Source organism: Lentzea sp. NPDC006480 (genome assembly GCF_040611995.1).
Classification (GTDB): Bacteria; Actinomycetota; Actinomycetes; order Mycobacteriales; family Pseudonocardiaceae; genus Lentzea.
The window spans coordinates 1-55,098 of sequence record NZ_JBEXPJ010000031.1 but is presented as its reverse complement, the minus strand read 5'-3'; the positions used below and the strand labels follow the sequence as shown (position 1 = coordinate 55,098).

Sequence of the window (55,098 nt, the reverse complement as noted above, 5' to 3'; positions counted from 1 at the left end):
TTCGAGCGACGGGGTCGCCGCCGGCGAGAACCAGAGCTTCGAGCAGCCGTTCGGTGACGGCGTCTCGCCCGCGCAGCTGTTCGCCTGGGCGGGCGCCACGGCCAGCTGGCCCAACCGCACCGATCCCGGTGGCAGCCGCGGTCTCGACGACTACTTCACCCGCGACTTCACCCAGAACATCGGCGCGGAGATCATGGGCCGCAACAAGTTCGGGCCTCAGCGCGGGCCGTGGACCGACCACGAGTGGCAGGGCTGGTGGGGTGACGAACCGCCGTTCCACACGCCGGTGTTCGTGCTGACCCACCACGAGCGTCCGTCGATCACGCTCGGTGAGACCACGTTCCACTTCGTCGGCGGCGACCCGGCCGCGGTGCTCGACCAGGCGCGGAAAGCCGCGCAGGGCAAGGACGTCCGGCTCGGCGGTGGCGTCACCACCATCCGGGAGTTCCTCGACGCCGACCTCGTCGACACCCTGCACGTGGCGGTGTCGCCGGTGGAGGTGGGCTCCGGGCTGAAGCTCTGGGAGTCGCCCGACGAGCTGCGCGACCGGTTCCACCTGGAGGTCGTGCCCAGCCCGAGCGGCGTGACGCACCACCTGTTCTGGCGGAAGTAGGTCAGCTCGTCAGGGGTGGCCGACTCGGTGGAACACGGTCGCGGTTGGCGGCCTTGGCGCACACGCTCGCCCTCGGTGCCGCGCAAGCTGCGCGTTCCTGATCGGGCGGAGCGGCGAGGTGCGCGCGGCGCGGCGAGGTCTAGACCCAGAGGCCGAGGATCGCGCCCGCCAGCGCGAGTCCGACGATGTGATAACCCGCGCCGATGGCCGCGAACGTCATCGGCGCGGGCTTGGTCATGTCGAAGGTGCCCGTCACGAGAACGACCGGCAGGGCGACGCCGACACCGACGATCAGCCCGAGCAGGATGCCTTCCATGATGTTGTCGGTGCTCGACGCGGCACCGATCATCGCCGTCGCGAGGGTGGTGGCGAAGCAGGTGGCCAGCGGCACGACGTAGATGCCGGCGCCGGCGTTGTCCGGTGGGTTCAGGTCCCAGCCGGCGGCGCGTTGCCAGGCCTTGCCGAACGCGAACTCCGCGTACCACAAGGCACCTAGCGCGAAGTACGCGATCGTTGCCACGATGACGGCTAACCAGTTCAGGTCGCCGAGCACGGTCAAGCTCATGACGTCTCCCGCGGTGATCAGGTGACTTGGCATCGCGGGGTGAACGTGAGCTGTTACCGGTGGTTCGGGCCCGGACATAACGGTGTCCGATGGATCTACCGCCAAAGCGCCCGGACTCGGCGTACCAGGAGACCGCCGAGTCCGAAGTGGACGGTCGTGGCGGCGAGCCAGTTGAGGTGCGGGGAGTCGTAGATCCGTTGAGGAGGGGCCGCTCACCGAGCCGGTGAGCGGCCCACCCGTCAGCTCACGGCCTTGAGGGCGTCGATCTCACCCGATCCGTAGAAGCTGTTGTGCCCTGCTCCACCCTGGCACGTCTGCGGCTCCCCGCTGTTCTGCGGGAAGTTCGCGTAGATCGACGTGTCCGGGCAGGGGAGCGGGTTGGTCGCCTGCTGCAGCTTGGCGGCCGCACCCCCGCCGCCCTGCTTGCTCAGCAGCAGTGCGGCGACACCGGCCACGTGCGGACCGGCCATCGAGGTGCCCTGCAGGTAGCAGTACTTCGCGCCGTTCTCGAGCACCTGGCGCGTGCACGGCCGGTAGCTCGGGTAGGTCGACAGCACGCGGCCGTTGGGGGCGGCCGGGGTCAGCTGCAGGATCGCGTCGCCGCCCGGTGCGGCCACGTCGGCGGTCGAGACGCCGTAGCTGGAGTAGTACGACTTGAAGCGCTTGTTGCCCGTCGCCGTCACGCCGATGACGCCGGGAACCTCGACCGGGACGACCGCGCAGGCGTTGGTGATCTCCCGTTCCTGCTCGCTGCCGGGCGGGAAGTCGGGGCTGATCACGTCGACCTTCGGGTGCGAGAGGTCGGTGGCGTCGTTGCCCTCGGACGCCACGACGATCACGCCCTGCTGCTGCGCGTACCTGATCGCCCTGCGCTCGGCCTTCCAGATCGCGCGCTGGTCGGCGTTGTTGCGGCAGTTGAAGAGCCACGGATCGGCGAAGTAGCTGTTGTTGGTGACGTTGATGCCGTGCGTGGCGGACCACATGTACGAGCAGATGACCATCTCGGGGAAGAAGTAGCCGTCGTCGTTGCTCGTCTTCACGCCGGCGATGCGCACGTTCGGCGCCACACCGACGATGCCGGTGCCGTTGGCGGCCGCGGCGATGGTGCCGGCGGTGTGGGTGCCGTGGCCGTTCTGGTCGTTGCCCGCCAGCAACGGTGTCGGCGTGCCGCTGGAGCAGTCCGCGCTGCGCGACGCGTCGTAGTTCGGCGCGAGGTCCGGGTGCGTGAAGTCGAGGCCCGTGTCCAGGTCGCCCACGACGACCTGCCTGCTGCCGGGTGTGACCTGGTGCGCCTGCGGCACGTTGATCTGCTGCATGTCCCACTGCAGGCCGGACAGCGAGTCGCCCCACGTGGCGGCGGCCGCGACGTCGTCAGCGGCGTCGGCCTGGTCGGGTGCGAGCCGCGTACCGAGGCCGGTCGTCGCGGCGACGCCCTCGACGTTGTTCTGCTGCTTCATCGCGGCGGCGAAACCGGCGCTCGACGACCGGGCGACCGCGACGCCGATCTGGCTGTAGTTCGCGACAACGGTGCCGCCGGCGCTCGCGATGGTGTTCGCGGCGTTCGACGACGAGGCGCCCTCGTGGTAGAGGACGACGTAGGTGGACTCCGTCGCGGCACCGGCCTGGATCGCCGGGGCGACACACAGAGCCGCCCCGAGACCGGCGGCGGCCAGCAGTGCTCGTGGACGATTCAACAAATGTCTCACCGCTTCCCGTAGTAAGGGTGTTCACGGGAAAATCGAATCGGCGAGAAGATTGTTACATCACATGCAACGCGCATTCACGTGGTTACTGCGGGAGTAATTCTGTGAATGTGAAAGGGCCGCTCACCAGCGGTGAACGGCCCTCTCTTAATCGAACTGACTAGCTGCGGACCATCTTGCGCAGGACGTACTGCATGATGCCGCCGTTGCGGTAGTAGTCGGCTTCACCGGGGGTGTCGATGCGGACGACCGCGTCGAACTCGACCTTCGAGCCGTCGGCCTTGGTGGCGACGACGTGGACGGTCGAGGGGGTGGTGCCGTTGTTGAGCTCCGTGACGCCGGTGAAGTCGAACGTCTCGGTGCCGTCGAGGCCCAGGGACGCCGCGTTCTGGCCGGCCGGGAACTGCAGGGGCATGACGCCCATGCCGATCAGGTTCGAGCGGTGGATGCGCTCGTAGGACTCGGCGATCACGGCGCGGACGCCGAGCAGCGAGGTGCCCTTGGCGGCCCAGTCGCGCGACGAGCCCGAGCCGTACTCCTTGCCCGCGAGGACGACCAGCGGGACACCGGCGGCGGCGTAGGCGACCGAGGCGTCGTAGATGGTGGTCTGCGGGGCGTCGGCTTCCAGGAAGTTGCGGGTGAAGCCGCCCTGGACGTCGTCGAGGAGCAGGTTGCGCAGGCGGATGTTCGCGAACGTGCCGCGGATCATCACCTCGTGGTTGCCGCGGCGGGAGCCGTAGGAGTTGAAGTCCTTGCGCTCCACGCCGTGCTCGGTCAGGTACTTGCCCGCGGGCGAGTCGGCCTTGATCGAACCGGCGGGGGAGATGTGGTCCGTGGTGACCGAGTCACCGAGCAGGGCCAGCACGCGGGCACCCGAGATGTCGGTGACCGGCGACGGCTCCATCTGCATGCCCTCGAAGTACGGGGGCTTGCGGACGTAGGTGGACTCGGCGTCCCACTCGAACGTGTTGCCGGTCGGCGTGGGCAGCGACTGCCAGCGCTCGTCGCCGGAGAACACGTTGGTGTAGCCCTTGGTGAAGCCCTCCGCGGAGATCGAGGTCGAGATGACCTCGGCGATCTCGGCCGGGGTCGGCCAGATCTCCGAGAGGTACACCGGCTTGCCGTCGGGGTCGAACGCGAGCGGCTCGGTGGTGATGTCCTTGTCCATCGAACCGGCCAGCGCGTACGCCACGACGAGCGGCGGCGACGCGAGGTAGTTCATCTTGATGTCCGGGTTGATCCGGCCCTCGAAGTTGCGGTTGCCGGACAGCACCGAGACGACGGCGAGGTCGCCCTGCTGCACGCCGGCCGAGATCTCGTCCTGCAGCGGGCCCGAGTTGCCGATGCAGGTGGTGCAGCCGTAGCCGACCAGGTGGAAGCCGAGCTTCTCCAGGTACGGCATGAGGCCCGCGCGCTCGTAGTAGTCCATGACGACCTTCGAGCCCGGCGCCAGGGTCGTCTTGACCCACGGCTTGCGCTCGAGACCGCGCTCGACGGCCTTCTTGGCGAGCAGGGCCGCGCCGAGCATCACGGACGGGTTCGAGGTGTTGGTGCACGACGTGATCGCGGCGATCGCCACGGCGCCGTGGTCCAGCTCGAACTCGTTGCCGTCGATGGAGACCTTGACCGGGTTCGAGACCCGGCCGGTGGCGCCCTCGGCAGCCGACTGGAACACCTTCGGCGCGCCGGAGCCGTTCTCGCCCTCGTGGATGGCGACCGGGTCGCTGGCCGGGAACGTCTCGTCGACGGCCTCGTCCACACCGGACAGCTCCGCGGACTCGGTGTGCGCGACGTAGGCACCCAACGCCTGGCGGAACGACTCCTTGGCGTTGGTCAGCTCGATGCGGTCCTGCGGGCGCTTCGGGCCGGCGATGGACGGGACGACCGTCGCCAGGTCCAGCTCCAGCGTCTCGGAGTAGACGGCCTCGCGGGACGGGTCGTGCCAGAGGCCCTGCTCCTTGGCGTACGCCTCGACGAGCGCGATCTGCTCCTCGGAACGGCCGGTCAGGCGCAGGTAGTCGATGGTCTCGCCGTCGATCGGGAAGATGCCGACCGTGGAGCCGAACTCCGGCGACATGTTGCCGATGGTGGCGCGGTTCGCGAGCGGCACGGCGCCGACGCCCTCGCCGTAGAACTCGACGAACTTGCCGACGACGCCCTGCTTGCGCAGCATCTCGGTGATCGTCAGCACGAGGTCGGTGGCGGTGGCGCCCGCGGGCAGCTCACCGGAGAGCTTGAAGCCCACGACGCGCGGGATCAGCATGGAGACCGGCTGGCCGAGCATCGCGGCCTCGGCCTCGATGCCGCCGACGCCCCAGCCCAGCACGCCGATGCCGTTGACCATCGTGGTGTGCGAGTCGGTGCCGACCAGCGTGTCCGGGTACGCCTGGCCGCCCCGGACCATGACGACGCGCGCGAGGTGCTCGATGTTGACCTGGTGCACGATGCCGGTGCCGGGCGGGACGACCTTGAACTCGTCGAACGCGGTCTGGCCCCAGCGCAGGAACTGGTAGCGCTCGCGGTTGCGCTGGTACTCCAGGTCGACGTTCAGCTCGAACGCGTCCGGGCGGCCGAAGATGTCGGCGATGACCGAGTGGTCGATCACGAGCTCGGCGGGGGCGAGCGGGTTCACCTTCTCCGCGTCGCCACCCAGCTGGGTGACGGCCTCACGCATGGTGGCGAGGTCGACCACGCACGGCACACCGGTGAAGTCCTGCATCACGACGCGGGCGGGCGTGAACTGGATCTCGGTGTTCGGCTCGGCGGCGGGGTCCCAGTTGGCGAGCGCGCGCACGTGGTCGGCGGTGATGTTCGCGCCGTCCTCGGTCCGCAGCAGGTTCTCCAGCAGGATCTTCAGGCTGAACGGAAGACGCTCTGCGCCCTCCACGGCGCTCAGCCGGAACACCTCGTAGGAGGAGTCGCCGACGTTGAGCGTGCCGCGGGCGCCGAAGCTGTCCTTACTAGTCACGTGCAACTCCATCTGGTGACAGCGCGGTGGTCAGTTCGGGGTACGGGGCAAGTCTTCCTCACCGGGTCGACCAGTGCCCCTCGACCCCAAACAGTACGCTTGTCCTGTAAGCCGCTTCAACCCAGGTTGCCCTAAGTCACGGTGTTAAGTTCCCGTGATGCTGAGCGAACTCCAGCAACGGAATCTCGCCGTGGTCTTCGGCCTCGTGGACGCGAACCGGGACGGCTTGCTCACCTCCGCGGATCTCGACGTGTTCGTCGGCCGCCTGATCGACAGGCTGGACCTCCAGCCCACCTCGCCGGCCCTCGAGTACCTCCTCGTCGCGTTCGCCCAGTGGTGGCGGCAGATCTGCGTCCAGGCCGGCGTGGACACGCGCGGTGCGGTCACCCTCGCCCAGTACGTCGACGGGGTGGACCGAGGCCTGCGGGAGGATCCGGACTTCCTCGTCGAGGTCGGCGTGCTCGTGGACGTGTTGTACGCCGACGCCGTCCGGCCGCCCGACACCGTGCTCGGCCTGGCCGGGATGGTCGCCGTCTGTGACGCGTTCGGGCTGCCCGAGCCCGTCGCCGCGACTCTGTTCGAGCAGCTGGACGAGGACGGCGACGGCAAGGTTGGTCAGCCGGAAGTGCGCGCCGCCGTTCGGCGCGTGTTCCTCGGTTAGCGCTGCACGCCGACCCACCTGCGGCGGGTGAACTCGTCGAGATCGACGTCGTCCGCGTCGGTCGGCCGCGGCCCGGCGTCGTTCACGTGGACGTTCTTGCTGTGCAGTTGTTGTGCGAACGCCAGACCGCGCACGAGGTCCTGGGTGTGCACCGCGTTCACCAGCGCTTGGCAGGAGTTCGTCAGTTCCAACGCCTCGGCCTCGTCGTCGACGGCGGTCACCGGTGCGACCGGGCCGAAGACCTCCTCGACGAACAACGGCATCTCCGGTGTCACGCCCACGACGACGGTCGGTTCGTAGGACAGCCCCTCGAACTTCCCGCCGACGACCACCCTGGCACCCATGTCCACCGAGCGTGACACCAGTGAGTGCACCCGGTCACGTTGCTCGGTGCTGATCAACGGCCCGAGGTCGACACCGGGCTCCATGGGGTTGCCGACGACGAGTTGGCCCGCGCGGCGCACGAGAGAGGCCACGTACGCGTCGTGCAGTGTGTTGTCGACGATGTGCCGTGACGACGAGATGCACGTCTGACCTTGGAAATCGAACGATGACCACGCACCGCACATGGCCGCCTTCTCCACGTCGGCGTCGTCCAGCACCACGAACGCGTTGGAGCCGCCCAGTTCCAGCGACGTGCGGCGCAGCCCGGCGATCGACGCCATGAGCCGCCCGACCTCGTTCGACCCGGTGAAGTGGATCAGCGCGACGTCCGGGTGTTCGGCCAGGGGCTGGCCGGCTGCCGGCCCGAGTCCGGTGACAACGTTGAAGACACCGGGAGGAACGCCTGCCTCGGCGGCGACTTCGGCGAGCAGCTGCCCACCCGCGATCGGCGTCAGCTCGGCCGGCTTCAGCACGACCGCGTTGCCGACAGCCAGAGCGGGGGCCACGGCACGCATTGCGAGAACCAGCGGGAAGTTCCACGGCGTGATCACGCCGACGACACCGAGCGGAACGCGTTCGAGCAACGTCAGCTTGCCGGGCTTCGGGGACGGCTGAACGTCCCCTCGCGACAGTGCGCCCAAAGACGCGCAGATCTGCAGACGGTTGATGGCGGCGGCCACCTCGCCGCGCGCTTTCGCAACCACGCCACCGGTTTCGCGGACGAGCACGGAGACGAACTCGTCCACTCTGGACTCCAGCAGGGCGGCCATCCGGCGTAGCACCGCCGCTCGTTCGGCCGGTGTCCGGGCGGCCCAGGCGGGCTGGGCGGAGAGAGCGCTCGCCACTGCCAGGCGGACGTCATCGGCACCGCCGAGCGCATATGTGCCGATCTTTGTGCCGGTCGCTTTCTCGACCACCTCGGCGGTTTCCTCGCGGGCGGATACCACGAAATCTCCGCCGATGTAATGGCGGCCATTGGACATGCGCATTGCGACTTCCGATCTTGACAGCCTGTCAAGGCAGGAGTAGGACCTTCTCGACCCAAACGGTAAGCGCTTACCCGTGGAATGGAACTTCTGCATGAGCGGAATGCGAGCAGTCCTCCTGATCGTCGTTCTCTTCGTTTCCGCGTGCAGTGGGAGCACGTCGTCCAGTGATAGGACGACTTTGACGTGGTGGGACTACTTCGGATACTCGCCCGCATCGGATCAGGCGGTCAAGACGCTGATCGAGAGGTATGAGAAGGCCCATCCGAACATTCAGATCAAACGGACATCGATCGGATTCGCGGACTTCCACGCGAAGATCGTGCAGGCGGCGGCTTCCGGCACGTTCCCCGACATCGCCGCCGTCGACTCCCCGGACGTCCCGCTGCTCGCGAGCCAGCAGGCGCTCAGCGACGTGACCGCGAAGTTCGACGCCTGGGGCCTGGGCGGACAGTTCCTCGAACGCGTCCGCGAGAGCGTGAAGCACGACGGCAAGTACTTCGGGGTGCCGCTGCGCAGCAACACCACCGCGTTGCTCTACAACAAGAAGCTCCTCGCCGGCACACCGCCGGCCACGTGGGCCGAGCTGCGGACGGCCGCGAAGGCGAGCACTACCGACAACGTCGCCGGTCTGTGCTTCGCCGCCGCGGCGAACGAGCAGCTCACGTTCAACTTCCTGCCGTTCGTCTGGCAGGCGGGCGGTGACCTCAAAACCGTCGGCGACACCGCCACGGCCGACGCGCTCGGGTTCGTGAACTCGCTGGTCAACGACGACAAGAGCGTGCCGAAACAGGTATTGCAGTGGGGTCACTCGGACGCGGAGAAAGCCTTCGAAGAAGGCAAGTGCGCCATGATGATCAACGGTCCCTGGGTGATCCCCGGCCTCAAGAAGGCCGGTCTCGACTGGGGTGCCGCCGCGCTGCCCAAGGGGAGTGCCGGCGCGGCCTCACCGCTCGGCGGCGAGGTCTGGGTGCTCGGCGCCAAGACCAAGAACCTCGACGCGTCCTGGGACGTCCTGACCTGGCTCGCCGAGAACAAGGACAACGCCGCGGAGATCGGCGGCGGCCTCGGTTCCGTCCCCAACCGCACGGACACGCTGAACGACGCTGCCTGGCAATGGGATCCGGCCGTCGCCGCGTTCGCCGGGCAAATGTCGACCGCGCGACCGCGCAGTGTGTACGGGCCGCAGTACCCGCAGCTGTCCGAAGCAGTGTGGACCATGACCCAACAGGTGCTGACCGGTGCCAAGAACCCGCAGGACGCCGCTGCCGACGCCAAGAACCGAATCCAACCATTGCTGGGGAAGTAGTGCGAAAATCGAAAAAGCACTTCCGGTTTGTGTTGACAGCACTTGCCATGACGCTGATGGCGTCCTGCGCGAGTGGCACGGCGGAAAGTGAGAGTCCCTCCAACAGAACTGTCACGTGGTGGGACTACTTCGGCTACTCGCCGGTGTCCAACCAGGCTGTCGACACCCTGATCGCGCGCTACGAGCAGGAACACCCGCACGTCCACATCAAGCGGACGGCCGTCAAGTTCGGTGAGTTCCACCAGAAGCTCGTCGAGGCCGAGGGCTCCGGCACGTTCCCGGACATCGCGGTCGTGGACACCTCGGACGTGCCCTGGCTCGCGAGCCAGAACGCGATCGCGAACCTCACGCCGCAGTTCAAGCGCTGGGACAAGGGCAACCAGTTCCTGGAGCCCGTGCTCGACAGCGTGACGCACCAGGACAACCTCTTCGGCGTCCCGCTGCGCAGCAACACCACCGCGTTGATCTACAACAAGGACCTGCTGGCCCAGGGCGGCATCGCGAACCCACCCGCCACCTGGGACCAGCTGCGGGGGAACGCGAAGACGCTCACGAAGGACGGCAGGTACGGCCTGTGCTTCGGCGCGGCGGCCGACGAGACGCTGACGTTCAACTTCCTGCCGCTGCTGTGGCAGGCGGGCGGTGACGTCTCGACGATCGCCGAGAAGCCGGGCGTGGACGCGCTCGGCCTGCTCGACACGTTCTTCAACAAGGACCAGAGCGTCCCGAAGGAGGCGCTGAAGTGGAGCCACTCCGACGCGCAGACGGCCTTTGAAGACGGCAAGTGCGCCATGATGATCAACGGGCCGTGGGTGCTGCCGTCGGTCGCCAAGTCGCAGTTCCAGTGGGGCACGGCGCCGCTGCCCGCCGGCGAGAAGGGCGTGTTCTCGCCACTGGGCGGGGAGGCCTGGGTGATCGGCAGCCACAGCCCCAACGCCGACGTGGCGTGGGACGTCCTGCAGTGGCTCGCCGAGTCGCGCAACAGCGCCAAGGAGCTCGGCGGCGGCCTCGGCGCGATCCCGAACCGCAACGACACGCTCAACGACCCCGTGTGGAAGTGGGGACCGGGCGTGGGCGCGTACATCAGCGAGATGCTGACCACGCGGTCGCGCAGCAACTACGGGCCTCAGTACTCCAAGGTGTCCGAGGCCGTGTGGACGATGACGCAGCAGGTCGTGAAGGGCGAGAAGAAGGCTCAGCCCGCGGCCGCTGAGGCGGCGGCCAAGATCAGGCCTCTGCTGCCCACCAGTTGATGCGGGCCGGATACCTGTTCGTCGCACCAGCAGTGCTGTTCCTCTTGGCACTGCTGGTGTATCCGGTTGTGCTGAACGTCGTGATGTCGTTCCAGGACGTCACGGCGGCGACGATGCTGACCGGGTCGGAGTGGGTGGGCGCGGAGAACTACCGCGCCGCGTTCTCGGACGAGCTGTTCGTGACGGCGGCGTGGCACTCGGCGGTGTTCGCGGGTGCGTCAGTGCTGGTGCAGCTGGCATTGGGGCTCGCGCTGGCGTTGTTCTACGCGCAGGTTTTCCCTGGCGCGCGGGTGTTCCGCTCGTTGTTCATGGTCGCGTACGCGATTCCGGTGGTGGTGTCGGCGGAGTTGTTCCGGTGGCTGCTCTCCGGGGCGGGGTGGCTTGTGGACACCGATCTTGTGCTGCCCGCGTTGGTGGGGATCCAGTGCTGGCTCGGGGTGCCGTTCGTGATGGTGTCGCTGCTCGCCGGGCTCACCGCCGTGCCGCGGGTGCTGCACGAGGCCGCGTTGATCGACGGAGCTGGTGCGTGGCAACGGTTCTGGGCGGTCACTTGGCCGTTGCTGAGGCCGACTCTCCTTGCTACCGCGGTCTTGTCGGCGATCTTCACGCTGAAGTCGTTCGACCTGGTGTGGATCGCGACGCAGGGCGGGCCGGCGAACGCGTCCGAGATCCTGCCCACTTTGGCTTACCGGTTGGTGTTCTCCAGCTTCCTGTTCGGCAAGGGCGCGGCGGTTCTCAACGTCGTGTTCGCGGTGCTGTTCGTGTTGTCGTTGCTGTATCTCCGCGCGCAACGGCGGGAGGTGCGGTGAGGACCGTCGTCGGGTTCGTGCTGGTCGCGGTGTATCTGCTGCCGGTCGGCGTGATGGTCGCTTATCCGGACGGCGACGCTTGGACGACGCGGATTCTCGGCGATCCACAGGTGTTCAGGTATGTGGTGAACAGCTTCGTGATCGCGTCCGGGACGTGCGTGCTGACGCTGGTGCTGGCGGTGCCCGCGGCCTATGCGTTGGCGCGCTTGCCGTTGCGGGGCAAACCGGTGCTCATGCTGCTGATGTTGTCGTCGCTGATGTTCCCGGCGATCATGCTGGCCACGCCGTTGTTCGTGGTGTTCTCGCGGTTGGGGCTCACCGACACCTATGCCGGTTTGATCCTCGCGGACACGACGCTGGCGTTGCCTTACGCGATCGTGTTGCTGCGACCGGCTTTCGCCGCGGTGCCGCGGGAGTTCGGCGAGGCGGCGGTGATCGACGGCTGCTCGGCGTTCGGGGTGTTCTGGCGGGTGGTCCTGCCGCTCGTGCTGCCAGGTGTGGCGACCGTTGCGGTGCTGGCGTTCCTGTGGGGCTGGGGAGATCTGGTGTTCGCGCTGACGCTGGCCACTGACGACGAGATGCGGCCCGTGACGACCGGGTTGTGGGGGTTCTTCGGCGCCACGACGTCGGACTGGGGCGGGGCGATGGCGTTCGCGACCGTCGCGATGATCCCGCCGCTGGGTGTTTTCCTGCTGTCGCAACGGCTTGTGGTCGCCGGGGTGGCGGCGGGCGGCACTAAGGGGTAGCCCGGTACTCGCCGGGTGATCTGCCGGTGAACCGCTTGAACGCCGCGCTGAACGCGCTTTCGGTGCGGTAGCCGACGGTCGCGGCGATCACCGCGACCGTGTCCTGGGTGTCCCGGAGCGCCTTGGCCGCCGTCTGCATGCGCAGGCGCAGCAGGTAGTCGAGCGGGGTCAGGCCGACGGTTTCCTTGAAGTGCAGGAAGAACGTGGACCGCGACATGGCGGCTCTCGTCGCCAGTTCGCTGACCGTCCACGGATGGCCGAGGTCGTCGTGGAGAGCCTTGAGCGCCGGTCCCAGCTGCGGGTGCAGCTCGGCGCGGTGGGCCTGGTCGCGCAGCACCTGGAGCAGCAACACCTGGGAGAGGCGGTCGAGGATCATCCTGTTGCCGTTGATCTCGGCCCTGATCAGCGCGATGGTGGCCTGGGCGGTGCTGGTGCGCGCCTGGACGTGGATGACCGGCGGCAGGATCCGCAGGAGCCTGGCGGTTTCCGGTTCGCAGGTGAAACCCGCGCCGAGCAACGTCGTGTCGTGGCCCTCGCCGACGCGTCCGACGTCGCGGTGCGTGCCGTCCTCGTGGTCGTAGATCGGGGCCGCGAACACCGACGGCGTGTCCGGGTCGCTCGCGATGCGGTACGGGCGGTGCCCGGCGATGACGTAGCAGTCGCCCTGCTCGGCCCAGAAGCTCTCGTCGCCCACCGTGATGTGCGCGCGGCCCTCGACGACGACCTCGACGCGCAGGTCCAGCCGCCCGACGAAGTGCAGCGCCCACCGGCCGCCCGCGTGCAGTGGCGTCGCGACGGCCCAGTTCACGCTCAGCGTCGACAGGACGTGCTCGAGCGGGTTCACGAAGCTCGGACTCTCCCGACAGAACGGCGGACTCTCGACGATGTCGCGGCGGATCTTGCCTGGTTAGCGTACGCCGAACCGACTGACGAGGAGATCTTGATGGACCGCGGGAACCTGTTGCTCGTGCACGGCGCCTGGCACGGCTCGTGGTGCTGGGAGTTGCTGATCCCCGAGCTGGAGGCGCGGGGCTGGACGCCGTCGGTGGTCGATCTGCCGAGCGCGTCCGGGTCGCCGGCGGCCGGTGTGCGCGAGGACGCCGAGGCGGTGCGGGAGGCGTTGCTGGCGCTGGACGGGCCGGTGACCGTGCTGGCCCACTCGTACGCGGGCGTGCCTGTCGGGGAGGTCGCGGCATCCGTGCCCTCGGTCGAGCGGCTGGTGTACCTGGCGGCGCACATGCTGGAGCCGGGCGAGGCCGTCGTGACGCCGCTGGGCGGCCCCTGGTACGAGCCGGGGACGAAGATGCTCGACGTGCCGGAACCCGCGCGCGGACTGCTGTTCGCCGACGTGCCGGACGAGCGGGCCGAGTGGGCCGTCTCGCGGTTGCGGCCGCAGAGCGCGCGGGTGTTCGAGGACGCGGTGACGGCGGCGGCGTGGCAGACGGTGCCGACGTTGTCGGTCGTGTGCGCGGACGACGTGATCCTCCCGCCGGTGTTCGCGGACCGGCTCCGGGCGGGTGACGTGGTCACCTTGCCAGGGGCGCATTCGCCGTTCCTGTCGCGGCCGGCCGAACTGGCCGAGCTGATCCGCGCCCAGGGGTAGCCCGGCTGGGGCCGGAGGGAGGGCGCCGGGCTACCCGCGGCAGGGCGGCGTGGCTACATGCCGCCGTGGTCCTTGACGACCCGGCGGGTCGCGGCGAAGAGCATTCCGATGTTGACCGACTTCGGGCACACGACGACGGCGACGACGTCCGCGTTGTGGTTGTTGCGGACGAACAGGTGCGTGAGGTTGCTGCTGTTGACCAGGACTTCCTGGAAGTAGTGCTCGGCGCTCGCGATGCCGCGCCGTTCCTTGAAGATGTCCTCGATCATGGTCACCGTGCGGCCCTGGAAGAGGTCGAGGGTCGCTCCCGCGAGCAGGTCCAGCACCTCGGACGGGTGGCTCTCGGTCGTCTCGAACGAGAGCAGCATGCCGGTGGCCATGTCGACGACGCCGGCGGCCACACAGCCGGGAACCTCCTGCCGCAGGTGTCTGATCATCGCGGCCATCTGGTCGGACATCGCCATCTGGGGCTTCGTCATTTCACACTTCTTTTCAGGCGGGTTTCAGGCGGTTTCAGGCGGCGGTGAGAATGGAGTTGATGCGTTCTATCGCGGGCTGCGACTCCTGGTGCAGACGGGTCACGTTGAGCCCTTCGTCGCCGAAGACGACCATCAGGGCCAACGTGCCGACGGCGTACACGGCCAGGCAGCCGCCGCTGCTGTAGACGACGGTTTGCCGGAATGCGCCGTGGCCTGCCACCTCGCTCGTGCGGCGGGCTATTCCGAGATCTGCGGCGGCCAATGCGCAAATGCCCTCGGCGTCGATGTCGTCGGACGTGTCCGCCATGATGAGCAGGCCGTCGTTCGCGGCGAGCAGGGTGTCCGTCACGCCGGCCACTCGTTCGCGCAGCCCGTTCAGTTCGGCGGCCAGCACGTCGCGGTTCAAAGCTGTTTCCTCTCTGGTTGTCTGAACAGTTTCGGTAACAGTTGGCGCCTCAACGACCGGGGTAGCGGCTCGTCGTCGCCGTCCGCGCCGGTCTCGGGGACCGGCGCCGGTCTCTGGGGGTTGCGGGGCCTCAGCGGCATCAGGGGCTCGGCGGCGGGCGTCGTGACGGTGGTGCCTGGCACGACCATCAGCAGGCCCTCGCCGACCATCCGGCAGACCTCGATCGTCACGGAGTAGACGCTGCGGCCGCAGACGAAGGCGAGGTCGCGGGCGCAGCGCCGGCCCGTGGCGTGGGTGAGGACGTCCGCCCGGACCGCGCTGTGCTCGCGCAGTTCTGCCTCGCGCGTGGGGGCGACGCGTTCGCGGTGGGGTGAGAGCGGGCAGGGCAGCGCGTACAGCGAGGTGAGCCGGCGTGACGTCTCCTGGAGCAGGCGGACGGGTTCGACGCCGGTGCTCATCGGGACCGCGACGTCGTGCACGTCGCCGGTGAGCACGCACTCCTCGATCTCGCCGGCGACTGCGGAGAACGCGGCGTCCTGCGTCGCCATCATCGCGACGACGTGCAAAGCGGTCGTGCCGACGTTCTCGCGGGAAGCGGCCGCGGCGGACTCGCTGATTCGCCCGGAACGCAACAACAACGTGTCCGGCCCTGGCGCACCCGCGCTTTCGACGGAGATGATCCAACCGTTTCGCAGGTGAATTCTTCCGCCAGGATTTCCGGTGATGTGCAGCGTTCCCGTGGCGCGGGCGGCCTCACGTGCGGTCAATGCGCCCGCGAGCAGATCGAAGGACAACTGCGTGCTGCTTCTCAGGGTTGTCACCCGCATTTCCTAGAACAGGCCTTCACACTTCCAGACCGTTCATCCTTGTTGCTGAGGTGACGGTTTGTCGCCACTTTTCACTCGATCGAGTGAAAAGTAAAGCTGATATATCTATTGTGGATACATCGGGTTCGACGCGGAGTTTTCCTCGCCGAACATGAGAATGATTCCGAAGGTGGTCGGCATCAGGACTTTCACGCATTCGAGCGCGATGCGCACGAGCCGCCCGATGCCGAGGCCCGGCGGCAGCGTGATGCCGGCGCGCGGAACTTCAGCGCCGCCTCGTCAGGGCTGGGCGGGCGGCGCTATCACCTCCACCTCCTGGGCGCGGTTCCCGGTGGCGTTGTGGTGGTGGATCACCAGCAGTCCGTCAACACGAGCCGCGTTCTCGTCGCGGTGGATCGTGAACCGGGTGCCTTCCCGTACCGGGTGGGCCAATGCCGCTCCCTCGGGGCCGTCCACCCACAGCCCGGGCTTGAGCACGTCGAACGACGCCCACTCCGTCATGCCGTCGATCTGCCATTCGCCGTTCATCCACGTCTCGGGCATGCCGTGCTCGCCCTGCATGGAGACCCGGTAGGAGATCCGGCCCGATCGGCTGAAGCCCGGAAAGATGCTGAGCTCCTTCAGCGGTACGACCAGCACGATCACGTTGGTGTCGAACACGTTCGTGTCCACCGTGCCGTAGACGGAGTTGGCGGGGCTCACGGACTCGTACCACCCGAACCTGGTCTTTCGCTGGAGGGTCAGGACATCAGTTCCCTCTTCGTACAGCAGGTTGTAGGTGAAGTCGGCCTGCTGGTCGTTGTTCCTGTCGATCTCGAGCCGCGGCACGATGTTGGTGCCGATGTTCCTCCAGTTCTCGTACGTCACAATGCCGAACGCGACCACGGCCGTGGAGTGGATACCGCCGTTCGGATCTTCTGGTGCGGTCGACGTGACACCGACGAACCGCAGGTCGCCCGGCCGGGCGCTCGGCGCCTTGACGCACCCCTGGGTGACCTCCGCCGAGCAGTCCGGCAGCCGGTCGCTCCAGATCGTGTTGCTGAACACGCTCAGCCGGGACTGGTATCGCTCGACGCCCTCACCCTGGTCGAGGCCTGTGCCGGACACGCGCACACTTTCCTCGTGCGCGCCGGCGCCGAACAACACCGTCGATCCGGTGCGCATAGCGGCGACGGGCTTCGGAGCCGCGTACACCGGAACCCGCAGCGCCGGACCCGCCGGGTCCGCGGGGGTGAACACGACGCGGCCGGACGCTTCGGCCAGGAACTGCTCCTTGTCGTCCGCGCTGTCCTTGCCGGGATCCCGCACCTTGCGCAGCGCGCCCGGATCGTCGATCTCCAGCGTCACCTCCACCTGGGCGGTCCCCCGCGGGGTCAGCCGCACCTCGGAGGGCGAGACGGAGAACCGGACGCCGGGCAGGTCACCCGCCGGCAGGTACGAGGCGGTCACGCGGGTCGGCTGGACTCCCTTGTTGACCAGCTTGATCTGCTTGCGCAGCGTCGTGCTCCCCGCGACCTCGACCGTCTCGAACGTGACGCCCGCTGCGGCGGGATCGGCCGCGTTGAAGGCGAGCACCTTGGTCTCCAGTGCGGCCTCGGCGTCCACCAGGCCGGAGCCCACCCGCACGGGGCTGAGCACCTTGCCGTCGGCGGTTCCCGCCGATCCGGCGAGATCGGTGTTCGCGGTGTTCATCAGCGCCGCCTTGACCTCCTGCGGCGTCCAGTCAGGGTGTTCCTGCCGGACGAGCGCCGCCATACCCGCGACGTGCGGCGCCGCCTGGGAGGTGCCGGACAGCGCGCGGCTCCCGGTGCCGGTGCCCGAGTCGGCGGACACGACGAGGTTGCCCGGCGCCGTGAGGTCCGGTTTCAGCACGGGGCCGCGCCACCCGCGAGACGAAGACGTGCTGGCCGTGTGCGCGGGAGCCTTCGAGCGAAGATCGCCGTTGGCGACGGAGATCGCCTCGGTGCCGGTGCCGTAGCCGCCCGTGATGTCGTAGTGATCCCCTTCGTTGCCGGCGGAGCTGACGACCACGACGCCGTGCTTCGTCACCTCGCGGACGAGCCGGACATCCGAGTCGTCCGGATTGCCGTAGCTCGACCCCAGCGAGAGGTTGATGACGTCGACCCGGTCGCTGAAGTCCCCGTCCTCGTCGGGGTCGAGTGCCCGGTCCACCGCCAGCTTGACGGGGGTCACCATCTTGGCGCCGTTGCAGGGGAAGACCTTGTAGAGGTACAGCAACGCCTTCGGGGCGGCACCGGGACCGATCTTCATCGCCCCCAGCTGTTCGGCGGTGAGCTGGTCGTAGTCACCGGTGAACGTCTTGCCGTCGGCGTCGACCCCGAACCCCGCCGCGATTCCCGCGACATGGGTGCCGTGTGCGTCGAACCTGCTGTCGTCGTTCACATCATCGGGCCCGTAGTCGTCACACGAGAGTGGGTTCGGGTCCTGTTTCGTCTCGTCCTTCACGTCGCCGGAGAAGTCCCATCCGCCGACCACCTTCGCGGTCGGGAACGCGGGGTCCGCCTTGGTGCGGTCGACGGCCTCGTAGGCCTCTTTCGTGCCGGGACCCCCGAAGTCGGCGTGGGTGTAGTCGAAGCCGGTGTCGATGACCGCGATGCGGATGTCCTCGCCGTGGCGGCCGTGGGGCGGCCGCCACGCGTCCAGCACCTTGGTCCATTGGACTTCGTCGCTGTTGGTGGGCAGGGCAAGGGCGCGGACCTCCTCCACGGACTTCACGCCAGGGCGCTTGGCGAGTGCGGCGGCGGTGGGCCGGCTGGTGCGCAGCTGGACACCGGGAACGGCGTTGTGGGTGCGGCCGATCTCCTCGACGCGCAGGCCGCTCAGCACGGCGTCGATGGTGGAGTTGCTCTGCTTCTCCGCTCGGAGCGCTGCCTGTTTCGCCACGCCTGCGTCGCGGCCGAGACTTCGCGTCGAGTCGAACGCCTCGACACCGGGGGTTCCGTCCACCTCCACGAACACGGTGACGTCCTCACCTGGCTGCGCGTGGGCGGGGCTCAGCCCGCCGCACACGAGCGTGATCGTGAGCGGTATCGCGGCGGCGCGACGAAATCTCCTGGTCATCAGGGGCCTCCCCGTCGGATCTGTCCTAATCGGACCTACCGGAGGCCTGCGGACGCCGCAAACGCAACGTACTTTCGGGTGCGGCCCCGCGAGCCGGGACCGGCTGCGGACAGGACGCTCGCCGAAGACGGTGGGCACGGCCTGTGGTTATCTTGACGGGGTGCTCCTCGATCAGGTCTCCAAGCGGTACGGGCGTGGGCCCTGGGTGCTGCGCGACCTCACCCTGGAAGTCTCCGGGCTGGTGGTGCTGACCGGCGCGAACGGCACGGGCAAGTCGACGCTGCTCAAGATCGCGGCCGGGGTGCTCAAGCCGTCGTCCGGGCGCGTGGTCCGGCCCGCGTCCGTCGGCTATGTGCCGGAGCGGTTCCCTTCTGACGTCAAGATGTCCGCTTCGTCGTACTTGGCGCACATGGGCCGGGTTCGCCGGGCTGCCGCCAAGGATGTGCTGGAACGGCTGGGGTTCGTCGGGTCTCTGACGGCGCCGATGGCGGAGCTGTCCAAGGGCAACGCGCAGAAGGTCGCGCTGGCGCAGGCGTTTCTGGCCACCGACCTGCTGGTGCTGGACGAACCGTGGACCGGGCTCGATCCCGAGGCCGCCGCCGAGCTGTGCGTGATGCTGGAGGGGCGGACGGCGTTGGTGTCCGATCACGAGGGCCACCTCGCGTCGGCCACGCGGGTGGACCTCGCCGGTGGACACGTGACGATCGAGCTCAGCCGCGTGGTGGGGCTCGACGCGCTGGAGGCGTTGGAAGGCGTGCAGTCGGTGTTGTCGCGGGGGTCGTCGGCGCGGGTGGTGGTGGCGCCGGACCGGAGCGACCAGGTGCTGGCCGAGGCGTTGCGGCTCGGCTGTTCGGTGCGGAGCGTGCGGTGATCTCCCTGGTGCGGTACCTCGCGGCTGATGTCTTTCGCGGGCAGCGGTTTCTGGCCCCGCTGCTGGTGTTCCTCGGTGTGATGGGGATGTTGTTCGCGTACGACCCCGGTCCGCAGCTGTCGGCCTACTCGGGTTCTGCCGCGTTGATCTACCCGATCTGCGCGTGGCTCGCCGTGGTGGTGGCGACGTCCGAGGACGTGGTGCGGCGGGAGATCACGGTCGTGTCGGCGGGTGGCTGGTCTCGCGTCCTGTCCGCCGTGGCCGTGACGACCGTGTTGTTCGGGCTCGGTGTCGCGGTGGTGGCGACGGTGTGGGCGGTGGTCGCGAGTCCGCGCCCGTACACGTTCGGTGAGTTCTTGGCCGGCCTTGGCGCGCACGGTGTGTGTGCGCTGCTTGGCGCTGGGGTCGGGTTGTTGTTCGCGCGGCCAGTCTTCGACGCGATCGGGCGCACGGTGTTGGCCGTGTTCGCCGTCGTGGTGTTCACCTATCCGCTGGGGCGCTGGACGCCGCTCGGGTGGGTGCTGGACGTGTTGGGGCACAACCAGTTCTCGCTCGCGGTGCTGTGGGCCGGGGTGTGCGGGGCCGTGCTGGTGTCGGGTGCTGTGGTGCTGGGTGTGCGGCGGGTTTGATGCGGGTCAACGTTCTCGGGCCGTTGCAGGTCCTCGTCTCCGGAGCTCCGGTCGAGGTGCGGGGCAAGCGGCTGCGGTGGTTGTTGCTGCGGCTCGCCATGGAACCCGGCCGGGTGGTTGCCTCGGAGCGGCTGATCGCGGACTTGTGGGCCGACGAACTGCCTGTTGACGGTCTCGCGGCGTTGCAGTCGTTGGTGTCGCGGTTGCGACGGGCTGTCGGCTCGTCGGCGGTGTCGTCGCACGCGTCGGGGTATCGGCTGGAGGCATCGACCGACGTCGAGGAGTTCGTGCGGACGCGTTCTGCCGCGTTGTGGCGGGGGGCTGCGTTCGAGGACGCGCCGTTCGCCGTCGACGAGGGTGTGCGGCTGGCGTTGCTGCGGGACGACCTGGCCGGGCTGGAGGCGTTGGCCGCGGCGCATCCGTTGCGGGAGGACGTCGCGGCTCGGCTGATGCTGGCTCTGCACGCGGCTGGGCGGCGTTCGGATGCGTTGGACGTTTTCGCTCGGGTTCGGGCCGCGCTGGCTGATGAGCTCGGCGTGGATCCTTCGGAGGTGCTGGCTTCCGCGCACGCGACCGTGCTGCGGGAGCGGTCGGTCCGGGGGAATCTGCCTGCTGCCGTCGGGTCGTTCGTGGGGCGTGAGGCTGATCTTTCGCGGTTGGCGTCGTTGTTGCGGGACAACCGGTTGGTGACCTTGACCGGGTTCGGCGGGGTGGGGAAGACGCGGCTGGCGCTGACCTACGCGGCTTCGGTTTCGTCGGCTTGGTTCGTCGAGCTGGACTCCGCTGCTGATCCGCTCGCGGCTTTGGACGCGGCGTTGGGGCCGAATCCGTTGGCCGCATCGGTGTTCTCGCGGCTCGGGTCGTCGCTGGTGGTGCTGGACAACTGCGAGCACGTGGTGTCCTCGGCGGCCGGGCTGTGCGTCGAGATGCTGGCTTCCGCTCCGGATGTCCGTGTGCTGGCGACTTCGCGGGAGCCGTTGGGGATTCCGGGTGAGGTCGTGCATCCGGTGTCGCCGTTGGATCTCGACCACGCGATGCGGTTGTTCTCCGCCAGGGTCGGGTCGGCGGTGGATCTTGTTGTGGTGCGGCGGCTCTGTGAGGCTCTGGACGGGATTCCGCTGGCGCTGGAGCTGGCGGCGGCGCGGGCCCGGTCGTTGTCGGCTGCTCAGCTCGAGGCTCGGGTGGAGAGTCGGCTGCGGTTGCTGGACCGGGGCCCGCGGACGGGGCCGGCGCGGCATCGGACGTTGCGGGCGGTGATCGACTGGAGCTGGGAGCTGCTCGGCTCCGCTGAGCGGTTGTTGCTGGCGCGACTCGGGGTTTTCGTGGGCGGGGCGACGGCTGCGGCGGTGCACGCGGTGTGCGGGGCAGGCTTGCGCAGGGGTACCCCCTTGCCGGGAACCCCTGCATCTCAACGTACTCAGGACCCCCGACAAGATCAGGATCTGTGGGACACCGAGGACCTGCTGGCCGCGCTCGTCGAGAAGTCGCTGGTGGTCAGGACGGGGGAGCGGTACCGGCTGCTGGAGACGGTGCGTGAGTACGCGCTAGAACAGGGCCAGACGGATCCCGCTGGGCACGCGGCGTACTACGTGGCGCTGGCCGAGCAGAACGAGCCGTTGCTGCGGGGGCCGTACCAGCTCGAGGCGCTCAAGGTCTTCGACGCGGAACGTGCCAACCTCGACGCCGCCCAGACGTGGGCGGTGCGGCATGACCCGGAGATCGCGCGGCGGATGATGGCGGCGCGGACCTGGCACCTGCTGGTGATGACCAAGCGGTTCGACGAGATCCGGCGGTGGGCGCCGCTCACGCCGGACGACCCGCTGTCGGACGTGCTGGTCTCGTTGGGCACGCCGGGAGCTGTCGCGGCGGCCGAGCGGTTGTGGGAGGCGGACATGCCCACGGCGCTGTGCGCGTTGATGCTGACCAGCGGGCAGGTGTGGGGTGAGGCCCAGCTCGGGGACCGGCTCACGGCGTTGGCGGATCGGCTGGAGCAGTCCGAGGACGAGTGGATGCGGGCGTTCTCGGCGCTCATCCGGGGTGTGGTGGCGGGTGAGTTCAGCGACGGGGCGGCACCGGAGGCCGAGGCGGCGTACCGGCGGGCGCTGGACAGGTTCAGACGGGTCGGCGACCGGTGGGCCGTGGTGTTCGGGCTGTCGTGCCTGGTCATGGTCCTGATCAACCGCGGGGCGTTCGCCGAGGGCTTCAGGGCCGTGTCCGAGGCCCGGCAGGTGGCGGCCGAGCTCGGGGATCCCGAGGCGGTGCTGGTGCCGGTGTCGGTGCTGGTGCAGACCGCGCGCATCAAGATCCGGATCGGCGATCTCGACGGTGCTCGTGAGGACCTGGATCTGGTGCCGGTGTCGCGGGTCGACCTCGATCAGGCACGGGTCTCGCAGGTCCGCGGCGAGCTGGCGTACTTCGAAGGCGACTTCCAGGAAGCCGTCCGGCTCTACCGGCAGGCGCTCGACGTCACCGAGGACTCGCCCGCCAGTCAGTTCCGGGCGACCGTCCACGCCGGACTCGGGCTGGCGCTGACCCGGCTCGGAAACCTGAAGGCGGCGGGCGAGGAGCACGGGAAAGCGCTCGACACCGTCAGGAAGAGCGCCGACGGGCCGGCGCGCGCGATGGTGCTGGAGTGGTACGCGGACTGGCTGGTCGCCCAGGGCGACCCCCGCAGTGCGGGAGAAGCCCTGGACGAGGCGGAGAAGTTACGCGGCGGCCCCAGCAGCGACCCGTCGGTGGTGCAGCTGCGTGACCGGGTTCGCGCCGAAGTAGGCGTCGATGGCTGAGCGGCCGATCGCGGCGACGTAGCCGTCCGGGCGGACCAGCACCGGGCCGTCGGGGAGGTCGAGCGTCACGAAGTCCGGGCCCCGCAACAGATCGAAGATCCGGCCCTCGGCGAGGAGGCCGTCGGGCATGCGGTCGCCGGGCTGCAGACCGGGGCCGTCCGACGTCCGGTACGACAGCGAGAGCTGCAGGGTCTGGTCGTCGCGCTTCTCGAACGGGTTGCCGGACGTCATGATCTCGGTCGTCATGCCCAGCAGCCACTCCGCGACGGGCTTGCGCTCGGACTCGTAGGTGTCGAGCAGGGTCTCCATCGCGAGCTTCCAGCCGAGGTTGTAGGCGTCCTGGATGCCCGTGTTCATGCCCTGCGCTCCGGCGGGGGAGTGGACGTGCGCCGAGTCGCCGGCCAGGAAGACGCGGCCGACGCGGAAGCGGTCCACCATGCGGATGTTGGTGCGGAACAACGACATCCACGTCGCCTCGTGCAGCACGACGTCGGCGAGGCCCGTGCGCTCGCGGACGATCTGCCGGTAGAGCTCCAGCGACGGTTCGCCGTCTCCGGTCGCCTGGAACTGGTAGAGGTCCGTGCCGGGCAACGGGCAGAGGCCGAGCCACTGGCCGTCGTCGGTGGACCAGCCGTGCCAGAACTCGCGGTCCAGGCCCGAGACGCGGACGTCGCCGATGAGCATGCGCTGGTCCTCCCACGTCTCGCCGACGAACTGCACGCCGAGACGCTTGCGCACGAACGACTTCCCGCCGTCGCAGCCGACCAGGTAGGCAGCCCGGACGGTCTCGTCGCCCACCACCGCGGTCACGCCGTCGAAGTCCTGCGAGAACGAGGTCAGCGGCATCCCGTACTCGACAGGCTGAGGCAGCGCGTCGCGGAGGATCTGCTCGACCCGGAACTGCGGGATCAGCATGGTGCTGCCGTACGGGCGGTCCTCGGTGTTCTCGCGGCCCTCGTGCATGTCCCACTCGCGCAGCACTTCGCGGCCTTTGTAGTGCCGGTGCCGCATGTGGAACCGGCCGGACGCCAGCACCGGCTCGATCACGCCCAGGTCGTGGAAGACCTCCATCGAGCGCGGCTGCAGGCCCTTGCCGCGCGACCCGGCGAACGGGGCGGGCGCCGCGTCGACGATGCGGAACGGGACGCCGCGGCGGGCGAGGTCGAGGGCCAGGGTGAGGCCGGTCGCGCCGGCACCGATGATCAGAACCTGTGTGTCCATGAGCGAAGATTCCGCCCGTGAACTGCCACGGCCCTGTCACCGCGCTGTTGCGCCGTGACAGGGCCGCGTGAACTGCGAGAACTTACTTCTTGAGCAGCTCGATCAGCGCGTCGACGTCCTTGGGCTCGAAGCCGCGGAACACCGTCAGCGCCAGCTCGTAGTACGAGCGGACCGGGCTCACGTACCACTTGCCGTCGACCTTGGTCGCGACCACGCCGACACCGGTCTTCATGACCGACGCGGCGACCCGGCCGATGACCTCGACGGCGGCGGCCGGGATCTTGCCGCCGCCCTGCTGCTGCATGAGCTGCGTGATCTCGTCCGCGCACAGCTTCTGCGCACCCTGGCCGGGAACCGTGGCGGAGTAGCAGTCACCGTCGCGGACGACCGTGACGGTCTCGCCCTCGGCGGTCACCGACAGCTTCTTGATCGTGACCTGCTTGCCGCCGGTCACGTCCTTGACGTCGGTCTCCAGCTCGTTCAGCTTGGCACCGGTCGGGCCCATCTTGCCCGCCTGCTCCAGCAGCAACGGGCCGAGGTCCTGCAGCACACCGGCCTCGTCCGGCGGCAGCAGCGAGATGACCGTCTTCAGGTCACCGTCCATCGCCGCGGTGACGAGCTGCTTGGCCGCGTCCTGCGCCGAACCCGCGCCCTGCGGCGCGAAACCCTGCTGCGGCCACTTGAGCTTCTCCTCCTCCAGCGCGACGTTCGCGATGGTGTAGAAGGCGCTCGGGTACCACTCCTTGCCGACCTTGATCGTCGCGATGCCGATCGGCGTGCCGCGCTTCTGGACCTCCGCGGTGATGTCCCAGGTCTTCGTCTCGGACTTGGTCATGCTGACCTTGTCGCCGATCGCGTCCATCAGCTTGTCGGTCAGCGGCACCTTCGAGATGTCCGAGGTGACCGTGATCTTGCCCTCGACCAGCTTGTTGATGGTGAGGTGGTCGTTGATCTTCTCGGCCTTGGCCTCGTCGAACTTGATGTTCTCGCTCTTGAACTCGATGCCCGACATCTTGTTCGGGTCGGCGTCCGGCTTGAGGATCTCCAGACGCTTCATCTCCTTCGTCATCGAGTCCAGGTAGTCCTTCGACAACGCGGCCTCTGCGGGCGCCAGCGACGCGGTGATGCCGACGACGTCACCGCTGCCGAGCTGCTCGATGAGGTTCTTCGCCGCGACGGCCGGGGTGTCCTGGCCCGCGTTCGCCGCCGGGTCGGACTTCTTCAGCGCGAAGAACGTGACAGCGCCGCCCACGAGCAGCAGCACGGCGACCACGGCCGTGATGACCAGGCCGGTGCGCTTCTTCTTCGGCGGCTCGCCGCCCATCGGGGCGTAGCCGTACGGCTGCTGGTCGAAGCCCTGCTGCGGAAAGCCCTGCGGACCCGTCTGCGGGTAGCCCTGCTGCGGGAAACCCTGCGGCCCGGTCTGCGGGTGGCCCTGCTGGGGGAACCCCTGCGGCCCGGTCTGGGGCGGACCCTGCTGGTAGCCGCCCTGCTGGTAGCCGCCCTGCTGCGGGTACCCACCCGGCTGCTGGGGCTGCTGCGGGTAGCCGCCCTGCTGGGGGTACCCACCCTGCTGTGGATGGCCGCCCTGCTGCGGGTTGTTCTGCGGCTGCCACTGGCCGCCGCCACCACCTGGGTAGCTCACGGATTCCCTCCCGAAGTAATCACTGCGCTGCGCCTGTTGGAGGTGAGCACCGTGATCGCCCCCACGATCGTCAGTACGGCACCAGCGAGGGTGACGGCCGGTCCGGCGATGCTGATTCCGACCAATGCACCCTTGCTATCCCCTTGGACTGTGGCTAGTAGGGCCACGGTTCCACTGATCGTGCCAAAGAGCAGACCGACGCATGCGGCGATTCGTCGAAAACGGACCACGTAAAGGACCGCGGCGATCATGGCGAGGGGTGTGAGTCCCACCCAGACCGACGTGACGACGCCGCCCGCCACCCCGTCCAGCCCGGCCAGATCACGCAGCGAGAGCACCTCGTAACTGTCCCTCGTGGTCATGCCGGACTTCAGCCACGGCAAGAAGGTTCCGGTGATGGAAGTGATCAGGCCCACTGTCATGATCCCTGCCGCGATGGCGGCTCCCGCTGCGCTGCGCACCCGACTAGTGTGACCCGATGGCCACGGAGGCGTGCACAGCGGCACGGGCGCTGGTCGCGTCCGCGCACCGGATCACCGTGCTGACGGGCGCCGGAGTCTCCACCGATTCGGGCATCCCGGACTTCCGCGGGCCGGACGGGCTGTGGACGCGCGACGCCGACGTGGGACGCGCATCCTCGCTGGAGACCTATCTTTCCGATCCCGAGGCACGCAGGCTCGCCTGGCGGTTGCGGCTCGACAGTCCCGTGTGGACGGCCAAGCCCAACGCCGCGCACAAGGCGTTGGTGGAGCTCGAACGATCAGGGCGGCTGCGCACGGTCGTCACGCAGAACATCGACGGCCTGCACCAGAAAGCGGGCTCGGATCCGCATCGGGTGCTGGAGCTGCACGGCACGTTGCACGCCACCGTGTGCCTCGGATGTGGTGCCACGGGCCCGATGCGCGAGGCGTTGAAGCGGGTCGCGGACGGAGATCCCGAACCGGAATGCCTGCGGTGCGGCGGAATCCTCAAGTCCGCCACGATCTCGTTCGGGCAGGAGCTCGACGGCGAGGTGCTGCGCCGCGCCCGGCTCGCCGCGCTGGACTGCGATGTGCTGCTCGTGGCCGGCACGTCGCTCTCCGTGCAACCCGCGGCCGGGCTCGTACCGCTGGCCGCGCGCGCCGGTGCCCAAGTGATCATCTGCAACGCCGAACCGACGCCGTACGACTCGCTCGCGGCCGTCGTGCTGCACGAACCCGTCGGCGAGGTGCTTCCCGATCTCAGTTCGGTTCCTCCATCCGGGGGAGCGCGATTCTCGTCCTGGGGAGATCCGAGCACCTGGTCGTAGGGTCGGACCATGCGCGTACCGCTGATCACCACGGACTTCCTGGACCGGGCGTCGTTCGCGTTCGGAGCGACGACCGCGACCATCGACGAACCCGACCAGCCCGCCAAGCCGGTCGAGACGACGACGTACGCGGAGATGGCGACCCGTGTACGCGCGTGGCAGGCCGGGTTCGACGCTCTGGGCGTCGGCGAGGGCGAACGGGTCGCCGTCGTCAGCCACAACTCGGCGCGGATGCTGGAGCTGCTGCACGCGCTGCCCGGCAGCGGGCGGATCTGCGTGCCGGTGAACTTCCGCCTGCGACCCGACGAGGTGAAGTACATCGTCGAGCACAGCGGTGCCTCGGCGTTGTTCGTCGACCCCGAGTTGCAACTGGACGACGTGGTGGCACGGCACCGGTTCACGCTCGGTGAGGAGTCCGAGTCGCTGCTGCGGTTCGATGTGGAGCCACGGCCGTGGAGCGCGCCCTCGGAGGACGCGACCGCCACGATCAACTACACGTCCGGCACCACCGCGCGGCCCAAGGGCGTGCAGCTCACGCACCGCAACATCTGGCTGAACGCGGTCACGTTCGCGATGCACACGCGGGCGTGGGAGGGCGACGTGTACATGCACGTGCTGCCGATGTTCCACTGCAACGGCTGGGGAATGCCGTTCGGGCTCGCGGGTCTGGGCGTGCCGCAGGTGGTGCTGCGCAAGGTCGACGGCGCTGAGATCCTGCGTCGTGTGCGCGACCACGGCGTCACGCTGATGTGCGGCGCACCGGCCGTGTGGAACGCCGTGCTGGAGGCCGCTCAGTCGTGGGACGGCGAGATTCCCGGCCGTGACCGCGTACGGATCGTGTGTGCCGGTGCGCCGCCGCCCTCGCGCACGATCCAGCGCGTGACCGAGGAGCTCGGGTGGGAGTTCCTGCAGATCTACGGCCTGACCGAGACGGCGCCGCTGCTCACCTTCAACCGCGCCCAGCCGGGCCCGTCGGGTGAGGAGAAGGCGAAGAAGCAGTCGCGGGCGGGCGCTCCGGCGTTGGGCGCGCAGCTGCGGATCTCGCCGGACGGCGAGGTGCTCGCGCGGTCGAACGTCGTGATGGAGGGCTACTGGGAGAACCCGGCGGCGACGTCGGACGCCATCGAGGACGGCTGGTTCCGCACCGGCGACGGCGGCTTCTTCGACGACGAGGGCTACCTGACGATCTCGGACCGCAAGAAGGACGTGATCATCACCGGCGGCGAGAACGTGTCGTCGATCGAGGTCGAGGACTGCCTGTTCTCGCACCCGGCCGTCGCCGAGGTCGCGGTGATCGGGGTGCCCCACGAGAAGTGGGGTGAAACGATCAAGGCGTTGGTCGTCCGGTCCGGGGACGTCACCGAAGCCGAGCTGATCAAGCACTGCAAGGAGCGGCTCGCCGGCTACAAGGCGCCGACGTCCGTGGAGTTCCGCGACTCGATCCCGCGCACGGCGACCGGCAAGATCCAGAAGTTCAAGCTGCGCGAGCCGTACTGGACTGGGCGAGACCGAGGAGTCAACTAGTCCGGTCTGGCGACACGCCGGACTCCGATCGTCCCAAAAGGACTACCACGCGTGTTCCACTGTGACACGTGTGGTTGACGGTGCGTTAGTTCCAGATGCGCCGAATGAGTCTGATTGGTCTAATGCGGTCGGAGGTGATGTCCGGTGTTGACACGACTCTCCGCCGTGTTGGTGTTGATGTTGGCCGTCTTGACCGGGACGGCCGAAGCCGCTGTGCCGCCGCCTCCGCCGAACCCGAGCGACTCGGAGATCTCGGCGTCGCGGGCGGAAGCGGACGCGAAGGCCGCCCGCGTGGGCGAGCTGACCGGCAGGCTCACCCAGGCCGAGTCGCGCCTGCAGGAGCTGCTCGACGACGTCTCGTACAAGCGCGAGCTCGCCAACAAGGCGCGCGTCGACCTGGAGACGGCGATCTCTGAGGCCGACGCCGCCCGTCGTGAGGCCACGGCCGCGCGCGTGCAGGCCGACGCGGCTTCCGCTGCCGTCGAACGGAGTCGTCGTGAGCTGGACGAGTTCGCTGCGGCTTCGTACGCGCAGGGCAGCACCGTCGGCTCGTTCTCCGCGTACATCGGCGCGAAGTCGCCCGAGGACCTGCTGGCGCGCGCCCAGCTGCTGGAGGCCGTGTCGTCGGCCGGGCTGAACCGGCTGGACCAGGTGACCCGCGACCAGGGCACCGCCGCGAACCTCGACGCCGCCGCCCGCGCCGCCGTGCAGAGGGCAGAGTCGAAGCAGGCCGCCGCCGACGAGGCCAAGAAGGTCGCGGAGCAGGCGCAGCAGGTGGCCGTCGACGCGCACACCGCCCAGGCCGCCGCGACCTCGGAGCTCCAGTCCAACAAGGACGCTGTCGAACGTGAGCTGGTCGCGGCGCGCGGTGAGGTCAACGGCCTTGAGGCGCAACGACAGCAGTACGACCAGTGGGTCGAGGCGAAGAAGCGCGAAGAAGAAGAGAACGCCCGGCGTGCGGCTGCTGCCGCTGCCGCCGCTGCACCGGCTCCGCAACGTCCGGCTGCTGCTGCTCCCGCGCCGTCAGCTGGTGGCGTGCAGGCGGTCATCAACCGCGCGTTGGCGCAACGCGGTGTCATCTACGCGTGGGGCGGCGGCAACTACAACGGCCCCACTTATGGCGTGCGCGACGGTGGCGTCGCTGATGCCTACGGCGACTACCGCAAGATCGGCTTCGACTGCTCGGGCCTGATGATGTACGCGTTCGCGGGCGTCGGCGTCTACCTGCCGCACTACAGCGGCTACCAGTACAACTCCGGACGCAAGGTGCCGCTGGCGCAGATGGCGCCGGGCGACATGATCTTCTGGGGTCCGGGTGGCGGCACGCACGTGGCGTTGTACCTGGGCGGCGGGATGATGGTCGAGGCGCCGCATTCCGGTGCGGTGGTGCGGATTTCTCCCGTGCGGTACGGCGGCATCATGCCGTACGTGACGCGCATGCTCTGACGACACCGGCAGCCATCGCCTTCAGTGCGTGGTCCTGGCCGGACAGTTGCCCGGCCAGGTGTCGCACGACGTTCGGATCGATCCGGGCCAAGGTCTCGGCCAGATCCCGCCACACGGCGTTGGCGTCGTCGGAGTAAGGGCCCGACGCGACCAGGCGCAGTTCCTGTTGCGCGCGGTTGAGCACGGCTTTCGCGTCGCCGGCATCCCAGACCGCCATGCCGGTGGCGATCTTGACCAGGATCTCGGCGGTCTCGATGCGCGCGTGGTCCTCGTCTCGGTGGATCTCGATGAGGTTCAGCGTCCGCAGCGCCCTGGCCGGATCGAACTCGGCGAACGCCTTGGCGACGCGCATGAAGCGGAACCAGGCGGCCGTGTGGCTCTGGTTCATCGCGAGCGAGCGCACGACGATCTGCTCCGCCTGGGCGGGATCGACCGCTGCCAGGCTGTCGGCGAAGAAGAGGAGGTCCATCGCCGACGCGCCGTCGGTGACCTGCTGGGTGAGCTGCCGGCTGAGCGCGGGATCGAGCTTCACCGCGGCGGCGGCGACCACCCCGAGCACCTTCCTCGTGTTGAGCCGCTTCGCGATCTCCGTCGCGTCCTGCAGCCAGAACTCGGCCTGCTCGCGGTCGGCGACCTCCTTGGTCATCTCGCACAGGGCGTCGACCCGGATGGAGCCGGAGTGGATCCTGGCCGTCACGGCCTCCGCGCGGTAGAGGTCCGTGCCGGCCACCGCGATGGCGAGGCTCTTGCGGCTGAGGTCCTGGCTGTCGTCGCCGGTGCGCCGCCCTCGGAAGTAGTGGTCGAACAGCGCGAACCCGTAGTCGCGACTGACGGTGATGGCCCGTTTGATCCACTCGGAGGAGACGTGGCCGTGCGCCCAATCGTCGGGGGAGATGTCCTGGAGGATGCCGATCGCGTTCGGCGCGTCGACGGCTGCAATCTCGTCCGCGAAGCGGCGCAGCCAGACGAGGCGGAAGACCCGGTCCGGTTCGCTCAGGCTGTTGACCGCCGCTACCCGCACCAGAGGGATGGCGCGGTCAGGTGCGGTGCGGGTACGCAGGAGTGCGACCGCCGCGGACCCCCGGAGGCCGACGTCGTCGGTGCCGGCCAGGATCGGCTCGACCAGCAGCGCCGCGCGTTCCGGGGCGCAGTGGGCGATCGAGCAAGCCAGCGACGTGATGTCCCACCCGGTGGGGGCGGAGCCCAGCACCAGGCCGATCACCTGCTCGCCGCGTTCGGGATCGGTCTCGAAGACGGTTGCCGCGATCTGGACCAGGGCCTCGGTCCTCACCTTCGGCTCGGTGATGGAACTCGCGATGCGCAGTGCCACGTCGACGGACGGTCCGACGGGTGCCGAGTGGATGTGCACGTCGCCGTGGACCGTTCCGATCTGGGTCACCGGGCCGTGCACGGTTCCCGGAACGGTGTTGTGCGCGCGATCCTCCGGCATGCCGCCCAGCATGACATCGCGCTGAAACCCGGTGACCCGTCCGTCGGACAGGCCACCGGGAGACTGATCACGCAGCGGGCAGGCGCAGCGGCACCGACTTCGTGTACTTGCGGCGCAGCCAGTTGTGGTACGGGTGCACGGTCACGCCGTCCGGGCCGCGCACGACGACCTCTTCGAGACACCAGGCGTCACCCTGGTAGTCGAATGCGATGTCGACCGACTGGATCGGGCCCAGTTCCGGCAGGGCGAGGTGGTACGTGTCGACGCGGCCGCGCTCGAACTCCCCGGCCTCGTCGCCGAACGGCTGCCAGGGGCCCGAGATGGTGCCGTTCAGGCGCGCCTCGACCGTGGCGTCCGTGCCCGCGCCAACGATGTTGCAGGTCACGAACTGGACGGTGTACGGCACCGGCGGCGCGGCCTGGGCGGTCGTCGGCGTGATGATGGTGGCGAGCGCCGTGGCCAGGACGCCGGCGATCGCACGAACTGCGAGCTTCATGCTTGGTCCCCCTCCGAGTTGAACCCGGTGGCCCGCCCGGAGGACGGGCCACCGGGAGACCACGTCAGGCAGCGCCCAGGTTGAGCGGGAACGACTTCGAGTACACCCGGCTCAGCCAGTTGTGGTACGGGTGCACCGTCACGCCCTGCGGGCCGCGCACGACGACCTCTTCGAGGCACCAGTGCGAGCTGTCGCCCTTGTTGTCGAACGACAGGTCGATCGAGCGGATCGGGCCGAGGTCGCTCAGCGTGAAGCTGTACGAGTCGGTGTGGCCGCGCTCGCGGTCGTCGCCCGAGTTGTCGAGGTTGTACCAGCCGCCGGAGGCGTTGCCGTTCAGGCGCGCCTCGACCCTCGCGTCGGTACCCGCGTCCTCGACGTTGCAGGTCACGAGGTCGATGGTGTAGACCGCCGGCGCGGCCTGGGCGGACGTCATGCCCATGATCGTGGCGAGTGCGGCGGCCGACATGCCGACGATCGCACGAGCTGCGAGCTTCATGCTGTGGTTCCCCTCTGGGTTGAATCGGTGTTGCTGAGGGGAAAGGTGTCAGCGGGCTGTTGCGCGACTATGTGGAATCGATGTGATCCGCAGGTCAGAGCAGGTTTCTGGTCCAGAGCTGGCCGATCACGTCGTGGCCGAAGCTGTGCTGCGGGGTCTTCTCGGCGAGCTCGAACCCGTGCGCCTCGTAGATCTTCCGCGCCGACGTCAGTCCGTCGACCGTCCACAACACCATGCGCTCGTAGCCGGCGTTCTTGGCGAACTCGATGCACGTTTCGACGAGCTTGTTGCCCACGCCGTGTCCGCGCGCGTTGGGGTGCACGAGCAGCACGCGCAGCTTTGCGGTCGTGTCGTCTTCTCGCACGCAGAGCACGCATCCGACGCGTTCACCGTCCAGTTCGGCGATCCAGGCGGCCTCCCTGGTGTCGTCGTGGTCCACTGCGTAGTCGCCGATGATCTTGGCGACCAGAGCCTCGAACGACGTGTCCCAGTTGTACTCGGACGCGTAGAGCTCGCCGTGTGCCTGGATTACCCAGCCCAGGTCGCCGGGCCGGCCGAGCGGGCGGATCTGCATGGGTTCCCTCCACTGACACGACTGTTTCAGTAATGCGAAGATAGCCCCTATGCCGTCCGCGCGGGAGACCGAACTGCTCGAAGCCGCCTACCGGTACGTGCTCACCCACGGCCTGGCGGACGTGTCGCTGCGTCCGTTGGCGGCGGCCATCGGGTCGAGCACACGGGTGCTGCTCTACCTGTTCGGCAGCAAGGAAGGCCTGGTCAGGGCATTGCTGGCGCGTGCTCGTGCCGACGAGCTGGCGCTGCTCGCCGACATCGGGGCCGGGCCTGGTGTCGCCGCGCGGTTGTGGGAGTGGCTGTCCGCGCCCGCTCATCGGCCGTTGCTGACGTTGTGGCTGGAGGCCTACGCGCGCTCTCTCGTGGAGCCTGACGGGCCGTGGGCGGGTTTCGCGCGCGCGACCGTGCACGACTGGCTGGAGGTGCTGCGCGCTTCTCAGCCCGTTGACGTGCGTGACACGCCTGCGGGGCTCAAAGCGCGCACGCGGGAGCTCGCGTTGCTGCGGGGTGCGTTGCTGGACCTGCTGGCCACCGGCGACGAGGAACGGGTCAGCGCGGCACTGGCGTGAAGCCGAGCGCGGTGAGGAGGCGCTCCGACGGTGTGTTGCCGTCGGTGACCGCGGCGACGACCGGGGCGTTGAGGGCTCGCAGGGAGGCCGCGACGACCGCGGTGCCGAGGCCCTTGTTCTTCCAGTCCGGGTGCGTGATCACGTAGCCGAGCCAGAAGTCGTTGCCGTTCAAGGAGATCAGCGAGGCGGCCACCAGGCCGCCCTGGTCGATCACGAAGCTCGCGTGCGGCACCGCGTTGTGCCGCCAGCTCGCGATCTCGACCGCGCCGTCGCTGTTGCCGCCGAGCTGTTCGTCGATGGTGCCGGCATAGGCGCGTTCCATGAGGTCGGCGAGAGCGACGTCGTCCTCGTCGTTGATGGGTCTCGTGACGTTCGGCAGCTCGGGCAACGGCGCCGGCGCGCGGCGGTACAAGGTCCTCTTCATGCGTTCAGTGTGGTGTGGGACTAGCTTTGCGGCGTGAAGATCGTGGTATTCGGTCCGACTGGAATGGTGGGCCAGGGAGCGGTGCGCGAGGCGCTGCTCGATCCGGCGGTCGACACCGTCGTCACGGTGGCGCGGTCGCAGATGGCCGTGACCGACCCCAAACAGCAGCACGTCCTGCACACGGACTTCGGTGACCTGTCGCCGATCGCCGACCAGCTGGCTGACGCCGACGCCTGCTTCTACTGCATGGGTCTGACGTCGGCGGGTCGCACCGAGGCCGAGTACACGCCCGTGACGCACGACTACGCGCTTGAGGCCGCACGTGCCGTCGGTGGCACGTATGTGTACGTGTCGGGCGAGGGCGCGGACGCCGACAGCAAGACGATGTGGTCGCGTGTGAAGGGCCGCACGGAGAACGAGCTGCTGGCGCTGGACCGGCGGGTGTTCGTGGTGCGGCCGGGGTTCATCCAGCCGCGGCACGGGATCACCTCGCGCACCCGGATCTACCGCTACGTCTACTCGTGGACCGGGTGGCTCATCCCGGTGCTGCGGCGGGTGGCGCCGAAGTTCGTCACGAGCACCGAGGACCTCGGCCGTGCCATGGTGGCGCTGGCCAAGGGAGCCGAGCCGGCGGCGAAGATCCTGCGCAGCGACGAGATCAACCGGCTGGCGCGGTGACGCTCGACGAGGCCGTCCGCGCGTACCAGGAAGACGGCTACGAGGTCACGCACGTCGTCGAGTCGGTCTGCGGCGGGTGCGGCGGCAGGACGTTCCAGGTGCAGGTGACCGAGGAGCAGGCGATGTGCCGGACCTGCCTCGCCTGCGGGCTCGCGGAGTTCATCGCCGACTCGGACGAGCACTGGGACGACGATGACGCGCAGGAGTGCGCCTGCACGTGCGGCGGCGAGGAGTTCACCGCCGCACTCGGGCTGTCGTGCGGCTCGGACGGCGAGGTGCGCTGGGTGACGGTCGGCCTGCGGTGCCTCGCGTGCGGGCTGTCCGGTGTGTACGAGGACTGGAAGATCGACTACCTGCCGAGCGGCCACCTGCTCACGCGGGCTTGAACGCGTCCTCGGTCTTGACCACGCCCGCCGACCGGCCCGGCGCCGTGTGGTTGTCCCAGTAGAGGTTGGTGTGCGCGATGACCTTGTCCGGCGTGGGCGCGCCCCACTCGGACAGGTCCTCCGTCGTGTGCGCGTCGCTCACCAGCAGGGCGTCGTAGCCGCGGACGATCGCGCCGTGCAGGGTCGAGCGGATGCACTCGTCGGTCTGCGCGCCGGACACCACGAGGCTGCCGATGCCCTTGCCCGCCAGCACTTCCTCGAGGTCGGTGTCCTCGAACGAGTCGGCGTAGGTCTTGTGCACCACCGGTTCGCCGTCGGCGAGCTTCAGCTCGGGCACGAACTGCCAGCCGTCGGTGTTCTTGGGCATGTGATCGCTGCTGTGCTGCACCCACACGACGTCGACGCCGGCCGCGCGGGCCTTGTCGACGAGGGTGGCCACGTTGGCAACGACCTCGTCGCGGTTGTGGGCGTGGCCTACGACGCCGTTCTGCACGTCGATCACGAGCAACGCGGTGTTGGGGCGGTTCGCCAGAGTCGTCACGCGCGCCACACTATGCCTCGGGTCTGACAATTTCAGCGAGAGCGCAGGCGGCGCAGCATGCGGGCGTCCTCGAAGCCGACGTTGCGGGCCGCGGTCTCGACCGTGGCGCCCTGGCCGATGAGGTGTTCGGCCCGTTCGACCCTCAGCGCCTGCTGGTACCTCAACGGCGTCATGCCCGTCGCACGGCCGAACAACCGCGTCACGGTGCGTTCGCTGCATCCCGCGACCGTGGCGAGGTCTGTGAGAGAGAGGCGGTCCGTGAGCCGTGACTCGATGACGTCCTGAATGCGGTGCACGGTCTCGTTGATGTGCGACCGGTGCCGCAGCAGCACGCTCGCTTGCTGGTCGTCACCGTTCCTGCGCGCGTAGACGACCATCGTGCGCGCGATGGCCGCAGCAGTGGCGGGTCCATGCCGTGTTGCGACGAGGTTCAGCGCCAGGTCGATGCCGCTCGCGATGCCCGCGGACGTCACGACTCTGTCGTCCTCCACGAACAGAACATCGCGCACGACCCGTGCGTGCGGGTAGCGACGTTCGAGCTCGTCCTGCAGTTCGTGGTGCGTGGTGCAACGTCGGCCATCGAGCAGACCGGCGCGCCCCAGCACGTCCGCACCGGCGCACACACTCGCGACCGTGCCCCCGTTGGCGTGGTGCTGCTGGAGCCACGCCAACGCTCTTGCGCTCAACGGCCCGGTTCCCGCGATCTTCGGCGACCGCCATCCCGGCACGAACACGAGGTCGTGCACGGCGAGCTCCGGCAGCTCCGTCGCCGCGCCCAGCGGTACACCCTGATGGCTGGGCACGGACTCGGAGTCGCCGACGTAGGACAGCTCGTAGCCGCCCACGAGGTCGGCCGCGCTGGAGAACACCTGCGCCGGCCCCGCGAGGTCGAGCAGGTGCACTCCAGGCACGAGGACGAAGACGACTCTGGTCACGATCCGGTCAGCGTAGCGACATCCGAGATCCGCGCGAACCGACCGGCCAGGACGTACTCGGTCCGCTCGATGATCTCCTCGACCCCGAGCACCTTCCCGGTCCGCCAGTGCGGCAGCGGCGTGGTCGCGGTCGCGTCCGTCACGAACGTCATGCCGAACCCGAGATCCGACCCGACCCGCGTGGTCGTCTCGCAGCACTGCTCGGTCCGGATGCCGCTGATCAGCAACTCGCCGACACCCCTCGACGTGAGCGTCTGCTGCAGGTTCGTCGTGGTGAACGCGTTGTGCGAGGTCTTGGTCAGGATCGGCTCGTCGTCCAGCGGCTTGAGCCCGTCGATCAGCCGCACGTGCCCGAGCGCGGGGTCGAACACGTCGCCGCTGCCGGGCTCGGCGTGCAGCACCCACACCACCAGGTCACCGGCGTCACGCGACATGTCGACCAGCTGGTTCACCTTGCCGACGATGTCCGGGTTCGAGGTCTCGGCCCAGTTGGGGCGCTGGCGGAACGACTCCTGCACGTCGATGACGATCAATGCTCGCTTCATGACACCAGCGTGGTCGCCCCGGGCGGGTCGGAACAGGCACGACCAGGCCGCACACCGGACGGATCCGGTCACCGTGCGAAGATCGGGACGTGGACTTACGCGTGCTGGCCGGTGATCCCGCGGACCCGGAGTTCGGCGCTCAGGTGACGGTGTCGGTCGGGTCGGACAGCCTGGACGGGCACGTCGTGCCGTTCGTGAGGGTCACGAAGGAGGAGGTCCGCCGAATCCTCGTGGGACACGCACGCAGCGACGGCACCCGAATCGACGTGGCGGTCCGGGCGGTGTGGAGCGAGAACGGCGGCTGGCACCGGGAGATGTGGTCGGGCGGCGACGTCTCCGAGCTGCTGAAACACCCCGCCCACAGGATCCCTGACGGCAATGTGAACGCCGATGTGGTCATTCCCAAGGCCATCGCCGAGGGGTCGCGGAACACGGTCGCCGAGCTGCGCGGGCTGCGCTACGAGATGGAACGCCAGGTCGCGGACCTGTTGGCGCAGCGCAGGAACACGGCGTTGCGGCTGGTGATGGCCCAGCTCGTCGAGCTGTCGATCGCGTTCAGCCGCGCCCGTGACCAGGCCCGCGACACGCTCCGCGAAGTCAAGGCTCCCGGCGTGAGGCTGCATTGTGAGGCGATGGACGTCGAGCTGGGCGAGGAGATCACGCGGCTGCAGGCGTTGCTGAGCAGCGTGTCGACGTTCGCCGTCGCGCAGGAAGGCGAGGCGCAGCAACGGTTCAACATGCTCGCCGCCGCCGCTGCCGCCGGACTCGGCCTGCCCGCGCTGATCCTGTCGCTCTACGGCGCGGACGCCTACCTGCCGTTCACGTGGGACAAGGCGGGGCGAGCGCTGGGACCGATCGCGGGTGCCCTGGCCCTGGCCGCGGGGATCATCCTCAACCGGATGCCCGGCCGGACCACCGCGAAGCACTACCTGACGGCGCTGGGACTCATCGCCGGACTGATGGGTGTGCTGCTGGTCGCAGGGTTCCTCGCGCCCTAGAGCGGACGGCGGCCCGCGAAGCCCAGATCCGCGCGGTGGTACCAGGTGAGCTCGCGATCGCCCTCCAGCCAGCACAGCAGCACCGGCACGCCGTCCATCTCGGACGGGAAGTCGACCAGCAGCGGCGCGAAGCCCTTCAGCTCGGCCCCGGTCCGCTGCACGGTCTCCATCAGCTCGTCCAGCCGGGCCTGCGCTGCCTTGAACTCCGGCAGGCCGCCCAGTGACGACCCGCCCACGGCCAGTTCGGCGGCGTCGGCGCGCAGGCGGACGATCTCGTCCAGCACCGGCAGCAGCGTGGTGAGTTCGGATCGGGCCTCGGCGAGGGTGAACACGCCACCAAGGCTGGCACAGTGAGCGGAATGACGTGGCGACTGGGTGACCTCACCGTGAACCGGATCGGCTTCGGCGCGATGCGACTGCCCCAGCTCGGGGCCGCGTTCGGCCCGAACTCCACGCCACGTGACCGGGGCCAGGCGATCGAGGTGCTGCGAGAAGCGGTCGCGCTCGGGGTCGACCACATCGACACGGCCGCCTTCTACTTCAGCCGGACGCGGTCGGCCAACGAGCTGATCAACAGCGCGCTGTCGCCGTACCCCGAGGGCCTGGTGATCGTCACGAAGGTCGGGCCGAGCCGGACGCCGCAGGGGGAGTGGCTGCCGCTGGCCACGCCGCGGCAGCTCAGGGGGCAGGTCGAGGAGAACCTGCGGCAGCTCGGGAAGGACCACCTCGACGTCGTGAACCTGCGCACCAGCGGCCTCGACGACGTCACCGAACACTTCGAGCAGCTCGCCGCGCTCCAGCAGGAGGGGCTGATCCGGCACCTCGGGCTGTCGAACGTCAAGAAGCACCACCTCGACCAGGCGCAACGCGTCGCGCCCGTCGTGTGCGTGCAGAACTCGTACGGCCTCGGCCACCACCCCGAGCAGGACGACTTCCTCGGCGTCTGCGGTGAAAGAGGAATCGCGTTCGTGCCGTTCTTCGCGCTCGCCGGGGCGAACAAAGAGGCGGGGACGTCGGCGGAGGACGACGAGGTCAGCGAGATCGCGGCCCGGCACGACGCCTCACCGGCGCAGGTCAGGCTGGCGTGGACGCTCGCGCGAGGGCCGCACGTGCTGGTCATCCCTGGCACGGGCGACCTGGGGCACCTGCGGCAGAACGTCGCGGCGGGCGCGCTCCGGCTCACTCCGGAGGAGCTCACCCGCCTCGACGCCCTGCACCTCGACGAGAGCTGATTGACTGGGCGCATGACCTACGCGGCGATCATCCTCACCGGCGGCAGGGGGGAGCGGCTCGGCGGCGTCGACAAGGCGGCACTGTCCTATCGGGACGCCACGCTGCTCGACCACGTGCTGTCCGTTGTGGACGATGCGAGCGAGATCATCGTTGTGGGGCCGGAAAAAGACATCCCCAACGTCATCTGGGCGCGCGAGGATCCACCCGGCGGCGGCCCGCTCGCGGGTCTGGCGGCGGGACTGAGCAAGACCACCGAGGACTGGGTCGCGGTGCTGGCTGTCGATCAACCCGGCATCACCGAGGACACGATCGCCAGGCTTCTCCAGGCCAAGGGCAACGCTGTGCTGAAGGACGACCGCACGCAGTGGCTGATCGGCGTCTGGAACGCCGCTGAGCTGCGCCGAGCCATCCCCGAAGATCCACGCGACCAGCCGTTGCGCAAAACTCTGCAGCTGCTCGACCCGGTGGAGGTGTCCGCTTTGCCCGGTGAGGCGCGCGACGTCGACACACCGGACGACCTGGACACCCTTCACAGCGGTTGAACAGGCGAGGAGTAAGACTGTTCCACTATCGGTAAACCCTGTTTTGCATGGAGGCCCGCACGTGACCGAGCCCGCCGCCGAGGCAACGCCGAACGCATCGGCGCCCGTCACCCCGGCTCGTGACGCCCAGCTGCTCGAACGCACCGTGTTCGAGGTGAAGCGGGTCATCGTCGGCCAGGACCGGCTCGTCGAGCGGATGCTCGTGGGTCTGCTGGCCAAGGGCCATCTGCTGCTCGAAGGTGTGCCGGGTGTCGCGAAGACGCTCGCCGTCGAGACGTTCGCCCGCGTGGTCGGCGGCTCGTTCAGCCGCGTCCAGTTCACGCCCGACCTGGTGCCCGCCGACATCCTCGGCACCCGCATCTACCGCCAGTCCAGCGAGGCGTTCGACGTCGAGCTCGGCCCCGTCGTCGCGAACTTCGTGCTCGCCGACGAGATCAACCGCGCGCCCGCCAAGGTGCAGTCGGCGATGCTCGAGATCATGGCCGAGCGGCACGTGTCCATCGGTGGCAGGACGTTCCCGATGCCGAACCCGTTCCTGGTGCTGGCGACGCAGAACCCGATCGAGAACGAGGGCGTGTACCCGCTGCCGGAGGCGCAGCGCGACCGGTTCCTGTTCAAGATCCAGGTCGAGTACCCCACGGCCGAGGAAGAGCGCGAGATCGTCTACCGCATGGGCGTCGAGGCGCCCACGCCGAACCAGGTCCTCTCGCCCGAGGAGCTGGTGCGCCTGCAGGGCGTGGCGTCCCGCGTCTTCGTCCACCACGCGCTGGTCGACTACGTGGTGCGTCTCGTGATCGCGACCCGCGCGCCCGGCGAGCACGGTCTCACCGACGTCGCCGGCTGGGTCGCCTACGGTGCCTCGCCGCGTGCGTCGCTCGGCATCATCGCCGCCGCGCGTGGCCTCGCGCTCGTGCGCGGTCGTGACTACGTGCTGCCGCAGGACGTCGTGGACGTCGTTCCGGACGTGCTGCGCCACCGTCTCGTGCTCTCCTACGACGCGCTGGCCGACGGTGTGCCGATCGACCACATCATCACGCGCGTGCTGCAGATCGTGCCGTTGCCGCAGGTGTCGGCCCGTCCGCAGCAGCCGGTTCCGGCTGGTAGGCAGTGAGCCCCAAAGACGCTGCGGCGAAGGCCGGGAAGGAGCGGCCCTCCTGGGCGCCGCCCGTGCTGCGCGGTGTCCAGATGGAGGCCGCGCTGCGCATGCTCGAGCTCGACGTGCGGCGGCGCCTCGACGGACTGCTGCAGGGCAACCACCTCGGCCTCGTGCCTGGTCCGGGTTCCGAGCCGGGTGAGGCACGGGCCTACCAGCCGGGTGACGACGTGCGCCGGATGGACTGGGCGGTCACCGCTCGCACCACCGTGCCGCACATCCGCGAGACGGTCGCCGACCGCGAGCTGGAGACGTGGATGGCGATCGACCTGTCGCCGTCGCTCGACTTCGGCACGGCGGTCTGCGAGAAGCGCGACCTGGCCATCGCCGCGACGGCCGCGGTCGCGCACCTGACGCGCGGTGGCGGCAACCGGATCGGCGCCGCGGTGTCCACCGGTGCCGAGAGCATCCGCATCCCGGCGCGCGGCGGTCTGGCGCACGCTCGGGGCATGATCCGCAAGATCGCCGAGATCCCGCGCGCCGAAGAGGGCACCAGGGGCGACCTGGCGGCGTTGCTGGAGCAGCTGCGCCGTCCGCCACGGCGGCGCGGGTTGATCGTGGTGGTGTCGGACTTCCTCGGCGGCATGGAGTGGCAACGGCCGTTGCGCGCTCTGTCCGCACGGCACGAGCTCGTCGCCATCGAGATCGTCGACCCGCGTGACGTCGACCTGCCCGATGTCGGCACCGTCGTGCTGTCCGACCCGGAGAGCGGGCGGCAGCGCGAGGTCACGGCGTCCGCGTTGCTGCGCAAGGAGTTCAACGCGGCGGCCGCGGAACACCGGGCCGAGGTGGCGGCGGGGCTGCGGCGGGCGGGTGCTGGGCATCTGGTGCTGCGAACCGACTCCGACTGGATCGCGGACACGGTTCGTTTCGTGGTGGCGCGCAAGCGCCGCTGGTCTGGGGGTGTCGCATGAGCTTTTCCAACTTCGTCGCCCCGTGGTGGTTCCTGCTGCTGATCGGCGTCGCGCTGCTGACCGCCGGATACGTGGTGGCGCAACGGATCCGCCGCAAGCGGGTGCTGCGGTTCACGAACCTGGAGCTGCTGGAGAGGGTCGCGCCCAAGCGGGAACGCTGGTCGAGGCACGTCCCGGCGGCGTTCCTGCTGGCCGCCCTGGCTCTGCTGACGGTCGCACTGGCCGGGCCGACGGCCGAGCAGCGGGTGCCGCGCAACCGGGCGACCGTCATGCTCGTGGTCGACGTGTCGCTGTCCATGAAGGCCACGGACATCAAGCCGTCCCGGCTGGAGGCCGCGCAGTCGGCCGCGAAGTCGTTCACCGAGGGCCTCACGCCTGGCATCAACCTGGGGCTGATCTCGTTCGCCGGTTCCGCGACGGTGCTGGTGGCGCCGACGACGGACCGCCCGGCCGTCACGCAGTCGATCGACGGGCTCAAGCTCGCCCAGTCGACCGCGACCGGTGACGCGCTGGTGGCCGCGATGGCGTCGATCGACTCGTTCGGCAAGGTCGTCGGTGGCGCCGAGGGGCCGCCGCCCGCCCGCATCGTGCTGATGACGGACGGCAAGGAGACCGTGGGCACCCGCAAGGCCTTCGACGCGGCCGAGGACGCGAAGAAGGCCGGGATCCCGATCTCCACGATCTCGTTCGGCACCGAGGACGGCGTGGTCGACATCGAGGGCAGGCAGCAGTCCGTGCCGGTCGACGACGACTCGATGAAGGAGATCGCGAAGCTCTCCGGCGGCGAGTTCTTCAAGGCGGCGTCGGCCGAGGAGCTGCGCCGGGTGTACGACACGCTCGGTGAGCAGATCGGCTACGAGAAGAAGCAGGCGGACGCGTCGAAGCCGTGGCTGCTGCTCGGCACGATGACCGCGATGTTCGCCGCCGCGGCCGCGTTGCTCCTGGGGCAGCGGCTTCCCTGACGGGGCGAGCCATCCGCTGTGTCCGGTTTGGACGATCTGCTGGTGTTCAACCGGTTGGGGCGTAATGGAAGTCGTCCCCGTCGAGCCGTCGCGAGGTGTTCACCCGTCGCCGGGTTGCCTCGCGCCGGTTCGTGAACGAAGCTGCCCTCCGGAGAAGCGGAGGTAAAGCATGGACGCCAGAACGTTCCTGCGACTCGGCGTACTGGGTCTCGCCGTTCCCGCGATGCTCACGGGAGCGACCGCGAGTGCTCATCCGGATCGCGATCGCATCGACCACATCGTGGTGATCTACGAGGAGAACCACAGCTTCGACAACCTCTTCGGCGGCTGGGAGGGGGTCGACGGTCTGCGCACCGCACGCGCACAGAAGCAGGTCGCCCCGGACGGCACTCCGCTGGCCTGCCTGCCGCAGAACGACGTCAACCTCACCTCGCCGCCGCTGCCCGCGACGTGCACGAGCGGCGCGGTGACCTCGGCGTTCACCAACAAGCCGCTCTCGATCGACGACTACATCAAGCCGGCCGACACGACGTGCCCGAAGCCGGGCCAGTTCGCGCCGAACGGCGTGCCGAAGGGCCAGGGCCTGCCGGGAGGCTGCACCCGTGACCTCGTGCACCGCTACTACCAGGAGCAGTACCAGATCGACGGCGGCAGGATGGACCGCTACGTCGCCGGCAGCGACGCGGTCGGTCTGACGATGGGGCACTACGACACGAAGAACCTGCCGATCTACCAGTACCTGCACGGCGCGAACGCGCCGGACTACGCGGTCGAGGACCACTTCTTCCAGGCCGCGTTCGGCGGTTCGTTCCTCAACCACCAGTGGCTGATCGCCGCCCGCACGCCGACGTTCCCGAACGCGGTGCGCGACGGTGGTGCCAACGACCTGCACTCCGTCGTCGGACCGGACGGCTATCCCGGCTCGTCGCCGCTGCACCCGGCCGCACCGGGCACGGCGGACAGGGCGTTGACGCAGGCCGCGAACCCCGACGGCAGCTGCGTCGTCCCGGCCGGAGCCGCCGCGCCGCCGAAGGGCACCGTGTGCGGTGACTACGCCGTCAACACGATGCAGCCGCCGTACCAGCCGTACGCTCCGGGCACCGCGGCGGCGAAGCTCCTGCCGCCGCAGACGTCGCCGACGATCGGCGACCGGCTGTCCGCGGCGGACGTCGACTGGGCCTGGTACTCCGGTGGCTGGGACAACGCCACCGGCAACGTCGGCGGCCCCGGCTGGACGAACGGCACCACGCCCGGCACGTGCGCGAGCCCGCGCACCGCGGCGGGCGCGGTGTACCCGAACTGCCCGGACGCCACGTTCCAGTACCACCACCAGCCGTTCAACTACTTCGCGAACTACGCTCCCGGCACGGCGGCCCGCGCCGCGCACCTGCGCGACGAGGTGGAGTTCGTCAACGCCGCCAAGACCGGGCACCTCAAGCCGGTGAGCTTCGTCAAGCCGGTCGGCGAGGAGAACGAGCACCCCGGCTACGCCAGCGAGGACGCGGGCAGCCGCCACCTGGTCGACCTGCTCAAGGCGATCGAGCAGGGACCGGACGCCGCCCACACCGTCGTGATCGTCACCTACGACGAGTTCGGTGGCACGTGGGACCACGTGGCACCGCCCTCCGGCAAGCACGGCGTCAGCGACCAGTGGGGTCCGGGCACGCGAATCCCGACCCTGGTGATCTCGCCGTTGCTGCGCTGCCGGTTCTCGGTCGACCACACGTCGCACGACTCGACGTCGGTGATCGCGACGATCGAGCACCGCTACCACCTGAAGCCGTTGACCAGCCGCGACGCCAGGGTCGCCGACCTCTACAGCACGTTGCGCCGCTGAGCCGTCAGCGCCTGCCGTAGATCAGCTCGACCACGCCGTTCCCGAACGCCCTGGTGCTCCTGAGCGCCAGGGCGTTCGGCTTCTTGAAGAACAGCGTGCCGGCGCCGATCGCGACCGGGTTGAGGTAGAGGCGGACCTCGTCGATCAGGCCGAGCTCGAAGAACGAGCCCACCAGCTGCGCGCCGCCGACCATGCTGTCGCCGGGCCACGACCTGACCTCGTCCGGGTCGATCTCGCGCTTGACCTCCGTGTTCCACTCGGCGGTGTCGAGCGTCCGCGAGTAGACGATCTTCGGCATCGCCCGCCAGATCTTGCCGAAGTCGTGCATCGGTCGCGGCCACTCGGGGTGCTCGTCGGTGTGCGGCCACGCCGCGAGCATCGTCTCGTGGTTGCGGCGGCCGTCGACGAACCGGCTCATCTTCGCGAGCTCTTCGTTGAAGTGCTCGTGCATCTCGTCGTCGACGTGGTGCCAGCTGATGTCGTGGTCCGGGCCCTCCATGAAGCCGTCCAGCGAGATCGACGTCATCGTGATGATCATCCGTGCAACCTCCGGTACTCCGCTGCCGCGCCTGGATGGAGAGGAACCTGGCCCGTGTCGATGAGGCTGCGCACGTCGAGGTACTGGGTGCCGAGTGCCTGGTCCGGCACGAGGTCCGCCGCGTTCTCGACCAGGAGCCGCACCACCGCGCTCGCGTACTCGTCGCTCAGGTCCGGGCGGCACACCAGCAGGTTCGGGGTGCCGATCGTGGGGATGTCCGTGGTGGAGCCGTACACCCCCATGCGGACGTCGACGCGTTCGTAGACCTTGCCGTAGTCCTGCCGCAGCCGGGGCAGGAAGCTGTCGAGCGGGAGCAGCCGGATGCCGCTCGCCTTGTTCAGCTCCGGCGTGGGGACGCCGCCGGACCACAGCAGTCCCGCTATCTCGCCTGCTTTCAGGGCGTCGATGGCGTTGCGCAACGGGTAGTGCTGCTCCCGCACGCCCAGCGCCAGTCGTTCGCCCTGGAGTGAGGCGCCGGATCCGGCCGCGCCGAGCGACACCCGTTCGCCGATCAGGTCGGCCGGGGTCCGGTAGGGCGAGTTCTCCAGAACCACGAGCTGCAAATAGTTCTCGTAGACGCGGCCCAGGGCGACCAGGCCGGTCTCCAGGTGGGCGCTGTCGCTCAACGTCAGGCCGAGGTCGGCGGTGCCTTCGCGGAGGTGTTTGAGGTTGTCCGCGCTGCCGCCGGTCTGCAGCGGGGTGATGGTCAGCGGGCTGGGGGAGAGGCGGGACAGCAAGGCCGCGAAGTCGTTGTAGAAGCCGCCGGGTTCGCCGCCCGCGATCCGGATCGTGCCGCTGGGCTCGGCGGCCGTGCAAGCCGTCAACGCGAGGACACTGACGAGGAACGTTCGTCGTTTCACAGCAACGGCTCCTTCGGCAGGTTCACGGTGACGACCAGGCCACCGTCGGTGTGCAGCTTCAGGGTTCCGTCGTGCGCCGTGACGATCTTCTCGGCGATCGCCAGGCCGAGGCCGGTGCCGCGCTGCGAGTCGTCGCCGCGCCAGAACCGTTCCGTGGCGTGCTTGATGTCCTTTTTGGACAATCCCGGTCCGTTGTCGCGGACGGTCAGCGTCGCCCGGTCGCACACCACCGTGATCTCGTGGCCGCCGTACTTGATGGCGTTGTCCAGCAACACGTCCAGCACCTGGGCGAGGTCCGACACCGCGCACCGCACCAGTCCGGGCGCGCGGTCGTCGACCGTGATCGTCACGCCCGCCGCGTGCGCCGCCGCGCGCCACGCGTCGACCCGGTCGTGCGCCACGACCTGCAGGTCGGCCAGTTCGGGCTCGACACCGCCCGCCGCGCGTTCGGTGGCGGTGCTTTCCGCCGAGGCCAGGGCCAGCAGCCCGTCCAGCAACGACTCCAGCCGCTCGACCTCGGTGAGCAGCGAGCCGTTCGACGGCAGCATGTCGACGCGCAGACGCAACGCCGCCATCGGGTTGCGCAGCTGGTGCGAGGCGTCGGCGATCAGCCGCCGTTGCTGGTCGGCGGCCTCGGCGACGGCGTCGGACATGCGGTTGAACGACTCGGACAACGCCCTCACCTCGGCCGGTCCGGCGGTGTCGGCGACGTGGGTGCGCCGCTGGCCCTCCGCGACCGCGCGCACGCCCCGGTCGAGCTCCTTGAGCGGTCTGAGCAGCCAACGGGCGACCACCAGCGCCAGCAGCACGCACGCGCAGGCCGCCAGCAAGGCTCCTGCCAGCACGATCGCCCACCGCCGCGCCACGTCCAACGCGGCCACCGAGGTCGAGGCACGCAGCACCACGGCTCCCGCGACCTTCGTGCCGGTGCCGACCGGACGGGCGAACAGGACGTCGCCGCCGTTCCAGGGCAGGACGGTGGGCACGGGTGCGGCGGGCTGGTTGCGCAGCGCGGCGTCGATCTGCGGCGAGACATCGGCGATCTTCATGCCCGCCTCGACGACGGGCTCGCCGGCCGCGTTGACGACCACGACCTCCTCGCCGTAGACCTCGTTGTACCGCAACGCCTCGGACACCACGACCTCGGCGGGCAGGGTGGCGAAGCGGTCGAGGTCGGCGGTGCGGCTGATCACGAACTGCTGGGTGCGCTCCTTCGCCGTGCTCATCAGCAACGGGAACGCGAACGCGGTGACGGCCGAGAGCGAGAACAGCAGCAGCACCAACAGAAGCCGTTGCCGCATCTATTCACCGAGCCGGTAGCCGAAACCGCGGATCGTGTGCAGCAGGCCCGGCCGGTCGAGCTTGGCGCGCAGCTGGGTCAAATGCACATCCAGTGTCCGCGACACCGCCACGAAGGCGTTGCCCCACACCTCGTCCATGAGCTGCTGCCGGCTGACCGCGGTACCAGGTCGGCGCGCCAGCACCGCCAGCACGTCGAACTCCTTGGTGGTCAACGAGATCTCGCGCCCGCCGACCACGACCTGGCGGCTCTGCAGGTCGATCTCCACATCGGACACCCGCACGACGTCGTCCGGCTCCTGCGACCGCGCCGCACTGCGCCGCGCCACCGCGTCGATGCGCGCCAGCAGCTCGGCCAGCCGCACCGGTTTGACCAGGTAGTCGTCCGCGCCGAGCCGGAGTCCTCGCACCACCGTCCGCTCGTCGCCGCGCGCGGTCAGCACGAGCACCGGCACCGGGTCGATCTTGCGGAGCTTGCGCAGCACCTCCAGGCCGTCCTGGTCGGGCAGGCCGAGGTCGAGCAGCACCACGTCGGCGTCGCGGTGGGCGATCAGCGCGTCGGCGCCCCTGCGCACGCGGGCCGGCCGGTGGCCGTTCGCCCGCAGCGCTTCCACCAGGGCGTCGGCGACACCGTCGTCGTCTTCGACCAACAGCACCCGCATGGGAGCAGTATCGGCCATGACGTCCGTTTCCTGCGCGTGGCGACGCGCCTAAGTGATTGTAAAGAAGCGTCCGCCCAGGTTGTGAGGGGTGCGGCGACGTCGGGATGGTGTCCGGCATGACAGTCGTTGAGGAGAAACGCGCCGAGCGCCGAGTGGTGGCGAACGTGCTGCGCGGATCAGTCGGGAACTTGATCGAGTGGTACGACTGGTACGCCTACACCGCGTTCAGCATCTACTTCGCGGCGGCGTTCTTCCCCAAGGGCGACCAGACCGCGCAGCTGCTCAACACCGCGGCCGTGTTCGCGGTCGGCTTCCTCATGCGACCGCTGGGCGGGTGGCTGCTCGGCCGCTACGCCGACCGCCACGGCCGTCGCGCCGCGCTGACGCTCTCGGTCACGCTGATGGCGTTCGGCTCGCTGATCATCGCGTTGACGCCGTCGTACGCGACGATCGGTGTGGCGGCGCCGGTGTTGCTGGTGCTCGCGCGGTTGCTGCAGGGCCTGTCGGTCGGTGGTGAGTACGCGACCTCGGCGACCTATCTGTCCGAAGTGGCCTCTCCGGCCAAGCGCGGTTTCTACTCCAGCTTCCAGTACGTGACGCTGACCGCCGGGCAGCTGGTGGCGCTGGGCGTGCAGATCGTGCTGCAGCAGTTCCTCACCAAGCCCGAGATGTCGTCGTGGGGCTGGCGGATCGCCTTCGTGATCGGCGCGACCGGCGCGATCATCGTGATGTGGCTGCGGCGCGGGATGGACGAGTCGGCGAACTTCGAGAAGCAGCAGAAGGAAAGCTCCGAGAAGGGCACCTTCAAGGCGTTGCTGAAGCACCCCAAGGAATGCCTGCTCGTGGTGGGCCTGACGCTGGGCGGCACGGTCGCGTTCTACACGTACACGACCTACCTGCAGAAGTTCATGGTCAACACCAGCAAGATCGACGCGGCCACGGTGAGCTGGATCAACTTCGCGGCGCTGCTGGTGTTCGTGGTGCTGCAGCCGATCGCGGGCGCGTTGTCGGACCGGATCGGCCGCCGTCCGCTGCTGCTCGGGTTCGGTGTGCTGGGCACGCTGGCCACGGTGCCGCTGCTGACCGCGCTCGCGAAGACGTCCGAGGCGTTCCCGGCGTTCCTGCTGATGCTCGGCGGCCTGGTGATCGTCACCGGCTACACGTCGATCAACGCGATCGTGAAGGCCGAGCTGTTCCCGACGAACATCCGCGCTTTGGGCGTGGGCCTGCCGTACGCGCTGACCGTGGCGATCTTCGGTGGCACGGCGGAGTACGTGGCGCTGTGGTTCAAACAGGCCGGTCACGAGTCGGTGTTCTTCTACTACGTCGCCGGGTGCGTGCTGATCTCGTTGCTGGTGTACGGGTTCATGCGCGAGACCTCGAAGGACTCGGTGCTGGACCACAACTGAGGACCCGCGGAGGGCGGCCATGCGGCGGCCGCCCTCCGCTCCCTCACTAGCAGCGTTCTTCGGTCCAGTTGCCGACGGTGATCGTGGTGTCGTTCCAGATCGCGCCGCCCGCCTGGGTGCACTCGCTCAGCGTGTCCGCGCCGGAGGACCAGAGCTCCTTCCGGTCCTGGACCTTCACGTAGTCGATCGAGCTCTCGCTGGTGCGAGTCCTGATCCCCGTGCTGATCCAGTAGGACTCCTGGTGGCTCGCACGCCACGAGTCCCAGACGTAGATGTAGCCCCAGTTCTTGCCGCAGCCCTTGAACTGCTTGACCGAGGCGACGTTCTCCCCACGCCACGCGAGGACCAGCGTCGACCCGATCTGGGTGACCCCGCTCGCGCACCTCGGGTTGTACTCCGCCTGCGCCGTGCCCGTGACGGACATGACGAGAGCGGCGGCCGCCAGCACGGCCGCACCGATCTTCCGCACCGTCAGCACCGCTCGTCGCTGTGGCCGGAGTAGCTGAACCCGGATCCGAACACCTCGCCGGTGGCGGTGGTGCAGACGCCCAGGGTGTTCGCGCCAGACGACCACAGCTCCTGCGCGCCGCTGTCGTTGCCGTTGTAGTCCACGGCACCGTCACTCGTGCGCGTCCAGATGCCCGCGCGGATGTGGTAGTTGCGGTGGTTGGCCCGCCACGAGTCCCAGACGTACACGTACGCCCAGTTCTTGTTGCAGCCCTTGAACTGCTTGACCGACGCGATGGTCGTGCCGCCCGACTTCATGTAGCCGGTGCTGCCGATCTGGGTGACGCTCCCGCACCTCGGGTTCGTCTCGGCGTGGGCCGAGCCGGTGAACAGCATGCCCATCGCCGCGGCCGCGAGCACGGCCGCGCTCAGCTTCTTCATCTCAGCAACGCTCCTCTGTCTGACCGTAGTGCCCTCCGTCGACGAAGCCGATCGCCGACGTGCAGAACTGCAGCGTGTTCGCGCCCAGCGACCACACCTCCTGCTGACCACGCGCACCGCTGTTCTCGTCGATGCTGCCGTCGCCCCTGGTGATGGCGACGCTGGCGGTGAAGTTGCGGTGGCCGGACTTCCAGGAGTCCCAGACGTAGATGTAGCCCCAGTTCTTGTTGCAGCCCTTGAACTGCTTCACCGAGGCGACGGTGGCGCTGCCGCTCTTGATGTACTTGGTGGCGCCCATCTGCGTGACCCCGCTGGGGCACTTGGGGTTCGTCTCGGCGTGGGCCGCACTGGTGAAGGTCAGGGCGAGGGTCGCCGCGGCCAGGACGGCCGCGCTCAGCTTCTTCATGTCAGCAGCGCTCCTCGGTCTCGACGCCGTCGCTGTAGGACGACGCCACGATGGAGCCGTAGCCCTTGGTGCACTTGTCCAGCGTGTCCGTGCCGTACGACCACAGTTCCTGCTTGTTCTCGACGCTGTTGTAGCCGCTGGGGAACTCGGCGCCGCGGACCTGGACACCGGCGTAGAGACGGTACGTGCGGTGGTTCGCGCGCCACGAGTCCCAGACGTAGACGTAGCCCCAGTTCTTGCCACAGCCCTTGAACTGCTTGACCGAGGCCATGGTCGTGTTGCCGTTCTTGAGGTACTTCGTGGCGCCCATCTGGGTCACGCTGGAGCAGTTCGGGTTCGTCTCGGCCTGCGCCTGGCCGGTGAAGGTCAGCGCCAGCGCCGCGGCCGCCAGCACGACCGCGCCAATCTTCTTCTGCATGCCTGCGAGACTGGCCGGGGCCGGTTAGTCAGCGGTAAATCACACCCAGGCGCTCCGCGAGCACGCTGGCCAGGTGGACCGGTTCGCGGTCGGTGGTGTGGCGGATCTGCGTGCGGCAGCTGAAGCCGTCCGCGATGACCAGCGCGTCTTCGTGGTCCCGGATGGCCGGCAGGAGGTCCTGCTCGGCGCACGCGATCGAGATGTCGTAGTGGCCCTGCTCGAAACCGAAGTTGCCGGCCAGGCCGCAGCAGCCCTCGACGATCTCCGGTTGCAGACCGGCTTTGGTCATCGCCTCGCGGTCCGCGTCGAAGCCCAGTTCCGCGTACTGGTGGCAGTGGGTCTGCACGACGGCTTCCCGCGTGCCTTCCGCCGACGGCAGTTTTGGTGCGACATACGTGGCGAACGTCTGCGTGGCGTCGGCAAGCGCTTGTACGGCCAGATCCTTCGACAGCTTCGGGGCTTCGGCCTTGAGGAACGCCGTGCAGCTCGGTTCCAGGCCGATCACCGGGACGCCCTTGCTGGTCCACGGCAGCAGCGCGCGGGCGGTCCGTTCGACGACCCTGCGGGCTTTGCCGAGCTGACCGGTCGAGTGCCAGGTCAGTCCACAGCAGACGTTCGCGGACGGGATCTCGACGCGGTTTCCCAGGTGCGCCAGGACGTTGGCGGCGTCGAGACCGATGCCCGGTTCGAAGAAGTTCGTGAACGTGTCCGGGAACAGCAGCACCGGGTCGCCCTTGCCGAGCGGGTGCAACTGGCGGACCAGGGGAGTGGTGGGCGTCGGCAGCTCGCGTTCCGGCGTGATGCCCGCGAACCGGCCGAACTTCGCGGTGAACCTGTTGACCAGGCCGTACTTCAGCCACGTCGGCAGCCAGCCCATCGCGTAGTGCGCACGTGGCCGCGGGCGTCGCTTGTAGTGCTCGTGCAGGAACTCCGCCTTGTAGCTCGCCATGTCGACGTCGACCGGGCAGTCGCGCTTGCACCCCTTGCACCCCAGGCAGAGGTCGAGCGCCTCGGCCACCTCCGGTGACCGCCAGCCGTCCTTGATCACGTCGCCCGCCAGCATCTCGAACAGCAGGTGCGCGCGGCCCCGCGTCGAGTGCTTTTCCTCGCGCGTGACGCGATAGCTCGGGCACATCACGCCGCCCTTGGTGTTCAGGCACTTGCCGACGCCGACGCAGCGGCGGGTGTCGCTCGCGAACTCCGCCCGGGTCGGAATCCGGGGCGGCGCAACGAGAACCCTGAGGTCTTCGTCGAGCTTCTTCGGCTCGACGATGCGGCCAGGGTTGAGCAGGTTGTGCGGGTCGAACGCGTGCTTGAACTCCTGGAACGCCTTGATCGCCGCGGGCGGGTACATCCGGCTGAGCAGCTCGGACCGCGCCTGACCGTCGCCGTGCTCGCCCGAGAGGCTGCCGCCGTGGCTGACCACGAGATCCGCCGCGTCCTGCAGGAACTCCCGGTAGCCCCGTGCGAGGTTGAAGTCGATGCGGACGTGCAGGCAGCCCTCGCCGTAGTGGCCGTAGGTGATGCCGCGCCGTCCGTGTTTCGTGAGCAATGCGTCGAACTCGCGCAGGTACGTGCCCAGCCGCTCGGGTGGCACGGCGGCGTCCTCCCAGCCGGACCACGCCTCACCGCCGTCGGGCATGCGGGTGGCGAGCCCGGCGCCGTCCTCGCGGATCCGCCACAACGCCCGCTGGTGCGCGGGGTCGTGGATGATCATCGAGTTCTTGGTGATCCTGGCGACGCGTTCGGGGTCGTCCTCGACCTCGACGAACAGCCAGCTGCGGCCTTCTGGCAGGTCGGGGCGGGTGCGGACGCTGCGGACCAGCGCCTCGTCGATGCCCTCGACCGCCAGCGCGTTCTCGATCTGCGTGACCTGGTCGGCGGCGTCGTAGGTGTCCGCGAAGCCGAGCACGACGAGCACCCGTCGTTCGGGACGGCGGACCAGCTTCAGCTCGGCGCCGAGCACGACCACGCAGGTGCCCTCGGTGCCGACGAGCTGCTGGGTCAGCGTCGGCGCGTCCAGGGCGTATCCGCTCACCCGGCGGCTGAGCTGCGGAAACCACGCCGGGTCGTGCTCCGGCAGGTCGAACGCGGGCGGGTTCGTGGTGTCGAACGTGCGGCCGTCGATCGTGAGCACGTTCAGGTTCGCGACGTTCTCGCTGGTCTTGCCCCACTTCACCGAGTGCGCGCCGCACGCGTTGTTGCCGATCATCCCGCCGATGGTGCAGCGCGAGTGTGTGGACGGGTCTGGGCCGAAGATGTAGTCGCCGGCCTTGTGGTTGATCTTGTCGAGCACCGCGCCCGGCTGTACGAACGCGCGGTCTCCGGAGATCTCGATCGCGTCGAGGTAGCGGCTGAAGTCGATCACCAGGCCGGTGCCGGTCGCGTTGCCCGCGACGGACGTCCCGGCGCCCCGGCTGGTGATCGGCACGCGATGTTCCGCGGCCAGCGCCACAGCGGCCACTACCGCGTCGGGGGTCCGAGGGCGGATGATCACCCGTGGCACGTGGCGGTAGTTCGACGCGTCCGCCGAGTACAGGGCCCGGCTCGCCGGGTCGTCGAGGACGTCGCCGTCCACGGCACGGCGGAGTTGATCGAGAAAGGCCCGCATCACCCGATCATGCCTGGCTGGGTGTGACATGGCTCCGCCGATGCCGGTCTACCTGCGAGTAGCCGATAGCCTCACCCGGTCAACCAGCAGCGATTGCAGGGAGAGCAAGTGAGTCGGTCCGTTCTGGTCACCGGAGGCAACCGCGGCATCGGCCTCGCCATCGCGCAGGCGTTCGCGGCGCAGGGCGACAAGGTCGCGGTCACGCACCGCGGGTCCGGGGCTCCCGAAGGCCTGCTCGGCGTGAAGTGCGACGTCACGAACTCGGAGGAGATCGACGCCGCGTTCACCGAGGTCGAGGCCGCGCACGGTCCCGTCGAGGTGCTCGTCTGCAACGCGGGCATCACCCAGGACACGCTGCTGCTGCGCATGAGCGAGGAACAGTTCACGCAGGTCGTCGACGCGAACCTGACCGGCGCGTTCCGGTTCGCCCAGCGCGCCTCCCGCGGCATGCTGCGCAAGAAGTTCGGCCGCATCGTCTTCATCTCGTCCGTCGTCGGCCTCACCGGCGGCGCCGGCCAGGTCAACTATGCCGCGTCCAAGGCGGGCATGGTCGGCATGGCGCGCTCGATCGCGCTGGAGCTGGGCTCGCGCAACATCACCGCGAACGTCATCACGCCTGGCTTCATCACCACGGACATGACCGCCGAGCTGCCCGAGGCCGTTCGTGAAGCCGCGTTGAAGCAGATCCCGGCCGGTCGATACGGTGCGGCCGAGGAGATCGCGCGCGCCGTCACGTTCCTCGCGGCCGACGAGGCGGGCTACATCAACGGTGCCGTGCTGCCGGTCGACGGCGGCCTCGGCATGGGCCACTGAAGTTCTCAGTTCTCATACTGCGAAAGGGTTGGATCAAGTGACCGGACTGCTCGAAGGCAAGCGGCTGCTGATCACCGGTGTGATCACCGACGCGTCGATCGCCTTCCACGTCGCACGCGTCGCCCAGGAGCAGGGCGCCGAGGTCGTGCTGACCGGGTTCGGCCGGATGAGCCTCGTGACGCGCATCGCCCAGCGTCTGCCCAAGCCCGCGCCCGTGGTCGAGCTCGACGTGCAGAACCAGGAGCACCTCGACACGCTGGCCGAGCGCGTCGGTGAGCACGTCGACGGCCTCGACGGCGTCGTGCACGCCATCGGCTTCGCCCCGCAGAGCTGCCTCGGCGCGCCGTTCATGGACGCGCCGTGGGAGGACGTCTCGGTCGCGATGCACGTCTCGGCGTACTCGTACAAGTCGCTCGTGCAGGCCGTTCGCCCGATGCTCTCGCACGGCTCGTCGGTCGTCGGCCTCGACTTCGACGCCCGCCAGGCGTGGCCCGCCTACAACTGGATGGGCGCGGCGAAGGCGGCGTTCGAGTCGATCAACCGCTACATGGCGCGCGAGCTCGGCCCGGACGGCATCCGGGTGAACCTGATCTCGGCCGGCCCGGTGCGCACCATGGAGTTCCACCGCACCCGGCCGCGGCTCGGGCTCGCGGTCACCA

Annotated in this window: 56 protein-coding genes (1 of these 56 only partly in view); 26 read left to right on the top strand and 30 right to left on the bottom strand. The window is 69.0% G+C overall.

Annotated features, from left to right (window positions below; translation table 11 throughout):
• A protein-coding gene (locus ABZX92_RS15340; RefSeq protein ID WP_355558792.1) for a dihydrofolate reductase family protein crosses the window boundary here: on the top strand, positions 1-613 show its 3' portion. The gene continues 35 nt to the left of window position 1, outside the view; 613 of the gene's 648 nt are visible here — the last part of the coding sequence; its start codon lies off the left edge, out of view; it ends in the stop codon at positions 611-613.
• 139 nt (positions 614-752) lie between these two features.
• Here ABZX92_RS15340 and ABZX92_RS15335 read toward each other — a convergent pair whose 3' ends face one another.
• The 3 genes from ABZX92_RS15335 to ABZX92_RS15325 form a co-directional block, all read right to left on the bottom strand.
• Complete coding sequence (locus tag ABZX92_RS15335; RefSeq protein WP_355558789.1) at positions 753-1,178, bottom strand: DUF1761 domain-containing protein; 426 nt, start codon at positions 1,176-1,178, stop codon at positions 753-755.
• A gap of 239 nt (positions 1,179-1,417) precedes the next feature.
• Positions 1,418-2,872: a S8 family serine peptidase gene (locus ABZX92_RS15330; protein WP_355558787.1), complete on the bottom strand. Its 1,455-nt coding sequence runs from the start codon at positions 2,870-2,872 to the stop codon at positions 1,418-1,420.
• Between the two features lie 169 nt (positions 2,873-3,041).
• The gene (locus tag ABZX92_RS15325; protein ID WP_355558784.1) at positions 3,042-5,861 is read right to left on the bottom strand and encodes an aconitate hydratase; all 2,820 of its coding nucleotides are present in this window, start codon (positions 5,859-5,861) and stop codon (positions 3,042-3,044) included.
• A 145-nt stretch (positions 5,862-6,006) separates the two neighbouring features.
• On the opposite strand from ABZX92_RS15325, the gene ABZX92_RS15320 reads away from it, so the two are divergent.
• Positions 6,007-6,510, top strand: a complete 504-nt coding sequence (locus ABZX92_RS15320) for a hypothetical protein (protein WP_355558781.1) — start codon at positions 6,007-6,009, stop codon at positions 6,508-6,510.
• Here the strand turns inward: ABZX92_RS15320 and ABZX92_RS15315 are convergent.
• Complete coding sequence (locus ABZX92_RS15315) at positions 6,507-7,841, bottom strand: aldehyde dehydrogenase family protein (protein WP_355558774.1); 1,335 nt, start codon at positions 7,839-7,841, stop codon at positions 6,507-6,509. The genes ABZX92_RS15320 and ABZX92_RS15315 overlap by 4 nt on opposite strands.
• A 220-nt stretch (positions 7,842-8,061) precedes the next feature.
• On the opposite strand from ABZX92_RS15315, the gene ABZX92_RS15310 reads away from it, so the two are divergent.
• Genes ABZX92_RS15310 through ABZX92_RS15295 form a run of 4 tightly spaced genes read left to right on the top strand, consistent with a single transcriptional unit; the run spans position 8,062 to position 11,997 of the window.
• Positions 8,062-9,189 (top strand): sugar ABC transporter substrate-binding protein, encoded by a 1,128-nt coding sequence (locus ABZX92_RS15310; protein ID WP_355558771.1) that lies wholly within the window; start codon positions 8,062-8,064, stop codon positions 9,187-9,189.
• Positions 9,190-9,236: 47 nt separating this feature from the next.
• Complete coding sequence (locus tag ABZX92_RS15305; protein ID WP_355558768.1) at positions 9,237-10,442, top strand: sugar ABC transporter substrate-binding protein; 1,206 nt, start codon at positions 9,237-9,239, stop codon at positions 10,440-10,442.
• The gene (locus ABZX92_RS15300) at positions 10,442-11,251 is read left to right on the top strand and encodes a sugar ABC transporter permease (RefSeq protein WP_355558765.1); all 810 of its coding nucleotides are present in this window, start codon (positions 10,442-10,444) and stop codon (positions 11,249-11,251) included. Before ABZX92_RS15305 ends, ABZX92_RS15300 begins: the two co-directional genes overlap by 1 nt.
• Positions 11,248-11,997 carry a carbohydrate ABC transporter permease gene (locus ABZX92_RS15295; RefSeq protein WP_355558763.1) on the top strand — a complete coding sequence of 250 codons (750 nt, stop codon included), beginning with the start codon at positions 11,248-11,250 and terminating at the stop codon, positions 11,995-11,997. The genes ABZX92_RS15300 and ABZX92_RS15295 overlap by 4 nt, the downstream gene beginning before the upstream one ends.
• Here the strand turns inward: ABZX92_RS15295 and ABZX92_RS15290 are convergent.
• Entirely contained in the window at positions 11,987-12,841 is an 855-nt protein-coding gene (locus ABZX92_RS15290; RefSeq protein ID WP_355558760.1) for an AraC family transcriptional regulator, read from the bottom strand. The two genes, ABZX92_RS15295 and ABZX92_RS15290, sit on opposite strands and share 11 nt — an antisense overlap.
• Positions 12,842-12,940: 99 nt before the next feature.
• On the opposite strand from ABZX92_RS15290, the gene ABZX92_RS15285 reads away from it, so the two are divergent.
• Complete coding sequence (locus ABZX92_RS15285) at positions 12,941-13,600, top strand: alpha/beta fold hydrolase (protein WP_355558757.1); 660 nt, start codon at positions 12,941-12,943, stop codon at positions 13,598-13,600.
• A 53-nt stretch (positions 13,601-13,653) separates the two neighbouring features.
• Here ABZX92_RS15285 and ABZX92_RS15280 read toward each other — a convergent pair whose 3' ends face one another.
• From ABZX92_RS15280 to ABZX92_RS15265, 4 genes are all read right to left on the bottom strand, one after another.
• Entirely contained in the window at positions 13,654-14,079 is a 426-nt protein-coding gene (locus ABZX92_RS15280) for a hypothetical protein (RefSeq protein ID WP_355558754.1), read from the bottom strand.
• A 34-nt stretch (positions 14,080-14,113) separates the two neighbouring features.
• Positions 14,114-14,485, bottom strand: coding sequence for a roadblock/LC7 domain-containing protein (locus ABZX92_RS15275; RefSeq protein WP_355558751.1), 372 nt, complete (start codon positions 14,483-14,485; stop codon positions 14,114-14,116).
• Positions 14,482-15,279 carry a hypothetical protein gene (locus ABZX92_RS15270; RefSeq protein WP_355558748.1) on the bottom strand — a complete coding sequence of 266 codons (798 nt, stop codon included), beginning with the start codon at positions 15,277-15,279 and terminating at the stop codon, positions 14,482-14,484. The genes ABZX92_RS15275 and ABZX92_RS15270 overlap by 4 nt, the downstream gene beginning before the upstream one ends.
• A 312-nt stretch (positions 15,280-15,591) precedes the next feature.
• Positions 15,592-18,393, bottom strand: coding sequence for a S8 family serine peptidase (locus tag ABZX92_RS15265; protein WP_355558747.1), 2,802 nt, complete (start codon positions 18,391-18,393; stop codon positions 15,592-15,594).
• A gap of 160 nt (positions 18,394-18,553) precedes the next feature.
• Here ABZX92_RS15265 and ABZX92_RS15260 point away from each other — a divergent pair, with 160 nt between their 5' ends.
• From ABZX92_RS15260 to ABZX92_RS15250, 3 genes are read left to right on the top strand one after another with little or no spacing between them, the layout of a single operon-like run.
• Positions 18,554-19,264: an ATP-binding cassette domain-containing protein gene (locus ABZX92_RS15260; RefSeq protein ID WP_355558744.1), complete on the top strand. Its 711-nt coding sequence runs from the start codon at positions 18,554-18,556 to the stop codon at positions 19,262-19,264.
• Entirely contained in the window at positions 19,261-19,893 is a 633-nt protein-coding gene (locus tag ABZX92_RS15255) for a hypothetical protein (protein ID WP_355558741.1), read from the top strand. The genes ABZX92_RS15260 and ABZX92_RS15255 overlap by 4 nt, the downstream gene beginning before the upstream one ends.
• Positions 19,893-22,679 carry a BTAD domain-containing putative transcriptional regulator gene (locus ABZX92_RS15250; protein WP_355558738.1) on the top strand — a complete coding sequence of 929 codons (2,787 nt, stop codon included), beginning with the start codon at positions 19,893-19,895 and terminating at the stop codon, positions 22,677-22,679. Before ABZX92_RS15255 ends, ABZX92_RS15250 begins: the two co-directional genes overlap by 1 nt.
• Here ABZX92_RS15250 and ABZX92_RS15245 read toward each other — a convergent pair.
• From ABZX92_RS15245 to ABZX92_RS15235, 3 genes are all read right to left on the bottom strand, one after another.
• A complete protein-coding gene (locus ABZX92_RS15245) occupies positions 22,599-23,900 on the bottom strand; it encodes an FAD-dependent monooxygenase (RefSeq protein ID WP_355558735.1) in 1,302 nt (433 codons plus the stop codon). The genes ABZX92_RS15250 and ABZX92_RS15245 overlap by 81 nt on opposite strands.
• 82 nt (positions 23,901-23,982) lie before the next feature.
• Positions 23,983-25,545, bottom strand: coding sequence for a flagellar basal body protein FliL (locus ABZX92_RS15240; protein WP_355558733.1), 1,563 nt, complete (start codon positions 25,543-25,545; stop codon positions 23,983-23,985).
• Positions 25,542-26,006, bottom strand: coding sequence for a hypothetical protein (locus tag ABZX92_RS15235; RefSeq protein ID WP_355558730.1), 465 nt, complete (start codon positions 26,004-26,006; stop codon positions 25,542-25,544). The genes ABZX92_RS15240 and ABZX92_RS15235 overlap by 4 nt, the downstream gene beginning before the upstream one ends.
• A 17-nt stretch (positions 26,007-26,023) precedes the next feature.
• On the opposite strand from ABZX92_RS15235, the gene ABZX92_RS15230 reads away from it, so the two are divergent.
• The 3 genes from ABZX92_RS15230 (at position 26,024) to ABZX92_RS15220 (ending at position 29,803) form a co-directional block, all read left to right on the top strand.
• Positions 26,024-26,833 carry a Sir2 family NAD-dependent protein deacetylase gene (locus ABZX92_RS15230; protein WP_355558727.1) on the top strand — a complete coding sequence of 270 codons (810 nt, stop codon included), beginning with the start codon at positions 26,024-26,026 and terminating at the stop codon, positions 26,831-26,833.
• 9 nt (positions 26,834-26,842) lie between these two features.
• Entirely contained in the window at positions 26,843-28,357 is a 1,515-nt protein-coding gene (locus tag ABZX92_RS15225; protein WP_355558724.1) for an AMP-binding protein, read from the top strand.
• A 177-nt stretch (positions 28,358-28,534) separates the two neighbouring features.
• Complete coding sequence (locus ABZX92_RS15220) at positions 28,535-29,803, top strand: NlpC/P60 family protein (protein ID WP_355558721.1); 1,269 nt, start codon at positions 28,535-28,537, stop codon at positions 29,801-29,803.
• On the opposite strand, the gene ABZX92_RS15215 is transcribed toward ABZX92_RS15220, so the two are convergent.
• From ABZX92_RS15215 to ABZX92_RS15200, 4 genes are all read right to left on the bottom strand, one after another.
• The gene (locus ABZX92_RS15215) at positions 29,775-31,253 is read right to left on the bottom strand and encodes a hypothetical protein (protein ID WP_355558719.1); all 1,479 of its coding nucleotides are present in this window, start codon (positions 31,251-31,253) and stop codon (positions 29,775-29,777) included. The genes ABZX92_RS15220 and ABZX92_RS15215 overlap by 29 nt on opposite strands.
• Positions 31,254-31,320: 67 nt before the next feature.
• A complete protein-coding gene (locus tag ABZX92_RS15210) occupies positions 31,321-31,749 on the bottom strand; it encodes a PLAT/LH2 domain-containing protein (RefSeq protein WP_355558716.1) in 429 nt (142 codons plus the stop codon).
• Between the two features lie 64 nt (positions 31,750-31,813).
• Entirely contained in the window at positions 31,814-32,245 is a 432-nt protein-coding gene (locus ABZX92_RS15205; RefSeq protein ID WP_355558713.1) for a PLAT/LH2 domain-containing protein, read from the bottom strand.
• A gap of 94 nt (positions 32,246-32,339) precedes the next feature.
• On the bottom strand, positions 32,340-32,819 hold the full coding sequence (locus ABZX92_RS15200; protein ID WP_355558711.1) for a GNAT family N-acetyltransferase: 480 nt from the start codon (positions 32,817-32,819) through the stop codon (positions 32,340-32,342).
• Positions 32,820-32,868: 49 nt separating this feature from the next.
• Here ABZX92_RS15200 and ABZX92_RS15195 point away from each other — a divergent pair, with 49 nt between their 5' ends.
• Entirely contained in the window at positions 32,869-33,387 is a 519-nt protein-coding gene (locus ABZX92_RS15195) for a TetR/AcrR family transcriptional regulator (RefSeq protein WP_355558708.1), read from the top strand.
• Here ABZX92_RS15195 and ABZX92_RS15190 read toward each other — a convergent pair.
• Positions 33,368-33,811: a GNAT family N-acetyltransferase gene (locus ABZX92_RS15190; protein WP_355558705.1), complete on the bottom strand. Its 444-nt coding sequence runs from the start codon at positions 33,809-33,811 to the stop codon at positions 33,368-33,370. The two genes, ABZX92_RS15195 and ABZX92_RS15190, sit on opposite strands and share 20 nt — an antisense overlap.
• Before the next feature lie 33 nt (positions 33,812-33,844).
• On the opposite strand from ABZX92_RS15190, the gene ABZX92_RS15185 reads away from it, so the two are divergent.
• Positions 33,845-34,489: an epimerase gene (locus ABZX92_RS15185; protein WP_355558702.1), complete on the top strand. Its 645-nt coding sequence runs from the start codon at positions 33,845-33,847 to the stop codon at positions 34,487-34,489.
• Positions 34,486-34,875, top strand: a complete 390-nt coding sequence (locus tag ABZX92_RS15180) for a hypothetical protein (protein WP_355558699.1) — start codon at positions 34,486-34,488, stop codon at positions 34,873-34,875. The genes ABZX92_RS15185 and ABZX92_RS15180 overlap by 4 nt, the downstream gene beginning before the upstream one ends.
• On the opposite strand, the gene ABZX92_RS15175 is transcribed toward ABZX92_RS15180, so the two are convergent.
• From ABZX92_RS15175 to ABZX92_RS15165, 3 genes are read right to left on the bottom strand one after another with little or no spacing between them, the layout of a single operon-like run.
• Positions 34,862-35,416, bottom strand: a complete 555-nt coding sequence (locus ABZX92_RS15175) for an isochorismatase family protein (protein WP_355558696.1) — start codon at positions 35,414-35,416, stop codon at positions 34,862-34,864. The two genes, ABZX92_RS15180 and ABZX92_RS15175, sit on opposite strands and share 14 nt — an antisense overlap.
• A 32-nt stretch (positions 35,417-35,448) precedes the next feature.
• Positions 35,449-36,351, bottom strand: a complete 903-nt coding sequence (locus tag ABZX92_RS15170) for a DJ-1/PfpI family protein (RefSeq protein WP_355558694.1) — start codon at positions 36,349-36,351, stop codon at positions 35,449-35,451.
• A complete protein-coding gene (locus ABZX92_RS15165; RefSeq protein ID WP_355558691.1) occupies positions 36,348-36,896 on the bottom strand; it encodes an isochorismatase family protein in 549 nt (182 codons plus the stop codon). Before ABZX92_RS15165 ends, ABZX92_RS15170 begins: the two co-directional genes overlap by 4 nt.
• A gap of 89 nt (positions 36,897-36,985) precedes the next feature.
• Here ABZX92_RS15165 and ABZX92_RS15160 point away from each other — a divergent pair, with 89 nt between their 5' ends.
• A complete protein-coding gene (locus ABZX92_RS15160; RefSeq protein ID WP_355558688.1) occupies positions 36,986-37,894 on the top strand; it encodes a hypothetical protein in 909 nt (302 codons plus the stop codon).
• Here the strand turns inward: ABZX92_RS15160 and ABZX92_RS15155 are convergent.
• The gene (locus ABZX92_RS15155) at positions 37,891-38,226 is read right to left on the bottom strand and encodes a DUF2203 domain-containing protein (protein ID WP_355558685.1); all 336 of its coding nucleotides are present in this window, start codon (positions 38,224-38,226) and stop codon (positions 37,891-37,893) included. The two genes, ABZX92_RS15160 and ABZX92_RS15155, sit on opposite strands and share 4 nt — an antisense overlap.
• A gap of 27 nt (positions 38,227-38,253) precedes the next feature.
• Between ABZX92_RS15155 and ABZX92_RS15150 the strand changes: the two genes are divergently transcribed.
• The 6 genes from ABZX92_RS15150 to acpA all read left to right on the top strand — a co-directional run bounded on the left by ABZX92_RS15150 (position 38,254) and on the right by acpA (position 44,535).
• Positions 38,254-39,126, top strand: a complete 873-nt coding sequence (locus ABZX92_RS15150) for an oxidoreductase (RefSeq protein ID WP_355558682.1) — start codon at positions 38,254-38,256, stop codon at positions 39,124-39,126.
• A gap of 12 nt (positions 39,127-39,138) precedes the next feature.
• The gene (locus ABZX92_RS15145) at positions 39,139-39,669 is read left to right on the top strand and encodes a molybdenum cofactor guanylyltransferase (RefSeq protein ID WP_355558680.1); all 531 of its coding nucleotides are present in this window, start codon (positions 39,139-39,141) and stop codon (positions 39,667-39,669) included.
• A gap of 61 nt (positions 39,670-39,730) precedes the next feature.
• Positions 39,731-40,780: a MoxR family ATPase gene (locus tag ABZX92_RS15140; protein WP_355558677.1), complete on the top strand. Its 1,050-nt coding sequence runs from the start codon at positions 39,731-39,733 to the stop codon at positions 40,778-40,780.
• A 74-nt stretch (positions 40,781-40,854) separates the two neighbouring features.
• Positions 40,855-41,736: a DUF58 domain-containing protein gene (locus tag ABZX92_RS15135; RefSeq protein WP_355558834.1), complete on the top strand. Its 882-nt coding sequence runs from the start codon at positions 40,855-40,857 to the stop codon at positions 41,734-41,736.
• Positions 41,733-42,698 carry a VWA domain-containing protein gene (locus tag ABZX92_RS15130; RefSeq protein WP_355558674.1) on the top strand — a complete coding sequence of 322 codons (966 nt, stop codon included), beginning with the start codon at positions 41,733-41,735 and terminating at the stop codon, positions 42,696-42,698. Before ABZX92_RS15135 ends, ABZX92_RS15130 begins: the two co-directional genes overlap by 4 nt.
• A gap of 169 nt (positions 42,699-42,867) precedes the next feature.
• Positions 42,868-44,535, top strand: coding sequence for an acid phosphatase (acpA, locus tag ABZX92_RS15125; RefSeq protein WP_355558671.1), 1,668 nt, complete (start codon positions 42,868-42,870; stop codon positions 44,533-44,535).
• A 4-nt stretch (positions 44,536-44,539) separates the two neighbouring features.
• Here the strand turns inward: acpA and ABZX92_RS15120 are convergent, their stop codons facing one another.
• Genes ABZX92_RS15120 through ABZX92_RS15105 form a run of 4 tightly spaced genes read right to left on the bottom strand, consistent with a single transcriptional unit; the run spans position 44,540 to position 47,894 of the window.
• On the bottom strand, positions 44,540-45,073 hold the full coding sequence (locus ABZX92_RS15120) for a dihydrofolate reductase family protein (protein WP_355558668.1): 534 nt from the start codon (positions 45,071-45,073) through the stop codon (positions 44,540-44,542).
• Positions 45,070-45,933, bottom strand: coding sequence for a TAXI family TRAP transporter solute-binding subunit (locus ABZX92_RS15115; protein ID WP_355558666.1), 864 nt, complete (start codon positions 45,931-45,933; stop codon positions 45,070-45,072). Before ABZX92_RS15115 ends, ABZX92_RS15120 begins: the two co-directional genes overlap by 4 nt.
• Positions 45,930-47,234, bottom strand: coding sequence for a HAMP domain-containing sensor histidine kinase (locus ABZX92_RS15110; protein ID WP_355558664.1), 1,305 nt, complete (start codon positions 47,232-47,234; stop codon positions 45,930-45,932). Before ABZX92_RS15110 ends, ABZX92_RS15115 begins: the two co-directional genes overlap by 4 nt.
• On the bottom strand, positions 47,235-47,894 hold the full coding sequence (locus ABZX92_RS15105) for a response regulator transcription factor (protein ID WP_167980068.1): 660 nt from the start codon (positions 47,892-47,894) through the stop codon (positions 47,235-47,237). It abuts the gene before it with no gap.
• A 116-nt stretch (positions 47,895-48,010) separates the two neighbouring features.
• On the opposite strand from ABZX92_RS15105, the gene ABZX92_RS15100 reads away from it, so the two are divergent.
• Positions 48,011-49,303: an MFS transporter gene (locus ABZX92_RS15100; RefSeq protein WP_355558661.1), complete on the top strand. Its 1,293-nt coding sequence runs from the start codon at positions 48,011-48,013 to the stop codon at positions 49,301-49,303.
• Positions 49,304-49,349: 46 nt separating this feature from the next.
• On the opposite strand, the gene ABZX92_RS15095 is transcribed toward ABZX92_RS15100, so the two are convergent.
• From ABZX92_RS15095 to ABZX92_RS15075, 5 genes are read right to left on the bottom strand one after another with little or no spacing between them, the layout of a single operon-like run.
• Positions 49,350-49,772: a hypothetical protein gene (locus ABZX92_RS15095; RefSeq protein WP_355558659.1), complete on the bottom strand. Its 423-nt coding sequence runs from the start codon at positions 49,770-49,772 to the stop codon at positions 49,350-49,352.
• 2 nt (positions 49,773-49,774) lie between these two features.
• The gene (locus ABZX92_RS15090) at positions 49,775-50,191 is read right to left on the bottom strand and encodes a hypothetical protein (protein WP_355558656.1); all 417 of its coding nucleotides are present in this window, start codon (positions 50,189-50,191) and stop codon (positions 49,775-49,777) included.
• Between the two features lies 1 nt (position 50,192).
• On the bottom strand, positions 50,193-50,597 hold the full coding sequence (locus ABZX92_RS15085) for a hypothetical protein (RefSeq protein WP_355558653.1): 405 nt from the start codon (positions 50,595-50,597) through the stop codon (positions 50,193-50,195).
• Position 50,598: 1 nt separating this feature from the next.
• Positions 50,599-51,015 carry a hypothetical protein gene (locus ABZX92_RS15080; protein WP_052684705.1) on the bottom strand — a complete coding sequence of 139 codons (417 nt, stop codon included), beginning with the start codon at positions 51,013-51,015 and terminating at the stop codon, positions 50,599-50,601.
• Between the two features lie 28 nt (positions 51,016-51,043).
• Complete coding sequence (locus ABZX92_RS15075) at positions 51,044-53,626, bottom strand: FAD-binding and (Fe-S)-binding domain-containing protein (RefSeq protein ID WP_355558651.1); 2,583 nt, start codon at positions 53,624-53,626, stop codon at positions 51,044-51,046.
• 108 nt (positions 53,627-53,734) lie between these two features.
• Here ABZX92_RS15075 and ABZX92_RS15070 point away from each other — a divergent pair, with 108 nt between their 5' ends.
• Both ABZX92_RS15070 and fabI read left to right on the top strand, forming a co-directional pair.
• Entirely contained in the window at positions 53,735-54,439 is a 705-nt protein-coding gene (locus tag ABZX92_RS15070; RefSeq protein WP_355558648.1) for a beta-ketoacyl-ACP reductase, read from the top strand.
• A 37-nt stretch (positions 54,440-54,476) separates the two neighbouring features.
• The coding region (gene fabI, locus ABZX92_RS15065; protein ID WP_355558645.1) for an enoyl-ACP reductase FabI at positions 54,477-55,098 on the top strand (622 nt) is incomplete at its 3' end.

Excerpts from the sequence above, each read along its gene's own strand:
- ABZX92_RS15335 (WP_355558789.1), bottom strand. The coding sequence starts at position 1,178 with ATGAGCTTGACCGTGCTCGGCGACCTGAACTGGTTAGCCGTCATCGTG.
- ABZX92_RS15325 (WP_355558784.1), bottom strand. The coding sequence starts at position 5,861 with ATGGAGTTGCACGTGACTAGTAAGGACAGCTTCGGCGCCCGCGGCACG.
- ABZX92_RS15320 (WP_355558781.1), top strand. The coding sequence starts at position 6,007 with ATGCTGAGCGAACTCCAGCAACGGAATCTCGCCGTGGTCTTCGGCCTC.
- ABZX92_RS15305 (WP_355558768.1), top strand. The coding sequence starts at position 9,237 with ATGACGCTGATGGCGTCCTGCGCGAGTGGCACGGCGGAAAGTGAGAGT.
- ABZX92_RS15300 (WP_355558765.1), top strand. The coding sequence starts at position 10,442 with ATGCGGGCCGGATACCTGTTCGTCGCACCAGCAGTGCTGTTCCTCTTG.
- ABZX92_RS15285 (WP_355558757.1), top strand. The coding sequence starts at position 12,941 with ATGGACCGCGGGAACCTGTTGCTCGTGCACGGCGCCTGGCACGGCTCG.
- ABZX92_RS15280 (WP_355558754.1), bottom strand. The coding sequence starts at position 14,079 with ATGACGAAGCCCCAGATGGCGATGTCCGACCAGATGGCCGCGATGATC.
- ABZX92_RS15265 (WP_355558747.1), bottom strand. The coding sequence starts at position 18,393 with ATGACCAGGAGATTTCGTCGCGCCGCCGCGATACCGCTCACGATCACG.
- ABZX92_RS15250 (WP_355558738.1), top strand. The coding sequence starts at position 19,893 with ATGCGGGTCAACGTTCTCGGGCCGTTGCAGGTCCTCGTCTCCGGAGCT.
- ABZX92_RS15245 (WP_355558735.1), bottom strand. The coding sequence starts at position 23,900 with ATGGACACACAGGTTCTGATCATCGGTGCCGGCGCGACCGGCCTCACC.
- ABZX92_RS15230 (WP_355558727.1), top strand. The coding sequence starts at position 26,024 with ATGGCCACGGAGGCGTGCACAGCGGCACGGGCGCTGGTCGCGTCCGCG.
- ABZX92_RS15225 (WP_355558724.1), top strand. The coding sequence starts at position 26,843 with ATGCGCGTACCGCTGATCACCACGGACTTCCTGGACCGGGCGTCGTTC.
- ABZX92_RS15220 (WP_355558721.1), top strand. The coding sequence starts at position 28,535 with ATGTTGGCCGTCTTGACCGGGACGGCCGAAGCCGCTGTGCCGCCGCCT.
- ABZX92_RS15215 (WP_355558719.1), bottom strand. The coding sequence starts at position 31,253 with ATGCCGGAGGATCGCGCGCACAACACCGTTCCGGGAACCGTGCACGGC.
- ABZX92_RS15210 (WP_355558716.1), bottom strand. The coding sequence starts at position 31,749 with ATGAAGCTCGCAGTTCGTGCGATCGCCGGCGTCCTGGCCACGGCGCTC.
- ABZX92_RS15205 (WP_355558713.1), bottom strand. The coding sequence starts at position 32,245 with ATGAAGCTCGCAGCTCGTGCGATCGTCGGCATGTCGGCCGCCGCACTC.
- ABZX92_RS15200 (WP_355558711.1), bottom strand. The coding sequence starts at position 32,819 with ATGCAGATCCGCCCGCTCGGCCGGCCCGGCGACCTGGGCTGGGTAATC.
- ABZX92_RS15195 (WP_355558708.1), top strand. The coding sequence starts at position 32,869 with ATGCCGTCCGCGCGGGAGACCGAACTGCTCGAAGCCGCCTACCGGTAC.
- ABZX92_RS15190 (WP_355558705.1), bottom strand. The coding sequence starts at position 33,811 with ATGAAGAGGACCTTGTACCGCCGCGCGCCGGCGCCGTTGCCCGAGCTG.
- ABZX92_RS15165 (WP_355558691.1), bottom strand. The coding sequence starts at position 36,896 with ATGAAGCGAGCATTGATCGTCATCGACGTGCAGGAGTCGTTCCGCCAG.
- ABZX92_RS15150 (WP_355558682.1), top strand. The coding sequence starts at position 38,254 with ATGACGTGGCGACTGGGTGACCTCACCGTGAACCGGATCGGCTTCGGC.
- ABZX92_RS15145 (WP_355558680.1), top strand. The coding sequence starts at position 39,139 with ATGACCTACGCGGCGATCATCCTCACCGGCGGCAGGGGGGAGCGGCTC.
- ABZX92_RS15135 (WP_355558834.1), top strand. The coding sequence starts at position 40,855 with ATGGAGGCCGCGCTGCGCATGCTCGAGCTCGACGTGCGGCGGCGCCTC.
- ABZX92_RS15130 (WP_355558674.1), top strand. The coding sequence starts at position 41,733 with ATGAGCTTTTCCAACTTCGTCGCCCCGTGGTGGTTCCTGCTGCTGATC.
- acpA (WP_355558671.1), top strand. The coding sequence starts at position 42,868 with ATGGACGCCAGAACGTTCCTGCGACTCGGCGTACTGGGTCTCGCCGTT.
- ABZX92_RS15120 (WP_355558668.1), bottom strand. The coding sequence starts at position 45,073 with ATGATCATCACGATGACGTCGATCTCGCTGGACGGCTTCATGGAGGGC.
- ABZX92_RS15110 (WP_355558664.1), bottom strand. The coding sequence starts at position 47,234 with ATGCGGCAACGGCTTCTGTTGGTGCTGCTGCTGTTCTCGCTCTCGGCC.
- ABZX92_RS15105 (WP_167980068.1), bottom strand. The coding sequence starts at position 47,894 with ATGCGGGTGCTGTTGGTCGAAGACGACGACGGTGTCGCCGACGCCCTG.
- ABZX92_RS15100 (WP_355558661.1), top strand. The coding sequence starts at position 48,011 with ATGACAGTCGTTGAGGAGAAACGCGCCGAGCGCCGAGTGGTGGCGAAC.
- ABZX92_RS15090 (WP_355558656.1), bottom strand. The coding sequence starts at position 50,191 with ATGAAGAAGCTGAGCGCGGCCGTGCTCGCGGCCGCGGCGATGGGCATG.
- ABZX92_RS15085 (WP_355558653.1), bottom strand. The coding sequence starts at position 50,597 with ATGAAGAAGCTGAGCGCGGCCGTCCTGGCCGCGGCGACCCTCGCCCTG.
- ABZX92_RS15080 (WP_052684705.1), bottom strand. The coding sequence starts at position 51,015 with ATGCAGAAGAAGATTGGCGCGGTCGTGCTGGCGGCCGCGGCGCTGGCG.
- ABZX92_RS15075 (WP_355558651.1), bottom strand. The coding sequence starts at position 53,626 with ATGCGGGCCTTTCTCGATCAACTCCGCCGTGCCGTGGACGGCGACGTC.